At 65.1% G+C, this 56,583-nt stretch carries 53 protein-coding genes and 1 other RNA gene (1 of these 54 only partly in view); 26 read left to right on the top strand and 28 right to left on the bottom strand.

Translation table 11 applies throughout. From position 1 onward, the window contains the following. Both L284_RS38500 and rpsU read right to left on the bottom strand, forming a co-directional pair. Positions 1-471: the 5' portion of an FKBP-type peptidyl-prolyl cis-trans isomerase gene (locus L284_RS38500; RefSeq protein WP_021234712.1), read on the bottom strand. It extends 78 nt beyond the left edge of the window; 471 of the gene's 549 nt are visible here — the first part of the coding sequence; it begins with the start codon at positions 469-471; the stop codon falls past the left edge of the window. A 254-nt stretch (positions 472-725) separates the two neighbouring features. Then, a complete protein-coding gene (gene rpsU / locus L284_RS38495; RefSeq protein ID WP_021234711.1) occupies positions 726-932 on the bottom strand; it encodes a 30S ribosomal protein S21 in 207 nt (68 codons plus the stop codon). 612 nt (positions 933-1,544) lie between these two features. Here rpsU and crcB point away from each other — a divergent pair. Genes crcB through L284_RS38470 form a run of 5 tightly spaced genes read left to right on the top strand, consistent with a single transcriptional unit; the run spans position 1,545 to position 4,771 of the window. Further along, positions 1,545-1,955, top strand: coding sequence for a fluoride efflux transporter CrcB (gene crcB, locus L284_RS38490; RefSeq protein ID WP_021234709.1), 411 nt, complete (start codon positions 1,545-1,547; stop codon positions 1,953-1,955). Beyond that, on the top strand, positions 1,952-3,214 hold the full coding sequence (locus tag L284_RS38485; RefSeq protein WP_021234708.1) for an RluA family pseudouridine synthase: 1,263 nt from the start codon (positions 1,952-1,954) through the stop codon (positions 3,212-3,214). Before crcB ends, L284_RS38485 begins: the two co-directional genes overlap by 4 nt. Continuing rightward, complete coding sequence (locus L284_RS38480) at positions 3,211-3,861, top strand: HAD-IA family hydrolase (protein WP_021234707.1); 651 nt, start codon at positions 3,211-3,213, stop codon at positions 3,859-3,861. The genes L284_RS38485 and L284_RS38480 overlap by 4 nt, the downstream gene beginning before the upstream one ends. Then, positions 3,858-4,079, top strand: coding sequence for a hypothetical protein (locus L284_RS38475; protein WP_021234706.1), 222 nt, complete (start codon positions 3,858-3,860; stop codon positions 4,077-4,079). Before L284_RS38480 ends, L284_RS38475 begins: the two co-directional genes overlap by 4 nt. Beyond that, positions 4,076-4,771 (top strand): ATP12 family chaperone protein, encoded by a 696-nt coding sequence (locus tag L284_RS38470; RefSeq protein ID WP_031342531.1) that lies wholly within the window; start codon positions 4,076-4,078, stop codon positions 4,769-4,771. Before L284_RS38475 ends, L284_RS38470 begins: the two co-directional genes overlap by 4 nt. Positions 4,772-4,998: 227 nt before the next feature. Here L284_RS38470 and L284_RS38465 read toward each other — a convergent pair whose 3' ends face one another. From L284_RS38465 to L284_RS38450, 4 genes are read right to left on the bottom strand one after another with little or no spacing between them, the layout of a single operon-like run. Next, positions 4,999-5,637 carry an ABC-type transport auxiliary lipoprotein family protein gene (locus tag L284_RS38465; RefSeq protein WP_021234704.1) on the bottom strand — a complete coding sequence of 213 codons (639 nt, stop codon included), beginning with the start codon at positions 5,635-5,637 and terminating at the stop codon, positions 4,999-5,001. A gap of 11 nt (positions 5,638-5,648) precedes the next feature. Next, positions 5,649-6,587 carry an MlaD family protein gene (locus L284_RS38460; RefSeq protein ID WP_021234703.1) on the bottom strand — a complete coding sequence of 313 codons (939 nt, stop codon included), beginning with the start codon at positions 6,585-6,587 and terminating at the stop codon, positions 5,649-5,651. A gap of 10 nt (positions 6,588-6,597) precedes the next feature. Beyond that, the gene (locus tag L284_RS38455; RefSeq protein ID WP_021234702.1) at positions 6,598-7,518 is read right to left on the bottom strand and encodes an ABC transporter ATP-binding protein; all 921 of its coding nucleotides are present in this window, start codon (positions 7,516-7,518) and stop codon (positions 6,598-6,600) included. Then, positions 7,515-8,630, bottom strand: coding sequence for an ABC transporter permease (locus L284_RS38450; protein WP_021234701.1), 1,116 nt, complete (start codon positions 8,628-8,630; stop codon positions 7,515-7,517). Before L284_RS38450 ends, L284_RS38455 begins: the two co-directional genes overlap by 4 nt. 214 nt (positions 8,631-8,844) lie before the next feature. On the opposite strand from L284_RS38450, the gene L284_RS38445 reads away from it, so the two are divergent. The 3 genes from L284_RS38445 to L284_RS38435 all read left to right on the top strand — a co-directional run bounded on the left by L284_RS38445 (position 8,845) and on the right by L284_RS38435 (position 14,066). Then, the gene (locus L284_RS38445; protein WP_031342528.1) at positions 8,845-11,517 is read left to right on the top strand and encodes a valine--tRNA ligase; all 2,673 of its coding nucleotides are present in this window, start codon (positions 8,845-8,847) and stop codon (positions 11,515-11,517) included. A gap of 364 nt (positions 11,518-11,881) precedes the next feature. Continuing rightward, entirely contained in the window at positions 11,882-12,628 is a 747-nt protein-coding gene (locus L284_RS38440) for a 7-carboxy-7-deazaguanine synthase QueE (protein ID WP_021234699.1), read from the top strand. Positions 12,629-12,635: 7 nt separating this feature from the next. Then, on the top strand, positions 12,636-14,066 hold the full coding sequence (locus L284_RS38435; protein ID WP_021234698.1) for an MATE family efflux transporter: 1,431 nt from the start codon (positions 12,636-12,638) through the stop codon (positions 14,064-14,066). 34 nt (positions 14,067-14,100) lie between these two features. Here the strand turns inward: L284_RS38435 and L284_RS38430 are convergent, their stop codons facing one another. From L284_RS38430 to L284_RS38405, 6 genes are all read right to left on the bottom strand, one after another. Then, positions 14,101-15,711 carry an ATP-binding protein gene (locus tag L284_RS38430; RefSeq protein ID WP_235054418.1) on the bottom strand — a complete coding sequence of 537 codons (1,611 nt, stop codon included), beginning with the start codon at positions 15,709-15,711 and terminating at the stop codon, positions 14,101-14,103. 137 nt (positions 15,712-15,848) lie between these two features. Beyond that, a complete protein-coding gene (locus tag L284_RS38425; RefSeq protein WP_021234696.1) occupies positions 15,849-16,613 on the bottom strand; it encodes a TIGR02186 family protein in 765 nt (254 codons plus the stop codon). Continuing rightward, positions 16,610-17,524, bottom strand: coding sequence for a sulfite exporter TauE/SafE family protein (locus L284_RS38420; RefSeq protein WP_021234695.1), 915 nt, complete (start codon positions 17,522-17,524; stop codon positions 16,610-16,612). Before L284_RS38420 ends, L284_RS38425 begins: the two co-directional genes overlap by 4 nt. Positions 17,525-17,571: 47 nt before the next feature. Then, positions 17,572-18,804, bottom strand: coding sequence for a hypothetical protein (locus tag L284_RS38415; RefSeq protein WP_021234694.1), 1,233 nt, complete (start codon positions 18,802-18,804; stop codon positions 17,572-17,574). After that, entirely contained in the window at positions 18,801-20,213 is a 1,413-nt protein-coding gene (locus L284_RS38410; protein ID WP_021234693.1) for a glycosyl transferase family protein, read from the bottom strand. The genes L284_RS38415 and L284_RS38410 overlap by 4 nt, the downstream gene beginning before the upstream one ends. Positions 20,214-20,371: 158 nt before the next feature. Further along, positions 20,372-20,800, bottom strand: a complete 429-nt coding sequence (locus L284_RS38405) for a VOC family protein (RefSeq protein WP_031342524.1) — start codon at positions 20,798-20,800, stop codon at positions 20,372-20,374. 231 nt (positions 20,801-21,031) lie between these two features. Here L284_RS38405 and L284_RS38400 point away from each other — a divergent pair, with 231 nt between their 5' ends. After that, positions 21,032-21,832, top strand: a complete 801-nt coding sequence (locus L284_RS38400) for a metallophosphoesterase (RefSeq protein WP_021234691.1) — start codon at positions 21,032-21,034, stop codon at positions 21,830-21,832. A gap of 141 nt (positions 21,833-21,973) precedes the next feature. On the opposite strand, the gene rnpB is transcribed toward L284_RS38400, so the two are convergent. The 4 genes from rnpB to L284_RS38385 form a co-directional block, all read right to left on the bottom strand. Continuing rightward, positions 21,974-22,414, bottom strand: an RNA gene (gene rnpB, locus L284_RS46915) — RNase P RNA component class A. Between the two features lie 9 nt (positions 22,415-22,423). Further along, on the bottom strand, positions 22,424-23,128 hold the full coding sequence (locus L284_RS38395; RefSeq protein ID WP_021234690.1) for an N-acetylmuramoyl-L-alanine amidase: 705 nt from the start codon (positions 23,126-23,128) through the stop codon (positions 22,424-22,426). A gap of 25 nt (positions 23,129-23,153) precedes the next feature. Continuing rightward, positions 23,154-23,795: a histidine phosphotransferase family protein gene (locus L284_RS38390; protein WP_021234689.1), complete on the bottom strand. Its 642-nt coding sequence runs from the start codon at positions 23,793-23,795 to the stop codon at positions 23,154-23,156. Positions 23,796-23,830: 35 nt separating this feature from the next. After that, positions 23,831-24,256: a M67 family metallopeptidase gene (locus L284_RS38385; RefSeq protein ID WP_021234688.1), complete on the bottom strand. Its 426-nt coding sequence runs from the start codon at positions 24,254-24,256 to the stop codon at positions 23,831-23,833. A gap of 18 nt (positions 24,257-24,274) precedes the next feature. Between L284_RS38385 and L284_RS38380 the strand changes: the two genes are divergently transcribed. Both L284_RS38380 and rpoH read left to right on the top strand, forming a co-directional pair. Further along, positions 24,275-25,219, top strand: a complete 945-nt coding sequence (locus tag L284_RS38380) for an RluA family pseudouridine synthase (RefSeq protein ID WP_021234687.1) — start codon at positions 24,275-24,277, stop codon at positions 25,217-25,219. Between the two features lie 94 nt (positions 25,220-25,313). Beyond that, on the top strand, positions 25,314-26,216 hold the full coding sequence (rpoH, locus tag L284_RS38375; RefSeq protein ID WP_021234686.1) for an RNA polymerase sigma factor RpoH: 903 nt from the start codon (positions 25,314-25,316) through the stop codon (positions 26,214-26,216). Positions 26,217-26,460: 244 nt separating this feature from the next. Here rpoH and L284_RS38370 read toward each other — a convergent pair whose 3' ends face one another. Genes L284_RS38370 through L284_RS38355 form a run of 4 tightly spaced genes read right to left on the bottom strand, consistent with a single transcriptional unit; the run spans position 26,461 to position 32,069 of the window. Further along, the gene (locus tag L284_RS38370) at positions 26,461-27,558 is read right to left on the bottom strand and encodes an oxidoreductase (RefSeq protein ID WP_021234685.1); all 1,098 of its coding nucleotides are present in this window, start codon (positions 27,556-27,558) and stop codon (positions 26,461-26,463) included. Between the two features lie 16 nt (positions 27,559-27,574). Next, on the bottom strand, positions 27,575-29,200 hold the full coding sequence (locus L284_RS38365; protein ID WP_021234684.1) for an NAD-dependent malic enzyme: 1,626 nt from the start codon (positions 29,198-29,200) through the stop codon (positions 27,575-27,577). Between the two features lie 16 nt (positions 29,201-29,216). Further along, positions 29,217-30,674 (bottom strand): alginate export family protein, encoded by a 1,458-nt coding sequence (locus tag L284_RS38360; protein ID WP_031342518.1) that lies wholly within the window; start codon positions 30,672-30,674, stop codon positions 29,217-29,219. 60 nt (positions 30,675-30,734) lie between these two features. After that, positions 30,735-32,069, bottom strand: a complete 1,335-nt coding sequence (locus L284_RS38355; RefSeq protein ID WP_021234682.1) for a dicarboxylate/amino acid:cation symporter — start codon at positions 32,067-32,069, stop codon at positions 30,735-30,737. Between the two features lie 234 nt (positions 32,070-32,303). Here L284_RS38355 and L284_RS38350 point away from each other — a divergent pair, with 234 nt between their 5' ends. Together L284_RS38350 and L284_RS38345 are read left to right on the top strand one after the other, a co-directional pair. Then, positions 32,304-34,013 carry a sensor histidine kinase gene (locus L284_RS38350; RefSeq protein WP_021234681.1) on the top strand — a complete coding sequence of 570 codons (1,710 nt, stop codon included), beginning with the start codon at positions 32,304-32,306 and terminating at the stop codon, positions 34,011-34,013. Next, positions 34,013-35,311, top strand: a complete 1,299-nt coding sequence (locus L284_RS38345; protein WP_021234680.1) for a sigma-54-dependent transcriptional regulator — start codon at positions 34,013-34,015, stop codon at positions 35,309-35,311. The genes L284_RS38350 and L284_RS38345 overlap by 1 nt, the downstream gene beginning before the upstream one ends. 214 nt (positions 35,312-35,525) lie before the next feature. Here L284_RS38345 and L284_RS38340 read toward each other — a convergent pair whose 3' ends face one another. From L284_RS38340 to L284_RS38330, 3 genes are all read right to left on the bottom strand, one after another. Beyond that, entirely contained in the window at positions 35,526-35,909 is a 384-nt protein-coding gene (locus tag L284_RS38340) for an OsmC family protein (protein WP_021234679.1), read from the bottom strand. 13 nt (positions 35,910-35,922) lie between these two features. Then, positions 35,923-36,819, bottom strand: coding sequence for a pirin family protein (locus L284_RS38335; protein ID WP_021234678.1), 897 nt, complete (start codon positions 36,817-36,819; stop codon positions 35,923-35,925). A gap of 124 nt (positions 36,820-36,943) precedes the next feature. Then, positions 36,944-37,642, bottom strand: coding sequence for a pirin family protein (locus L284_RS38330; RefSeq protein WP_021234677.1), 699 nt, complete (start codon positions 37,640-37,642; stop codon positions 36,944-36,946). Positions 37,643-37,758: 116 nt separating this feature from the next. Here L284_RS38330 and L284_RS38325 point away from each other — a divergent pair, with 116 nt between their 5' ends. From L284_RS38325 to L284_RS38315, 3 genes are all read left to right on the top strand, one after another. Continuing rightward, on the top strand, positions 37,759-38,688 hold the full coding sequence (locus L284_RS38325; RefSeq protein WP_021234676.1) for a LysR family transcriptional regulator: 930 nt from the start codon (positions 37,759-37,761) through the stop codon (positions 38,686-38,688). 219 nt (positions 38,689-38,907) lie between these two features. Beyond that, complete coding sequence (locus L284_RS38320; RefSeq protein ID WP_021234675.1) at positions 38,908-39,315, top strand: DoxX family protein; 408 nt, start codon at positions 38,908-38,910, stop codon at positions 39,313-39,315. Positions 39,316-39,517: 202 nt separating this feature from the next. After that, entirely contained in the window at positions 39,518-40,561 is a 1,044-nt protein-coding gene (locus L284_RS38315) for a tyrosine-protein phosphatase (RefSeq protein ID WP_021234674.1), read from the top strand. Between the two features lie 76 nt (positions 40,562-40,637). On the opposite strand, the gene L284_RS38310 is transcribed toward L284_RS38315, so the two are convergent. The 4 genes from L284_RS38310 to L284_RS38295 form a co-directional block, all read right to left on the bottom strand. Beyond that, on the bottom strand, positions 40,638-41,912 hold the full coding sequence (locus L284_RS38310; protein ID WP_152524687.1) for a purple acid phosphatase family protein: 1,275 nt from the start codon (positions 41,910-41,912) through the stop codon (positions 40,638-40,640). Positions 41,913-41,928: 16 nt separating this feature from the next. Next, positions 41,929-45,135, bottom strand: a complete 3,207-nt coding sequence (locus tag L284_RS38305; protein WP_021234672.1) for a TonB-dependent receptor — start codon at positions 45,133-45,135, stop codon at positions 41,929-41,931. 153 nt (positions 45,136-45,288) lie between these two features. After that, complete coding sequence (locus L284_RS38300) at positions 45,289-46,260, bottom strand: FecR family protein (protein WP_021234671.1); 972 nt, start codon at positions 46,258-46,260, stop codon at positions 45,289-45,291. Next, positions 46,257-46,799 (bottom strand): RNA polymerase sigma factor, encoded by a 543-nt coding sequence (locus L284_RS38295; RefSeq protein WP_081674035.1) that lies wholly within the window; start codon positions 46,797-46,799, stop codon positions 46,257-46,259. The genes L284_RS38300 and L284_RS38295 overlap by 4 nt, the downstream gene beginning before the upstream one ends. Positions 46,800-47,020: 221 nt before the next feature. On the opposite strand from L284_RS38295, the gene L284_RS0124390 reads away from it, so the two are divergent. From L284_RS0124390 to L284_RS38255, 9 genes are all read left to right on the top strand, one after another. Continuing rightward, complete coding sequence (locus tag L284_RS0124390; RefSeq protein WP_021234669.1) at positions 47,021-47,371, top strand: hypothetical protein; 351 nt, start codon at positions 47,021-47,023, stop codon at positions 47,369-47,371. Next, positions 47,368-48,930 (top strand): PepSY-associated TM helix domain-containing protein, encoded by a 1,563-nt coding sequence (locus tag L284_RS38290; RefSeq protein ID WP_021234668.1) that lies wholly within the window; start codon positions 47,368-47,370, stop codon positions 48,928-48,930. Before L284_RS0124390 ends, L284_RS38290 begins: the two co-directional genes overlap by 4 nt. Then, positions 48,927-49,211, top strand: coding sequence for a DUF3325 domain-containing protein (locus L284_RS38285; RefSeq protein WP_021234667.1), 285 nt, complete (start codon positions 48,927-48,929; stop codon positions 49,209-49,211). Before L284_RS38290 ends, L284_RS38285 begins: the two co-directional genes overlap by 4 nt. Positions 49,212-49,290: 79 nt before the next feature. After that, positions 49,291-50,250, top strand: coding sequence for a glutathione S-transferase family protein (locus L284_RS38280; protein WP_021234666.1), 960 nt, complete (start codon positions 49,291-49,293; stop codon positions 50,248-50,250). A 113-nt stretch (positions 50,251-50,363) separates the two neighbouring features. Next, positions 50,364-50,675, top strand: a complete 312-nt coding sequence (locus tag L284_RS38275; RefSeq protein ID WP_021234665.1) for a hypothetical protein — start codon at positions 50,364-50,366, stop codon at positions 50,673-50,675. Between the two features lie 94 nt (positions 50,676-50,769). Continuing rightward, positions 50,770-51,792: a non-homologous end joining protein Ku gene (ku, locus tag L284_RS38270; protein WP_021234664.1), complete on the top strand. Its 1,023-nt coding sequence runs from the start codon at positions 50,770-50,772 to the stop codon at positions 51,790-51,792. 3 nt (positions 51,793-51,795) lie between these two features. Then, a complete protein-coding gene (locus L284_RS38265) occupies positions 51,796-52,296 on the top strand; it encodes an MgtC/SapB family protein (protein WP_021234663.1) in 501 nt (166 codons plus the stop codon). After that, on the top strand, positions 52,293-54,818 hold the full coding sequence (gene ligD / locus L284_RS38260; RefSeq protein ID WP_021234662.1) for a DNA ligase D: 2,526 nt from the start codon (positions 52,293-52,295) through the stop codon (positions 54,816-54,818). Before L284_RS38265 ends, ligD begins: the two co-directional genes overlap by 4 nt. A 29-nt stretch (positions 54,819-54,847) precedes the next feature. Next, the gene (locus tag L284_RS38255; RefSeq protein WP_021234661.1) at positions 54,848-55,141 is read left to right on the top strand and encodes a hypothetical protein; all 294 of its coding nucleotides are present in this window, start codon (positions 54,848-54,850) and stop codon (positions 55,139-55,141) included. 587 nt (positions 55,142-55,728) lie between these two features. Here the strand turns inward: L284_RS38255 and L284_RS47490 are convergent. After that, positions 55,729-56,459, bottom strand: a protein-coding gene (locus L284_RS47490; protein WP_235054344.1) for an IS5 family transposase whose coding sequence is annotated in 2 segments (ribosomal slippage) — positions 55,729-56,174 and positions 56,174-56,459 — 732 coding nt in all. Because the reading frame shifts where the segments join, the coding sequence is not laid out codon by codon here. Between L284_RS47490 and L284_RS48810 the strand changes: the two genes are divergently transcribed. Then, on the top strand, positions 56,346-56,583 hold a 238-nt coding region (locus L284_RS48810), incomplete at its 3' end, for a hypothetical protein (protein ID WP_235054345.1). The two genes, L284_RS47490 and L284_RS48810, sit on opposite strands and share 114 nt — an antisense overlap.

Genomic DNA, 56,583 nt, shown 5'->3' with positions numbered 1-56,583 from the left:
CTGCTGAAGCTGCTGCATCAGGCGCTGCTGCTGTTCGATCTCGGCCCGGCTCTTGAAGTCGAGCAGTTCGATCTGGAAGTTCAGGTCGGTGTTGGCCGGGATCTGGCCCACGGCCTTGTCGCCGTAAGCGAGCTTGGCGGGGATCTCGACATCGTACTTGCCGCCGCGCTGCATCTTGACCAGCGCCTTGGAGAACCCGGGGATGACTTCGTTGAGGGCCATAGGCACCTGCTGCGCCTGGTCGAACACCTTACCGTCAGGCAGGGTGCCCTTGTAGTTGATGAGCACCACGTCGGCTGCAGTTGGCGATTCGCCGGTGCCGGCGGTCAGAGTCCTGACGTGAACCTGGGGCGGGAGAGCAGCATAGGCCACGCCGCCGGCGGCCAGCACGACTGCGGCGACGCCCAGCCAGATCTTGCCCAGCGAGCCCTTGGCAATCGGCTGCAGCGGAACGCGCGTGATCTCAGTCATAGTCTAGGGCCTCGTTCGGATTCGCCCAGCGTCGGCAACTGCAGGGCAGATGCACAGAGGGCGCGGATGGAATTTCCGCGCCCTCATGGCTCAAGCCGGAGCGGCATTCAAGCCGCAAGCCGAGCAATTTAAGATGTGCCAATCACAATCGCATCAGGAACACGACCGGATTGATTGCGACGTGACTTCGCCTCCCGAAAGAAGCAGCCCTGCCGCAACCCCGCGCTTCAAGAAGCACGGGGCCGACCCCAAGCTTACTTGGAGCCGTCACGCTCCATGCGCTTGCGCTCCAGCTTGCGGGCACGACGCACGGCAGCGGCCTTTTCGCGGGCGCGCTTTTCCGAGGGCTTCTCAAAGTGACGACGCAGCTTCATTTCGCGGTACACGCCTTCACGCTGCAGCTTCTTCTTGAGAGCCCGAAGAGCCTGATCGACGTTGTTGTCGCGAACGAGAATCTGCATAAACCGACACACCTCACAAATCGAAGGCACGAATTCCGCATTCCGACGCGGAAGGCACCTTGAAAGAAAAACGTAATGACACCGAGTCCCTTGCCGGGATCGGCTCGAAGTTGGGCGCCGCTAGCACTGCCAGCGCCGGAAGGCAAGCAATCTTGGACGTCGATTGGCCGAAAAGCGCCATCGACCGGGGTAGGGAAAGCCCGGCGGAGAACCCTTATACACCGTTCCGGCGCGTCAGGCCAGTTGATCGGCGATCGGACGCCCCGTCGAAACGCTGGTCGCCGCCTGCCTTGCAAGGGTCTGGGCAGGCGTGCCGTTCTTTACCGCGCGTAGATCGGCGAATCGATCCGGTGCTTTAGAGGCACACAACTGATCCGAATGCCCGGGAGGTCCAACTTGAGCGCTTCGCCGGTCGAATCGAGACGCCGCAAGTCATCCATGTCCCGACGCGGCTTGACGGGCGCGCTAAGCGCAAGCCTCCGACGTCATATCCGCATTAATATGTCTTGCACGAAGCAGGGGCTGCGGATCAAACCCTCCGTACGGGTGCTCATGACGATCCGCCCCGATGGAACGATTGGAAATCCGCGCGTTCGCGGGTAAGGCGGCGCCATGTCCCAACCTTCCTTTCTAGCTGCCTCGCTCTTCGTGGCGTTCGGCGGCGGCCTCGGCTCCTGGCTGCGGTATCTTACCGGAGCGGCCTGGATGGCCGCGATCGGCCCGACCCGTGCCGGCGCCTTTCCCTACGGCACGCTGACCGTGAACGTCGTCGGCAGCCTGCTCATGGGCCTGCTTGCCGGCTGGCTGCTGCGCCAGGGCGCGGCGGGCGAGAGTCCGCGCCTGCTTCTCGGCGTCGGCGTGCTGGGGGGCTACACGACCTTTTCCTCGTTCAGTCTCGATACCATTGCCCTCGCCATGCGCGGGCAGGTCGGTCTTGCGGCTTTCTATGTCGCGATCTCGTTGATCGCGGGCTTCGCCGCGCTGTTCGCCGGCTTTTCCATCACGAAGGGAGTCGCCGCATGAGCCGCGACAATTCAGATTCCGTCCGCCAGTTCACCGTCGGCCGCGACGATGACGACATCCGCCTCGATCGCTGGTTCAAGCGCCACCTGCCCGACGTCGGCTTCGCGATGGTCTCGCGCTGGGCGCGTACCGGCCAGATTCGCGTCGACGGCAAGCGCGCCGATGTCGACACCCGGCTTGCGGCGGGGCAGGTCCTGCGCGTGCCGCCGGGCGGCGAAGCCAAGCCCGGCCTCGGCGGTTCGCGCCCGCGCCGGGAACTGACCGAAGCCGAGATCGAACTCGCCGATTCGATGGTCCTGACGCAGGACCGGTCCGCGATCGTGCTCAACAAGCCTCCCGGGCTCGCCACCCAGGGCGGCTCGGGCATGAAGGAGCACGTCGACGGCCTGCTCGACGCCTATGCCGAAAAGGGACCGCGCCCGCGCCTCGTCCACCGGCTCGACAAGGACACTTCCGGCGTCCTGCTGATCGCCCGCACGCCCGGCAGCGCGGCGTTCTTCTCCAAGCGCTTTTCCGGTCGTACCGCCAAGAAGATCTACTGGGCGCTGGTCGTCGGCGTGCCGAGCATCAACGACGGCATGATCGAACTGCCGCTCGCCAAGCAGCCGGGCACCGGCGGCGAGAAGATGCACGTCGACGAGGAAGGCGGCCAGTCGGCCCGCACCCGTTACCGCGTGCTCGACCGCGCCGGCAACCGCGCCGCCTGGGTCGAACTTCACCCGCTGACCGGCCGCACCCACCAGCTGCGCGTCCACATGGCGGCGATCGGCCATCCGATCGTCGGTGACGGCAAGTACGGCGGCCAGGAAGCCTTCCTGTCGGGCACGATCAGCCGCAAGATGCACCTTCACGCCCGCCGCCTGATCATCGAGCACCCGGACGGCACCCCGCTTGACGTGACCGCCCCCTTGCCCGAACACTTCGCCAATTCGCTGGCCTCGCTCGGCTTCGACGAAGCGGACGGCGCCGAACTCCCGGAATCGGCACCCGAGTTCACCAAGGACGACGAGAAGCGCGCCGCCAAGGCCCACGCCAAGCAGTACCGCAAGGAACGCCGCGGCGAACGCCGCTCGCGCCGCGACGGTGCCTCCGAGCGTCCCGGTTCGCGCGGGAAGCCTTCGGGGAAGAGCTTCGGCAGCAAGGCCGGGCCCGGCGCCAAATCCGCTCGCCCCGGAGCGCAGCGCAAGCCCGGTGGCTCACGGCCCCCTTCAGGCCGCCCTGCGGGTGGCCGACCCTCGGGCCCGCGAGGCAAGCGGTGAAACTCGCCGTTTTCGATTGCGACGGCACTCTGGTCGACGGCCAGGCGCCGATCTGCGAGGCGATGGAAGCCAGCTTTGCGGCTTTCGGCCTGGTCGCGCCGTCGCGCGGGTTGATCCGGCGCGCCGTCGGGCTCTCGCTGCCCCAGGCGATCCGCCAGCTGCTGCCCGAGAGCGACGAGGCCCAGCAGGGCGCCATGGCAGAAGCCTACAAGGTCGCGTTTCGCCACGCCCGCGAGGAAGGCCGCGTCTCGCAGCCGCTGTTCCCCGGCATCGAGGATTGCCTGCGCACGCTTCATGCCGGCGGCTGGACGCTGGGCGTCGCCACCGGCATGTCCGATCGCGGCCTCACCTACTGCCTCGAGGCGAACGGCATCTCGGACCTCTTCGTCACGCTCCAGACCGCCGATCGCCATCCCTCCAAGCCGCATCCGGCCATGCTGGAAGAAGCGCTGATCGAGGCCGGCGCCATGCCCGAGCAGGCCGTCATGATCGGCGACACCGCCTATGACATGAAGATGGCCAAGGCCGCCGGAACCCGCGCCGTCGGCGTCGACTGGGGCTATCACCACCCACGCGAACTGATCGAAGCCGGCGCGGAAAAGGTGGCGGAGGCTCCGAACGAACTCATGGAGTACCTGCTGACGTGAGCGAACAGGAATATGCCCGAGACCCGGCAAAGGCGCGCTTCGCCATCATCCAGCTCGTGCGCATCTTCGGAGTCGCCTGCGTGATCGCGGGCATGGCGATCGGCGCCCGCAAGATCGATCTGCCGCTCTGGCTGGGCTACCTGCTGATCATCAACGGCCTGGTCGACGTCTTCGTGGTGCCCAAGGTCCTCGCCCGCAAGTGGCGGAGCCCGAGATGAAGCGCTTCTACAAGGAAGCCGCTGTCGCCGAGACCGAAGGCGGCTGGCGGGTGCTGCTGGATGGCCGACCGATCAAGACCGCCGGCGGCCGCCCGCAAGTCGTTCCGACCCCCGCACTGGCCGAAGCTCTGGCGGCGGAATGGGCGGCCCAGGGCGAGTTGATCGACGCCCAGACCTTCCATTTGCGCGATCTAGCCGATTTCGCGATCGATGCCGTGGCGGCGGACCGCGTCCAGACCATCCGCGACGTCATGCCTTACGGGGATACGGATACGCTCTGCTACCGCGCCGATCCCGAGGATGCCCTCTACCAGCGCCAGATCGCGGTGTGGGAGCCGCTCTTGACCGAAGCCGAAGCGCGCTACGACGTACACTTCGCGCGGATTTCCGGAATCCTGCACAAGCCGCAGCCGCCCGAGACGATGGCCCGGCTGGAAGCGGCCCTCTCTGCCGAGAACGACTTTGCGCTGGCCGCGCTCAAGATGCTCTCCAGCCTCGCGGCCTCGCTCACGATCGCCATGGCTGCGATCCGGCCGGGTGCCGATGCGGAAGCGCTTTGGAATGCAGCCAATCTCGAAGAAGACTGGCAGGTCGAACTCTGGGGCGAGGACTGGGAAGCCGCCGAACGCAGGGCCGCCCGGTTCGAGGGGTTCAAGCTGGCGATCAGGCTGGCGGAACTTTCAAGGGCTTGAAGTAGAGAAGGGCAACGCAGGGGCCATCGCCCCTGCACCCCGCTATCGCCCCTGCACCCCGCTACTGACGGCATCGCGCGCTACCGAGCCGCTGGCGCGCCCCTTGCTTCGAAAAACATATCGGCTGCGCCCCGAGGAGCGCACGGCGTACAGGGAGCGCACAAGGTGGACATTCCGAGAGTCTGGGGATCATCCCCCAGGACTTCTCTTCTCCCTGCTCAAGCCGGTTAAGCCCCGCCCTGAACCCAGGTTGCAACCTGATGCGCGACATCGTTGGCCGCCTTGTTGAGCGCCGGCGCGACCGCCGCGGCTTCGGCCTTCACGCCCGGCACCACCGCTTCGAACCGCCGTGTGACCAGCGGACCGCCGCGCTCGGTGCGAATGGCATCGAACCGCACGACGACCGAGGAACTGGGCACATCGTAGCCCATCTGGAGCAGTCTCCCGCCGATCAGGGTCTTGCCGGTAACTTCGAAGTCGCCGCCCTCCACCACGAGCTTGCCGGTCTGCGCCCGCAGGGTTTCGGCCAGCAGCGAGCGGAACTGGCGGCTCGGCTTTTCAATCCACCAGCCGTCCTTGAGGTAGGAGATGGTGGCGCCGTCGACGCGGACGGGCACGCGCAGCACGTCCAGGCTGCGGTCGGCTTCAGGATCGAGCACGACGATCGCGTCCGAGATCTGCCCGGTCGCCTGCGAGCCGGCCGGCGCCGTCTGGTCCGGCGTCAGGCGCAGAAGCAGGTCCGGCGTCTTCGGTGCCAGGCTGATGCAGCCGGAGAGCGCAAGGGCTGCCGCGACCGAAAGCGCGCCGCCGAGGATCTGGGTCTTGTGCCGGAGCTTCATCGCGGTTCCCATCTTGTCTTTCGTCATGGCCGGCCCGTTCACGGCTTGTAGGTGGGCAGCTTCTGCCCCTTGATCAGCGCGCCGGCGCCCTGTTCCTCGATCTTCTCGGTCACGCTGCGCAGAGCCTTGCTGGTGGCGCGAAGGTCGCGGATCGCGGCTTCGGCGGCCGGCAGCGTCTGCTCCGACACCTGGTCGAACGCGGGTTGAGCGCGCTGCAGGGTCTGGTCGAGCGTCTCCATCGACTTCTGCGCGGCCCCCAGCGTCTGCCGCAATTGCGCGGCCAGCGAGTTGCCCTGCTCGCCCAGCAGGTTGTCGGCCTTTCCGGCCACCCCTTCGAAGGCCACCAGGGTGCGGGTCGCCTGGTTCAGCGTGCCTTGCAGCTCGGCCAGGGTCTGCTTCATCTGCGGCGTCGCCGCGGAAAGATCCTTGGTCATCTTGTCGGTGTTCTTGAGGATACCGGTTATCGACCGGCGATTCTCTTCGGACATCAGAAGGTTCAGGTTCTCGGTCAGCGTGGCCAGCCGTTCCAGCAGCAGCGGGGCGTTGGAGAGGATCTCACCCAGGCCGCCGCGCTTGGTCGGGATCACCGGAACGCCTTCCGGGCCAGGCTCGGTGAGGAGCGGGGCATCCTTCACCGCACCTTCCAGCTGGATATCGGCGACGCCGGTGAAGCTGCCCTGGATCGTGGCGGTGGTGCCGACGGTCACGGGGACCTTCTTGTCCACCTTCACGCGCACGCGGATGAAGCTGGGATCCTGCGGCCAGAGTTCGATCTCCTTGATCTGCCCCACCGGCACGCCGTTGTAATCGACGCCGGACCCCTTCGCCAGGCCGTCGACCGACTGCTTGAAGAAGATGTCGTATTCGTTGCGCGCGGTGTCGTTGATCCGCGCGATCCAGATGATGAACGCAGCGAGCGTCGCCAGCAGCACCAGCGTGACGGCTCCGACCCATACGTGATTGGCCCGTGTTTCCATGCTGTGTGCCCTATGCCCCGCTACCATTGGTGTTCTTGAGGACGGGCTCCTCGGGTGCGGAGCCGCCCTGCGTCACCGGCGCCCGATCCTTCGGAGCCCCGTCCTTCATCGAAATGTCGTCTTTCGCGCAGAGCGCGGCACGGCCGCGCGGGCCGTTGAAATATTCCTGGATCCAGGGATGATCGAGCGCCAGCAGCTCCGGAATCGTGCCCACGGCGATCACCTGCTTGTCGGCCAATACCGCCACGCGGTCGCAGATGGCGTGGAGCGTGTCGAGATCGTGGGTGATCAGGAACACCGTGAGCCCCAGGCTGTCGGCCAGTTCGCGCGTCAGCCGGTCGAACGCCGCCGCGCCGATCGGGTCGAGCCCGGCAGTCGGCTCGTCTAGGAACAGCAGTTCCGGGTCGAGCGCCAGCGCCCGTGCCAGTCCTGCGCGCTTCCTCATGCCGCCGGAAAGCTCGTTCGGGTACTTGTAGGCGGCTTCCTCGGCCAGCCCGGTCAGGCGCACCTTGAAGCGGGCGATCTCGCTGCGCAAGGTGTCATCGATCTCGGGATAGAACTGCCTGAGCGGCACTTCCACGTTCTCGCCCACTGTCAGGGTGGAGAACAGCGCGCCGCCCTGAAACAGTACGCCCCAGCGCGAGCGCAGGTCCCTGCCCTCGTCGTCGGTGGAGGCGTCCATGTGGTGGCCGAGCACGGTGATCTCACCGGCCTCCGGCTGCTGGAGACCGATGATCGAGCGCATCAGCACCGACTTGCCGGTGCCCGAGCCGCCGACCACGCCCAGGATCTCGCCCTTGCGGACTTTCAGCGAAAGATCCTCGTGGATCACATGATCGCCGAAGGCATTGCGCAGGCCTTCCACCACGATCGGGAACGCGTCCGACGATCGCGCGGTCCGTTCGGCTTCAAGAGTGTCGACGTCGCTCATTGCCAGCCGATCTTGGTGAAGAAGATCGCGAAGAAGGCGTCGAGCACGATCACGGTGAAGATCGCGGTGACCACGGCCTGGGTGGTGCGGGCGCCCACTTCCTCGGCGTTGGAGGTCACCTGCATGCCCTGATAGCATCCCGCCAGCGCCACGATCAGCGCGAAGACCGGGGCTTTCAGCAGACCTACCCAGACGTCGGTGATCGGCACCACTTCCTGGGTGCGCTGGAGGAAGGTCCAGAACGGAATGTCGAGCGCGAAGTTGGCGATAAAAGCGCCGCCGATGATCGCCAGGACCGTGGAATAGAAGCCCAGCAACGGCATCATGAGCATCGCCGCCAGCACGCGCGGCACCACCAGCGCCTGCATCGGCGAGACGCCGATGGTGCGCATGGCATCGACTTCCTCGGTCAGCTTCATCGTACCGATCTGCGCCGCGAAGGCCGAGCCGGAGCGGCCCGCGACCATGATCGCGGTCATCAGAATGCCAAGTTCGCGCATGGCCAGGCGGCCGGTGAGGTTGATCGTGTAGATCTCCGCACCGAACTGCGCGAGCTGTACCGCGCCCTGCTGGGCGATGACGATTCCGATGAGGAAGCTCATCAGCCCGATGATCCACAGCGAGTTGATGCCCACATGCTGCATGTGATGCACCAGCGCGGTTCCGCGCAGGCGCGAGGGATGGCGCAGCGCCGAACCGAGAGCGGCGATCAGTTCGCCCAGAAAGCCCACCGACCGGACGAGGCCGTGGCCCCAGGCGACCACCAGATCGCCAAGTTCGCCCACCGTCCGGGTCAGCAGCGGCGTTTCCGGCTCGATGTCCACCGGTTCCTCGGGAACCTGGCCGATGGCGGCAAAAAGACGCTCGGCCTGCTCGCTCTGCCCGACCACTTCCAGATTGTGCTCGCTGGCGTAGCGGCAGACCAGCCAGGCCCCGGTCGTGTCGATATCGGTGACGCCGGACATGTCGATGCGGGCGAACGGGCCATGCAAGGCGGCGAGTTTCACGTCCAGATTGCCCAGGGAATGCACGCGCAAGGGCCCCTTGAGCGCCACGGTCTGGACACCGTTCTGGTCGTTTTCCGACAGAGTGAATTCAGCCCATTCCCGCATGTGCGCTCGTATTGGGGGAAAATGCCTGCACCGGCAAGGGGTTCCCCGCCTGCGACAGATTGTTGATTTCGCAAGGGTGGTTTGTCAGGTGCAGCTTCGACATCCGTCGAAGGTTTGCGGCACCGGTCGGATGCCGGTTTTGCCCGACCGTAAGGCCAGCTCGAAACGCACGCGTACTTGCGCGCGGGTGCCTCTGCTGGCAAAGCGCCGCGCCATGACCGACACTCCAGCAGCCGGGCCAGCAGCCGCCCTCGACAAGACTTTCGACCCCGCCCAGATCGAGGCGAAGTGGTACCAGCACTGGGAAGGCGAAGGCCTGTTCCGCCCCGAGCGTCCGGACGCGCAGCCGTTCACCATCGTGAACCCGCCGCCGAACGTCACCGGCTCGCTCCACATCGGCCACGCTCTGGACAACACGCTTCAGGATATCGTGATCCGTCACGAGCGCCTGAAGGGCAAGGACGCGCTATGGGTGGTCGGCACCGACCATGCGGGCATCGCCACGCAAATGGTGGTCGAGCGCCAGATGGAAGCCAAGCAGGACAAGCGCGCCAACTATACGCGCGAAGCCTTCATCGAGAAGGTCTGGGAATGGAAGGCCGAATCCGGCGGCACCATCACCGGCCAGCTGCGCCGCCTGGGCTGCTCGATGGACTGGAGTCGCGAGCAGTTCACGATGGACCCGCACTTCACCAAGGCCGTGGTCAAGGTCTTCGTGGACCTGCACAAGCAGGGCCTGATCTATCGCGACAAGCGCCTGGTGAACTGGGATCCCAAGTTCCGCACCGCCATTTCCGACCTCGAGGTCGAAACGCGCGAGACCAACGGCCACTTCTGGCATATCAAGTATCCGCTGTCGGACGGTTCGGGCCACATCCACGTCGCCACCACCCGTCCCGAGACGATGCTCGCCGACATGGCCGTGGCGGTGAACCCGGAGGACGAGCGCTACAAGGAACTGCTGGCGCGCGGCGCCACCGTCACCCTGCCGCTCACCGGCCGCGAGATTCCCATCGTCGCGGACGAGCACGCCGACCCGGAGCTGGGTTCGGGCGCGGTGAAGATCACCCCGGGTCATGACTTCAACGACTTCGAGGTCGGCAAGCGCGCGGGCTTCAAGGCCGGCGACATGCTCAACATGCTCGATGCCGATGCGCACGTCTGCCAGACGCAGGACGGCCTCGTGCCTTCGCAGTTCATCGGCATGGACCGGTTCGAGGCGCGCAAGGCGATCGTCGAATGGCTTGAAAACGACGGGTTGCTCGAAAAGGTCGAGGACCGCGTGATCCAGACTCCCTACGGCGACCGCAGCGGCGTCGTCATCGAACCCTGGCTGACCGACCAGTGGTACGTCGATGCGCAGACCCTTGCCGGCCCGCCGATGGAAGCCGTCCGCTCGGGCGCGATCGAGATCGTCCCGAAGAGCTGGGAAAAGACCTTCTTCAACTGGATGGAGAACATCCAGCCCTGGTGCGTCTCGCGCCAGCTCTGGTGGGGCCACCGCATTCCGGCTTGGTTCAGCGAGGACGGCGAGATTTTCGTCGCCGAAACCGAGGAAGAGGCGCAGGCACAGGCCGGCAACAAGAAGCTGACCCGCGACGAGGACGTCCTCGACACCTGGTTCTCCTCCGCGCTCTGGCCTTTCGCCACGCTCGGCTGGCCCGCCAATGAAGCTGATGGCTCAGACGCACCGCTGCTGAAGAAGCACTATCCGAACGACCTGCTCGTTTCCGGCTTCGACATCCTGTTTTTCTGGGATGCGCGCATGGCGATGCAGGGCATCCACTTCATGAAGGAAGTGCCGTGGAAGCGGCTCTACCTGCATGGCCTCGTCCGCGCTGCGGACGGCCAGAAGATGTCGAAATCCAAGGGCAACGTGGTCGATCCGCTGGGCCTGATCGACAAGTACGGCGCCGACGCACTGCGCTTCTTCATGGCCGCCATGGAGAGCCAGGGTCGCGACGTGAAGATGGATGAGAAGCGCGTCGAAGGGTACCGCAACTTCGCCACGAAGCTTTGGAACGCCGCGCGCTTCTGCCAGTCCAACGGCATCGTTGCCAGCACCTCCGTCGCCGCCCCCAAGGCGACGACGGCCGTCAACAGGTGGATCATCGGCGAAGTCGTCGAGACCGTGGCCCTGCTCGACAAGGCCATGGCCGATCTGCGCTTCGACGCTGCCGCCAATGCGATCTACCACTTCGTCTGGAACCAGTTCTGCGACTGGTACATCGAACTGATCAAGGGCAGCTTCGACGACGAGACCAAGGCCGTCGCCGGCTGGGTGCTCGACCAGATCCTCGTCATGCTCCACCCTTTCATGCCCTTCGTCACCGAAGAGCTGTGGAGCAAGATGGGCACGCGCGAGAACGACCTGATCGTCGCCGCATGGCCTGCGCCTGACGCTGCAGTGGACGCCGAGGCCAAGGCCGAAGTGGAATGGCTGATCGCGCTGATCGGCAACCTGCGCGGCGCCAAGTCCGAACTCGGCATCGCGCCGGGTGCGCGGCTCACCGCCTATGTCGCCGATCCCTCGGACGCGACCCGCGCCGTGATCGGCCGCAACTCCGCCGCGATCGACCGTCTGGCGCGTCTCGATGCGATCCACTTCGAGGCCGCGCCTGCCGGTGCCGCCATGCAGGTGGGCGCGGGCGATGCGACTTTGGCGATTCCGCTGGAAGGCGTGATCGACATTGCCGCCGAGAAAGCCCGTCTGGAGAAGGCCATGGCCGCTTCGGTCAAGGAGCGGGACTCGCTCGACAAGCGCCTGGGCAACCCGGCCTTCGTCGAGAAAGCCAAGCCCGAGGCCATCGAAAAGGCGCGTGCGGATCATGCGCATCACTCGGCCGAGGCTGAGCGTCTGGCTGCGGCGCTGGCGCGGTTGGGATAGGAAAAGGGAGGAAGCAGGGGGTCATCACCCCCTGCCCCCCCAATACTGGCGAGGTCGCGCGCGCAGCCGCGTTTGGCGCTCCCTGCCGCCGCAGGCTATATGTCTCCCGGCTCGCAAGGGGCGCAGAACGGCTAGGCAAGGCAGAACCTCGACATTCCGAGGGCCTGGGGATCATCCCCCAGGACTTCTCTCTTTTTCGTTTTCCTACACAACGCGCATCTGACACTTTCGCGCCTGTGATCGCTTGCTTCTCCCGCACGACAATGGCCGAGGACGGCACCTTTCGACACGAGGTGACTTTTTCTCCCCTGGACCGTGTAAACTGTGTCAAGCAACCCCCTCCAGACTGCATTCGAGAATACCCGTGACGCTTGCCCTTGCCACCACCACCCCCGGCGAACCCGAAGTGTTCGCTTCGCTTCAGGGCGAAGGCGCCAGCATGGGGCGGCCGAGCACCTTCGTGCGGCTGTCGCGCTGCAACCTTGCCTGCGAGTGGTGTGACACCGCCTATACCTGGCGCTTTTCCGGCGATAACCGCTTCCATCGGGACGACCTGGCGTTCGAGCGCAAGGCCAACCAGGTCATGGCCGAGGAAGCAGACGTGGCGCGCATGGTGGCCGACCTTCCTCCCGACCGCCTCGTCATAACGGGCGGAGAGCCGCTGCTTCAGGGGCCGCAACTGGCGCGGATGCTGGCGGCGCTCGACGAAGCACGGCCCGGGATGCATGTGGAGATCGAGACCAACGGCTCGGTGGCGCCGCATGCCGTGCTCGACGCGCGGGTGCAGCAGTACAATGTCAGCCCCAAGCTCTCGCACAGCGGCAATCCGGCGGAACTGGCGTTGGTGCCGGAGCGGCTCGACGCCTGGGCGGCCGATCCGCGTGCCTGGTTCAAGTTCGTGGTGGCGGAACCGGCCGATGTGGAGGAAGTTCGCGCGCTGAAGGAGCGCCATGCGATCCCCGCAGAGCGGATATTCCTGATGCCGGAGGGCCGCTCCAGCGATGTCATCCGGCAGAGGTCGGGATGGCTTTCGGACATCTGCACGCGGGAAGGCTATCGCTTCAGCGACCGCCTGCACATTCATATCTGGGGCGATACGCGGGGAACTTGAGGGGGACATGAACGAGGCATCGCCGATTCCGACCGGGGGCATGGAACCCGAGGAGGCCCCTTCTCCGCCACAGATGGCGCGGATGCAGGGCGACCTGACCCAGGGCCCGATCCTGAAGACCTTGATGGTCTTCTCGATCCCGATGCTGATCTCCAACGTCCTGCAGACGCTCAACGGCTCGGTCAACGCCATCTGGGTCGGCCGCCTGCTGGGTGAGAGCGCATTGGCGGCGACGGCGAACGCGAACATCGTCATGTTTCTGCTGATCGCGCTGGTCTTCGGCTTCGGCATGGCCACGACGGTGCGCGTCGGCCAGCATTTCGGCGCCCGGCAGATCGAAGCGGCGCGGATGACGTTCGGTTCGGGTCTGGGCTTCTGCCTCCTGCTCTCGGTGCTCTGCGCGATCGGCGGCTGGCTCGGCGCCGAAGCGCTGTTGAACGCGTTGGGCACGCCCGGCAAGAGCCGCATCGAGGCGCTGGCCTATCTGCGGGTGATCTTCGTGACGCTGCCGCTGGGCTCGCTCTCGCTGATGGTATCGATGGGCATGCGCGGCGCCGGCGATTCGAAGACGCCGCTCCATGCGATGATCCTGACGGTGGCGCTCGACGTGATCCTCAACCCCCTGCTGATCATCGGTCCGGGTCCGATACCCACGCTGGGCATCGCCGGCTCTGCGGCCGCCACCGCCTTCGCGAATCTCGCGGGCTTGGCGTTCCAGCTCTGGACGATCTACCGCAAGGACCTGCCGATGCGCCTGCGCGGGGCGGAACTGGGCTACCTGATCCCCCACGGGAGCGAGCTGAAGTACGTGATCCTCAAGGGTCTGCCCATGGGCGCGCAGATGCTGCTGGCCACTTCGGCCGGCCTCATCATGGTCGGCCTGGTCAACCGCGAGGGTCTCGATTCGGCCGCGGCCTATGGCGCGTCGCTGCAATTGTGGAACTATCTGCAGATGCCGGCGATGGCGATCGGCTCGGCCGTGAGCGCGATGGTCGCGCAGTCGCTGGGCGCGCACGACCACGGGCGCGTCGGCAAAGTGACGGAGATCGGCCTCGTCGCCAATCTCGCGCTCTCCACGGTGATGGCGGCGGTGATCGTGGTGTTCGATCATCCGCTCCTGGCGCTGTTCCTGGGCGGAAACAGCCCGGCCATGCCGATCGCGCAGCATATCCAGCTGGTCTGCACCGCCTCGTTTGTAATCGTGTCGATCACCATGATCCTCACCGGGACCATGCGTGCCTATGGCGCGGTGGTGGTGCCGCTGATCATCATGTTCCTCGGGCTCTATCCGGGACGGCTGGGCTTCTACCACCTTGCCTATCCGCTGATCGGCAGTGAGGCGCTGTGGTGGGCCTATCCGGTCGGTTCGGCGCTGACAGTGGTTCTGACGCTCGCCTACTATCGCTGGGGCAAGTGGCGGGCGGCATACAGGCCCTGACCGCGCAGCGCCGCCCGATCTGAGCGCGCGGTGTCTAGCGGCCCTGGGCGCGCCAGCGCTGGACGGTGCGCAGGACCATGTCCTCCTCGCCCCCCGACGTGCTCCACAGCTGCGTGAACGAAGGATCGGCGGAGGCCGGGCGCCTGGATTCTTCCAGATCGTCGAAAGCGGCGCGGACCGGAATGGCCACGCCCTCGCCGCAGATCACGCACTCGCGGTTGCGGAGCGCAGGAATCGCATCGAGGAACCCGCGCGCGCCTTCCGGCATGGCGGCGCGGACGAAAGCCTGGTCACGGTCGTTGTTGAGGCGCATGGCGATGATCGTACCGCACTGCGAAAGCACGCCTTCGGCAAGATCGGAGGGGCGCTGGGTGATCAGGCCCAGCGCGATGCCGTACTTGCGCCCCTCCTTGGCGATGCGGGAGAGGATGCGGCCCACGGAGGAACCGTCCGCATTCTTCTCGCTGGGAACGTAGCGATGCGCTTCCTCGCAGACGAGCAGGATCGGCCGCGTCCTTTCCTCTCGCGCCCACACCGCGAAGTCGAAAACCATGCGGCTCAGCACGGCCACCACCGTGCGGGTGATCTCGGACGGCACTCCGGACACGTCGATGATCGAGATCGGCCGCCCGCGCGAGGGCAGGCGGAACAGCGTGGAGATGAACTCCGCCATCGTGTCGCCCACCAGCATGCCGGAGAACAGGAACTGGTAGCGCGGATCGCCCTTGAGTTCGTCCAGCTTGTTCTTGAGCCGCATGTAAGGCGCGCTGGAGTGCCCCTTGTCGAGCTTGCCCATGTGGTTGCCGAGGATCACGGACAAGTCGGACAGCAAATAGGGAATAGGGGAATCCACGGTGATCTTGCCGATCTGCTCGGCCAGGCGGTTGCGCGATCGCGCCTCCAGCAGGCACTTGCCGAGGATCTCGCAGTCGAGCTGCCGCTCCTCGCCGTGAGCCGTGACGAGGATTTCGCAGTGCTCCTCGAAGTTCATAAGCCAATAGGGCATCCGCAGGTTCGAGACGTCGAGGATCACGCCGGTGTCGCGGAAGGCCGCGGCATATTCGCCGTGCGGATCGATCATGATGATATGACCTTCCGGGGCCTGCTCGCAGATCCGGTGAAGCAGCAGCGCGGCGCTGGTCGACTTGCCGGTGCCGGTCGAACCCAGCAGCGCGAAGTGCTTGCCCAGCAGGGCATCGATGTAGAGCCCCGCGCGGATGTCCCTGGTAGGATAGACGGTACCGATCTGAATCGCCTGCCGCCCGTCGCCGGCGTAGACCTGCCTCAAGTCGCCCGTGCCGGCGGGATAGACCAGCGCCCCAGGCGTGGGATAGCGAGTCACGCCGCGCCGAAATCCGTGGATGCGGCCGGTCGAAGGCTCTTCCACCCCTTCGCCGAGGAAGTCCGCATCGGCAACGATGCCGCCCGGCACGGTCGTATCGCTTTTCTGATTGCGGATGCTGGCGAGCAGCCAGCCCGAGCCGACGCGGATCTTGACCTGGCTACCGACCTGCCCGGCCATGGCGATAGAAGGATCTCCATCCTGCGCCGCCGCGCTCAGGCGATCGAGATCGAGGGAAATGCGCGTTCCTGCACCGGAAATCTCGAGGACCACGCCGATCGGCATGTGCCCGCTCTCCCCCATGGCAAACTCCCGCTGCGGAGCGGCCAGAGGATTGAAGCCTTGCATTCGCACTTCGTTCATTGAGGCCCCCGAACCGGCAATCGGGGCAACGGTAGAATGGGGCGGTTAATTTCCGGCTAAGCGGCTTTCCGGGCAAATCAACGAAGGGCGAAAAGGCGGCCCGCCAGCCAGCCCATTCCGATGGACACCAGAACGGCCAGCATGCCGTAAGCGAAGCCGTAGTCCTGCGCAAAGTTAGCGGTGGCACGCTCGAACCCGAGTTTGCGCACTTCGACCTGGCTGCTGGCCGATGCCACCACGCGTCCGTTCGAAACGGCGTAAGTCTCTGCGGTGTAAGTGCCTGTCGGCACTTGCGAGGGCAACCAGATGCGGGCCTGGTAGAGCACTTGTTCGCTGACTTTCACGCCGCCCTCTTCCTCGCGGTAAAGCCCGCTGCGGCGGTTCAGGTCGACGAGGCCATCGGAAAAGCGCGTCTGCTCTCCGGGATCGATGGCGCCGATAGGGGAAAGTTGCAGCCACTTGAGACCAAGTTCGTAGATCGCGGCGGTCTTGTCGTCGACGATGTCCTTAATCGGCCGGGTCGACGCCAGCGCATAATAGGAAGGAGCCGAACGCAGTTCCGTGCTGTCCACATTGATCCATATGCCGGCGACTTTCTGCTTTTCGCGCAGCACGATCGACTGGGTCGGCCCTTTCAGCACGACGACGATGTCGTAGTCTTGCGCGGCGCGGGAGCCTTCCGGCGTCAGGATCGCTCCGAAAAGCAGCAGTTCGGTGCCGGTGAAACCCTGCCTGAGATCGACCTCGTGCTGCGACACTTCGGGCACCAGGATCGGATCGCGCGCACCGCCCAGCAGCAGTGCCGCCACGAGTGCGAACGCCGATCCCAGGCGGCGCTTCACAGCGGAGCGACCGTGTAGATCTCGTCCGGGCGGTAGCCGAGGCCGATCGCCATCCGTCCCGCCACCAGCAGGACGATGATCGCGAGCACAAGGCGCAGCTTCACCGGGCTGGCCTTCTGGGCGAACTGCGCGCCAAGCTGCGCGCCCGTGACCGAGCCCAGCAGCAGCAAGGATGCCAGGACGATGTCCACGGCATGGGTGGTCATCGAATGCATCATCGTCGTTGCCATGGTGACGAACAGGATCTGGAACAGCGAAGTGCCGACCACGACGTTGGCGCTCATGCCCAGGATGTAGAGCATCGCGGGGACCAGGATGAACCCGCCGCCCACGCCCATCAGCATCGTGAGAATGCCCGTGCCGATGCCGAGCAGCAGCGGCGCCAGAGGAGAGATGTAAAGCCCGGAGCGATAGAACCGCCACCGCAGCGGCAGGCTGGCGACCATCGGATGGTGCCGTCGCTTGCGCGCGGCGATCGGGACTCCGGAGCGTTCGGCGCGGATCGTCTGAATGCTTTCCTTGGCCATCAATCCGCCGATGGAGCCGAGCATCAGCACATAGAGGATGTTGATGACCGTATCAATCTGGCCGAGTCGTTGCAGCAGGCTGAACAGCCCGGCGCCGATCCCGGTGCCGACGATGCCGCCGGCCACCATGACTCCGCCCATATGATAGTCCACGCCGCCGCGCCGCGTATGGGCGAAGACGCCCGATACACTGGCGCCGGTGACCTGGCTCGCCGCCGAGGCTGCCGCCACGGTCGGCGGGATGCCGTAGAAGATCATCAGCGGCGTGGTCAGAAAGCCGCCGCCCACGCCAAACATGCCTGAAAGCAGGCCCGTGATCGCTCCCAGGCCGACGATGATGAGACCGTTGACCGAGAGATTGGCTATGGGGAGGTAAACATCCATTCCACCCCTCTCGCTAACGCAGCAACAGGCTCTAGGAAAGCCGGGAATCAGAAACCTGCGGATAGAGTGACTGCCGGTCCCGAGCCCGGCTCGGCGTCCCCGGCCAAGCGGAACCGCCAGTCCGCCGCCAGACGACCGAAAGCCCCGCGTCCCAGAGGGAAGGCGAGCATTGCCGAAGGACCGGCATCGAACCTGCCCGCGCCCTTCTGCACCCCGCCCCAGACTCCGCCACCGAGGCGCGCTTCGAAGCCCCCCGACGCGAAAAGCGAGCGATCGGCGCGGAACTGCCCATCGGCGAAAGGCGTGGCAAATCCTCCCGCCACATAGCCGGCCTGCCCGTAAGCCTCTCCGCGCAGCCCGCCCGGCAGAGAGAACGGCGGCAGTTCGCTGACCACCATCGCCGCAGGCTGGAAACGGCGGATGCCGCCCTGCTCCGTCAATCTTCCCTCGACGGCGGCGATCACCGGGATGGATGGAAGAGGTCTTGCGGACAAGCCCAACGCTCCAGAGGTTTGTCGAAACGCCGAATTGAGCGTCGTCGTCGTCCGCATATAGGCGGTGAACTGCCGGGGATCGCGGGGAGCGAATTTGTAGCGAAACACGGCACCGGTCTGGCTGGCGCCATATGTAGCCGGAAATACTCCATTGGTGATCGGACCCGCGCCGTCAGGACGATACATCGCCCAGGAGTCCGCCGACCATCGCCTGGGAAGCGGCGGCTTGGCGGCAGAATTGGGGCCGACCGTCGAAGGCGGATAAGGCTGCGCGCCTAATTGCGAGAGCGGCGGGAGGCCGGTCGGCATCCGCGCATTGCCGCGGGGCACGGGCTCTTCGTCCAAGCCGGCAAACTGCGCCGAAGCATAGCGAAAGCCGGGTTGCTGCCGCGGGCCATAGCCCGCTTCCAGGCCATATCCTGTCAGCGGCATCCGTGCGCCTTCCGGCACGCGCGCGTTCGCGGCGCCGTCCCGGACGGGTACGCGCACGAACACGGGATAGGGCTGCCCTGTCGGCACCCCATACCCGGCCTGCCCCGCGCCCCAATATCCCCCGGGCGGGTAGAGACCTGCCCCCGGAGGAGTGATCGGGCCGGCCGAGGGCTCGTCGCCGTCTGAACTGCCAAGTCCAATCGAGCCGCTGGAATGGAAAGGGGCAGCATGGATTGCCTTGGCTTCAGTGGGCCAGGAACCGTCCCAGGTCGACACCCGCCCGCCCATCCAGCCGGCGAGCACCGCCAGCAGGGCGACGAGAGGCTGACCGCGAAATTGCTGTGCCACGCTCATGCTGCAAGCACTCCACCGGCGGCGGCAGGATGTGCGTCATGCCGCGTCTTGTCCCAGATGACCTGCCCGCCTCGCAGCGTCTTGACGTAGGAAGACAGCGCATCCCGGCCCGCCATGATCGCGATGTAGTTGGCCACGGGAATGCGCAGGATCGCCCAGAACCCTTGCGCCAGGCCGTATTCGCGGCCGGTGAACAGAGCCCGCATCAAACTGCGCCAGATCAGACTGAACAGGCCTATCGCGATCATCCACCCCAGGATCGGCGGCGGCGGCATGCTTGCCGACCAACCGAAGATTCGCGGCACGCCCAGAACACCCTCCACCAGGATCAGCGCATAGCTGCAGGCAAGTACGATCGCGGTGAGCGGTCCGCGCCGATCGCGCAGGGCCATCCAGGTGTCTGCGCCCCCTCCCTCCCAGCCGAGCCGTTCCCAGCCCTGAAAGGCGATTCCATGTATCCAGCGGGTCTTCTGCCTTATCGATTCCCGAAAGCGGGCCGGAAAGTAGGCTCTGGTCGCGACCAGATCGCCTTGCGCGTCTCGCACCCGCAGAAATCGCGAACGCCCTCCCGCGCGAGAGACGAGCACGCCGAGTTCGTAATCCTCGGTGAGACACTCGGCCGCGAATGGTCCGGGATTGCCGGCTGCAAGGCGACTTTGCGCGATCCGCTCCAGCATGTCGCGGGCGAAACCGCACCCCACTCCAGCAGCCGGGATCGCGGCGCCGAGCCCGTCCCGCACCACCAGCGACTTGGTATGCGCTTCGGTGAATTCGTCCAGGTAATGTCCGCCCACCCAGCGCGACGCCGGCTGCGGCTCCGGCCGCACGGGAAGCTGGACGAAATCGGCCGAAACGAGTCCCGCATCGACCACCGCGAGTTCGGCAGCATGAACCATGTCTTCCGAATCGTGGAGGATGACGCAGCGAAAAGCGCGCCCGGATCGCTTCTCATCGTCGCAAAGAGCGCGATAGAGCCGGTTCAGGCAGTCCGCCTTGGTGGTCGGGCCAGCGCGCTCATGAATGATCACGCGTATGCGGGGATCGGTGTCAGCGCCCTCGATCGCGGCAGTGACGGTCGCGGGATCGTTGCCATAGCAACCCACGTAAAGCGTGAAATCGTCCTGCTGCCATGCGGAAAGCGCGTGGCGGATCGTATGACCGATCACCTGATCTTCCTGCCAGGCGGCGATGAAGATCGCAGCTTTTCCCCGCAGGGGCGCCTGAGCCTCGTCACGCGATATCGTGCCGGTCCTGGCGCGGCCCGTCAGGCGGAACCATAGCCAGCAGCAGTCCACCGCCAGTTCGTCGACAGTGCCGACGAGCACCCAGAAACCGGCAAAGAGCAGCAATTCCTGCTCGATCATGAGCAGGCCTGACAGCGCCTGCCGAACTGGTTCCGCCAATCCCATGTTAGCCCCCGCTAAGATCGCAAAAGATCCAGGCCCGGATTACCGGCGCGCGATTCTGCGCCAGGAATCCGAACTTCATTGCGCAGCGGGAGCTATTGCGGCTTGTCGCGCCGCACCAATGAACAGGCGTTTATTTCACAATGTTAACTAACCCGTTCTTACCAGCTGCCGATGTTGGGCAGCGAAGCCCAGGGTTCGGCAGGATCGAGGCGGCCATCCTGAAGCAGCTCTACCGAGATACCGTCCGGCGTGCGGACGAAGGCCATGTGCCCATCGCGCGGCGGGCGGTTGATCGTCACGCCGGCATCGGCGAGCGTCTGGCAGGTGGCGTAGATGTCGTCGACCTGGAACGCGAGATGGCCGAAATTGCGGCCTCCGGCATATTCCTCGAAGGATCCATCCTCGGCCGGCCAGTTATAGGTCAATTCGACTTCCGCCTCCTCACCCGGCACCGCCAGATAAATGAGCGTGAAGCGGCCCTGCTCGCTCGAAAAGCGGCGCGTTTCCTTGAGGCCGATCAGTTCGAAGAAGCGGATAGTCGCGTCCGGATCGGTCACGCGGATCATCGTGTGGAGGTACTTCGTCACGGGATTTCCTTCAATTCGGCGCATGTATCTAGGGCGTAAAGGTGAGCGGCGTCACCCTTTCCCCCTTCCGTCAGCCTCGTGACCTTGCCGGCCGGAGGCGTCAAGCGGACGGGCAGATGGGACTGCGGGTCGCCGCTATCAAGAGCGAACAACGGCTCGCCTTACGAGCGGCAAGAGCCAAGGCGCGCCGCTTGTCGGCGGCGGCGGAGCTTTCTATAACCGAACCGACGCATGCTAGCGAAGATCAGAAACCTGCTCGGCCGCGCTCCCAGCGCCCGCCTTCCCGAACTGCCCGCCGGACAGCGCGTCTATGCGATCGGCGATATCCACGGGCGGCTCGACCTGTTCGAGCGTCTGATCGACGCCATCGAGCGCGACGATAGCCAAAGGAATGGTGCTCGCAGCCTCGTCATCCTCCTCGGCGACCTGATCGATCGCGGGCCGGACAGTGCCGGAGTGCTGGCCGCGGCCCGCGCGCTTGCCCGCCGCCGCGACGTCGAATTCATCCAGGGCAATCATGAGGAAATGCTCCTGGTCTCGCGCGACAAGCTGGATGCTTTCCGCAGCTTCCTGAAATTCGGTGGCCGTGAAACGATCCTGTCCTATGGCCTGGATCCGGACTTCGTGCGGGAAGCCGAACTCGAAGACCTGCACCGCGCGGCGATGGACGCCATTCCGCAGCTGGACTTCGATTTCGTCGACAGCTTCCAGAAGATGATTCGCCTGGGAGATTATGTCTTCGTCCATGCCGGGGTACGTCCGGGCACGCCGCTGGACAACCAGCTCGGGCATGACTGCCGCTGGATACGCGAGCCTTTCCTCAGCCATAATGGCGAGTTCGGCGGATTTGTCGTTCACGGACATACGATCACCGAGGAGCCCGCCCTTCGCAGCAACCGCGTCGGCATCGATACGGGCGCCTATATGCACGGCCGGCTCACCGCGATCGGTCTGCAAGGTAGCGAGCGCTGGTTCATCCAGGCTTGCGAAGGCGCGGACGGCATTTCCGTGCAGGTCGCGGCGGAAGCCTGACTTGCGCGCCATCCTTTCGTCATTTCCGGCGTAGCGAAGCGTTCCGGAGTTCGTCGCAGATCCGCTCTGGGTTGCCGTGTCGGCTTCGCCGCCTCGCAATGACAGGGGCGGACAAGCGGGACTCCAGCCTTGTCATAAAAACGCACCGGGGAGCCTGTAAGCCGGGTTTTGTACCTGGCGTGGTCTCCCCAAGGAGGGACCTTACGCCGCGGCGGCAGCCATTCCTCTAGGCGGTGCATTGCTGCGCCGCTCAAGCGACCAACCCGGGCTGCCTGGGTCCGAAACGAACCCGCCGTTCAAGACGGCGCGCAGCCCCTATTCGGTCTTGCTCCGAGTGGGGTTTGCCATGCCGCTTTCCGTTACCGGAAGCGCGGTGCGCTCTTACCGCACCCTTTCACCCTTACCTGCCGCAAGGGATGAACCCTGTTGGCGAGGCGGTCTGCTCTCTGTGGCACTTTCCCTAAGCTTCGCCGGGCCTGAAAACCCGACTCGCCCGGCGGGTGTTACCCGCCACCCTTGTTTCGTGGAGCCCGGACTTTCCTCGCGCGCCGAAATGACGCCCGCGGCTGCCCGGCTCCCCGGTGCGGGCGCTCACGTAGCACGGCCGGTGTCCCGCTCCAACAGCAGTTCTAACAGAATTGCGCCGATTTCGCCGTCGATTTGCCCGTCGATCAGTTCGGGCCGCCAGCGCCGCTGGAATGCCGTGACCGCCGCCCGGCCATCGGAAATATCGTAGCCGAAGCGTTCCAGAGCGAGATAGAACGCGCCGGGATTGTCGTAGAAAAGGTTCATCTTCGCGGCGGGAATCTTCAGCGCAAGACCGAGTTCGCCCAGACGCGCCCAGTCGAAATACTCGCCGGGGTCCTGCTTGCGGGCCGGCGCGATGTCGGAATGGCCAACCACATTGCCGCGCGGGATGTCGTTACGCTTGACGATGTCGGCGAGAAGCGGAAGCAATGCTTCCATCTGCGCTTCCGGAAACGGCCGATAGCCCCATTCGTGCCCGGGATTGACCAGCTCGATGCCGATCGAGGCGGAGTTCACGTCCGTCACCCCGCGCCAGTAGGACCGCCCGGCATGCCATGCCCGCTTGTTCTCCGGCACGAGAGAAGTGACCACGCCCTCCTCGTCGATCATGTAATGCGCCGAGACCTCTGCCTTGGGGTCGCACATCCGCTCGAGCGCCTCGGCCGCCGATTTCATGCCCGTGTAGTGCAGCACGACCATCGAAATCGGCAGCTTGCGCTCGTTGAAATTGGGCGAGGCGACCGTGCGATTGACCAGCCAGCGGTTCATCGTCCTTTCCCCGCCCCCTATTCCATCAGGCTCCGGGCAGCACAGCGCCGAGAACCAGCGCATCCTCTGCCAGGGCATATTGCAGCTTGCCGCCCTGCCCGTGCGCCAGTTGCTGGATCATCGCCGCAGGTGCCGTGCGGCTTGAAAGGTCGCCTTCCGGCAGAGCTCCTTCCAAGGCGCGGCCAATGTCGCGATCGAAGGCGATGCGCGGGCCCGCCGCGCGCACGACGATCTCGCTCATGCCGTCGCGGAATTCCGCCGCGAGATCGAGCGTGCCGCCGCGCGGCAGGGCCTCGATGCCGATCAGGCCGAAGTTGAGCAGCGTCTTCACCGCCGGCTTGGGCAACATGTCGCTGGCGAGCGCCCAGTTGAGCACGATGCGAGCATTGTTGGCCACCAGCGCATCGATCAGGGCGCGGGCCTCGCTGACCGGAACCATTTCACCGAAGCCCCCCGCCGCACCGAAGGCGAGGCGAAAGAACTTCAGCTTGTCGGCCGAGATGCGCGCGCTCTGGTCCAGTAGCTCGAAACAGCGCTGGCGCATTTCGGGATCCTTTTCATCCGCGAGCAGCTCCAGCCCGTTGGTCAGCGCACCGACCGGGCTGAGCATGTCATGGCACAGGCGCGAACATAGCAGGCTGGCAAGTTCGAGCGAGCTGGTCGTCATGGACTGGGGACTTCCCTTTTAACGGTCGATGGAGTTCAGGCATTCGGATTCTGGCCAAGAGAGGCCGTTGGCCCGACGATATGGTATGTCACGGGCGCAAATCCATTCCCGGTATCGCGCCAGAATGCAACCTGCCCGGTCGCTATGATCGCCCAAACGCGCAAATCGCCGGTGGAATGTTCGCAATCCGTCGCCGATGGCACCGGGTGGCCCACGGGATGGGAGTGATAGTATCCCAGCACCTCGGGACCGCCGCGTCGCGCCGCGCGGTGCGCCGCCAGGAGGGTGGCCGGATCGATCTCGAAGTGGCGCGCAGGGTCAGCGGCGACATTGGCGGCGGGGATCGCCCCTTCTATGCGATCCTCCCGGCCCGTCAGAATGCCGCAACACTCCTGAGGGTCGGCCTTGTCGGATTCTTCACGCAATCTTGCGATCACGTCACTTGTCACTTCAACATTCATCCCCAAATCCTACAGGCAATGGGGGCTTCCGAAAATATCATTCAGGGGTTCATCGGCAGCGAAGGCGGCCGATTGGACAGGGCGCTGGCCGACGCCAGCGGACTTTCGCGCGAACGCATCAAGGCGCTGATGAGCGAAGGCCGCATCTTGCTGGCGGGCAAGCCGGTCTCGCAGGCCTCGCTCAAGGTGGCGGGCGGCACGGCTTTCGCGATCGACGTGCCCGAAGCCGCCCCGGCCGAAGCGGTCGCGCAGGACATTCCGCTCAACGTCGTGTTCGAGGACGAATACCTGATCATCGTGGACAAGCCGGCGGGTCTGGTCGTCCATCCGGCTGCGGGCAATCTCGACGGCACTTTGGTCAATGCCCTGCTCCATCATTGCCGAGGCCAGCTTTCCGGCATCGGCGGGGTAGCGCGGCCCGGGATCGTCCATCGGATCGACAAGGACACCTCGGGCCTGCTGGTGGTGGCCAAGACGGACAAGGCGCACGAAGGGCTGGCGGTGCAGTTCGCGGACCATTCGATCGCACGCGCCTACCGGGCCGTCGTGTCCGGTCGCCCGATCCCGGCCGCCGGAACGGTGCGCGGGGCGATCGCCCGATCGAGCGTCAATCGCAAGAAGATGGCGCTGGTGGAGGATGGGCGCGGCAAACATGCAGTAACCCATTACCGCACGCTCGAAGCCCTGAAGAACGCGAGTCTGGTGGAGTGCCGCCTGGAAACCGGGCGCACCCATCAGGTGCGCGTTCACATGTCGTCAATCGGCCATTCGCTACTGGGAGACCCTGTATATGGTCGTACACCTTCAGCGATTCGCCCGATTCTTCAGCGGCTCGGTTTCACCCGACAAGCTCTTCATGCTGCGGAACTTGGCTTCGTCCATCCCGTTACAGGAGAGAACGTCCATTTCATCAGCCCGTTGCCCGACGACATGCGGACACTGATCGATGAACTGCGACACTGAAATCGGATTAATGTGCTATCTTTAAAAGGTGGCCCCAAGCTAAGACGCCTCGCAAGGGTCTTCGACCGCGGGCCGACCGGAAAGGACGGATATTGTGAGCAAGGAACGTAATCTCCCGGCGGTGCCGGCACTGGGCGGCGAGCAGAGCCTCAACCGCTACCTGTCCGAGATCCGCAAGTTCCCCCTTCTCGCGCCCGAGCAGGAATACATGCTCGCCAAGCGCTACAAGGAGCATGAGGATCCGGCGGCTGCCGGCCAGCTGGTGACCAGCCACCTTCGCCTTGTTGCGAAGATCGCGATGGGTTACCGCGGCTACGGCCTGCCGGTCTCGGAACTGATCTCCGAAGGCAACATCGGCCTCATGCAGGGTGTGAAGAAGTTCGAACCCGATCGGGGCTTCCGCCTCGCCACTTACGCTATGTGGTGGATCAAGGCATCGATTCAAGAGTACATCCTGCGTTCGTGGTCGCTCGTGAAGATGGGCACCACCGCCGCGCAGAAGAAGCTGTTCTTCAACCTTCGCCGGATGAAGAAGAACCTCGACGCCTACGAGGATTCCGACCTTCATCCGGACGACCTCGCAAAGATCGCGACCACGCTCGGCGTTTCCGAGCAGGAAGTGGTCAACATGAACCGGCGCATGATGATGGGCGGCGATGCCTCGCTGAACGTCTCCCTGCGCGAGGAAGGCGAAGGCCAGTGGCAGGACGTTCTCGCGGACGACCGTCCGCTCCAGGACGAAACCGTCGCGGATGCCGAGGAAGCCACCGTGCGTCACGCCATGCTGGTCGAGGCCATGGACGGCCTCAACGAGCGTGAGCGCGACATCCTGATGGAACGCCGCCTGACCGAAGACCCGAAGACGCTCGAGGAACTGAGCCAGGTCTACCGCGTCAGCCGCGAGCGTGTCCGCCAGATCGAGGTGCGCGCGTTCGAGAAGCTGCAAAAGGCGATGAACCGCATCGCCAGCGACCGTAAGCTCCTGCCTGCGGGCTAAGCTTCGGCTTAAGAATGAGGAACGGGCTGTCCGAAAGGGCGGCCCGTTTTCTTGTGGGTAATAGGGCGGACGTTCCGGGCTCGATCCTCGGGCCACCTTCACGAAACCAGAGGTCATCCTGAACCAAGTTCAGGTGACGTATGATGATGTTGCCGTCTGGTTCGGTGCATCAACCCAGTGCGGTTTGCGACTCAGGATTGCTTCGCTGCGCTCGCAATGACGAAGGGCCGCGTAGACCGTCGGGCTAGGGCGTAAACCCATAGGCCCGGCTCGCCACCCACGCAGCACGTTCGGCATCGGTCAGCGGCAGTTCCACGCTGCACCCTTCCGCAGCAGACCGCTCGGCTGCTTCGATCACCGCCATGACCGCCAGCGACTGGATCGGCGGCACCGGATTGGCGTCCCTCCCCCTCACCGCCTCCGCCACGAGCCGATAGAACTCCCGCTGGTCGCCGTGCTCGGCCGGAAGGCGGCTGGCGTGTCCTTCGGCGTCGTAGAGCACGAGCGGGTCAGGGTCTTCACCCCAGCCGGGTGCGCCCGGCGTCATGCCGGCGAGCAGCTGGCTTTCCTGCACGTCCATGCCGTGCTTCAACGCGGTGCCGCCCGTGCCGTGAACGATGAAGCGCGGAACGCCGCCTGCTACCAGCATCGAGGCGTGGAGGATTGCGCGGCGATCTTCGAATTCCAGCACGACATGCGCCCAATCCGCGCTGCGCGCGCCCCTGCGCTGGAGCGCCAGCGAAGCCGTGACCCAGTCGGGCAGGCCCATCAGCAGCAGTGCATGATCGACAAGGTGCGGCCCGAGATCGAACCACACGCCGGCGCCCGGCCCGTCACCCTCGCGCCAACGATCGCGGACTTGCGGGCGGAAGCGGTCGAAATGGATCTCCAGATGCGTGGGGTCGCCTACCAGGCCTGCGTCGATCGCCTTGTGCACGCTGCGAAAATCGCTGTCCCAGCGGCGATTGTGGAAGACGGTGAGTTGACGGCCGGTCTTCTCGGCCAGCGCGATCAGCGCTCGCGCCTCGGCAAGGTCCAGGGTGAAAGGCTTGTCGACGACGACATGCTTGCCCGCCCGCAGCGCCGCTTCCGCCAGCGGGAAGTGCGTATCGTTGGGCGTCGCGATAACGACAAGATCGACTGCCGGATCGCCGAGCACGGCCGACGAATCCTCGTGGATCGTCGCTTCCGGGAAGCGTTCGAGAACCTTGTCTCGGCTGCGGCTGGCGAAGCGGTCTAGCTCCAGTCCCTCGACCGCCCGGATCAGCGGCGCGTGAAACGTCGCCCCGGCATAGCCATAGCCAAGAAGGCCAACCGTAAGTGTGTGGCTTGCCGGGGTCACGTCGGTTTCCTTCCGCTCAGGCGTATCGGGCCTGCCACATGCTTGCGGCGATGCTCTCGCGCGTCAATGCTGCCGGCTCGGCAGTTGCGAGCCCCTCAGCCTGCGCCTGCACCGCGACGGCGACGGCGATTTCCAGTGCCACCTGGCGAAGTTCGGTCACGGCGGGCAACAGGCCGTCGTGGCTGTCGTCGCTGAGTTCCCCCAGGCGACGCGCGGCGGCCATGAACATGCCGTCGCTGATGGCGGTGGCTCCGCTGGCGAGTGCGCCGAGGCCGACGCCGGGGAAGATGTAGACATTGTTGACCTGCGTGACGCCCGGCGTCCCGAAGGGGCTGCCGGTGCCGACGATCGCCCTGCCGCCGGTCCATTCGAGAACGTCCGCCGGATGGGCCTCGGCGCGGGAGATCGGGTTGGAGAGCGGGAAGACCACCGGCCGCTCGACCTTCTCGGCCATCGTGCGGATGGTGCGTTCGTCGAACGCCGTCTTCTGGCCCGAAGTGCCGATCAGCACGGTGGGATGGACGTTGGCGACCACTTCCTGAAGCGAGATCATGTTCTGGCCGCTGACGTTCCAGCCTTCGATCTCCGCCGGATCGCGCGCCAGCTTCAACTGCTGCTGCGGCAGGCGCGGAATGTCGGAGAGGATCAGGCCGTCGCGATCCACCGCCCAGATCTTCGCGCGTGCCGCTTTCTCGTCGAGCCCGTCGGCCATCATCGCCTGGACCAGCATCTCGGCCACGCCGCTGCCGGCTGCACCCGCGCCGAACAGCACCACGCGCTGCTCGGTAAGCGGCACCCCGGTCCTGCCGATCGCGGCGAGCAAGGTGCCGACGGCGGTTGCGGCAGTGCCCTGGATATCGTCGTTGAAGCTCAACAGGCGGCCGCGATAACGCACGAGCAGATCGTAGGCATTCTTGCCCGCGAAATCCTCCCACTGGAGCAGGACACCGGGAAAGCGATCGTCCACCGCGCTGACGAAAGCCTCCACGAAATCGTCGTATTCCTGCCCGCGCACGCGCGGGGCGCGCCAACCCACATAGAGCGGATCTTCGCGCCGCGCATGATTGTCGGTGCCAAGATCCAGCAGGATCGGCAGGACTTCGGACGGGTGAATACCCGCGCAGGCGGTGTAGAGCGCCAGCTTGCCGATCGGAATGCCCATGCCGCCCGCGCCCTGGTCGCCCAGGCCGAGAATCCGCTCGCCGTCGCTGACGACGATCACTTTCACCCGGTCATATGCGGGATCGGCCAGAATGTCGGAGATGCGCTCCTTGTTGGGATAGCTCAGGAACAACCCGCGCGGGCGGCGCCAGATCTCGCTGAAACGCTCGCAGCCCTCGCCCACCGTCGGCGTATAGACCAGCGGCAACATGCGCGGCAGATCGCTTTGCACCAGCGCATGGAACAGCACCTCATTCGAGTCTTGAAGCTCGCGCAGGAAGGCATAGCGCTGGAAGTCGCTTTCCTTTTCCTCCAGCGCCTTGCGGCGGCGTTCGATCTGGCTGTCGAGCGTGCCGACATGCGGTGGCAGCAGGCCGTGCAGGCCGAATTCGTCACGCTCCTCGGCAGTGAAGGCGGTTCCCTTGTTGGTCAGGGGATCGGACAGCAGAGCGCGGGCGGCGGCGTGACGGGTGGGGGACATCGGCGACCTTCTTTCTTCAGAAACGAAAACTCAGCCAGCCCGCGAGAAAATCGGAGCTGCGGTACCCCGCATCGGTCAGCGCGGGGCCGGCTTCGAGATGCTCGTAGCGCCCGGTGAACGAAACGCGCGGCGAAATCTGCCAGACCGCCTGCAAGCGGGCGAGTTCGGCGATCTTGCGCGCCCGGCCGTTCTGGGTGCCGGCAAAGGGTTGGCCGTTGGCCCGATAGACCGCATCGGTGACACTGTCACGCCAGGCGAAGCGGTATTCGGCATTCACTTTCACGTTCTTGAGCGGCGAGAAGCTGAAAGTGGGCGCGAAGGAACGCAAGTTGCTGGGCGTCAGGTAAAGCTGGTAGCTGTAGTAGACGTTGTTGCCGAAAGGCGAGTAGGCGTCGCGCAGCTTGCCGTCACCATAGTCGCCGCCGCCGCTGGCATAGTCGGCACTCAGACCGATGCGCGGCGCGGACTTCGACGCCCCCAGACGCCAGGACTGGGCGAGCAGCACCTGCCAGGCATCGATCTTCTGATCCATGAACGTTCCCCACTGGTGGTTCACCGTCCAGTTGAGCTGGATCGGCCCGGCATCGCCGTAGACGTGGACCCCGCCGTACCAGCGCGTCGCCGGGCCGATCCGCCCTCCCCAGGTGCCGACGCCGTTACGCCGCCGCCAGAGGAAGGGATCGACGAAGAGCTTCGAATCGCCAAGGAACGTCTTCGGCACGGCGTATCCCAGCGTCACGCCGGAGAACCGGCGTTCGGGGTCGCTCCTGTCATCGCCGATGCCGTCCTCGCCATAGGCAGTGGGGCGCAAGTCGAACACGTCGGCGCGCACCGCCTTGCCGCGCACCCAGGCGCGCACACCGTTCAGCGTGTAATGGATCGTGTTGTTGTCGCGCTGCGAGGTCAGCAGGTTGGGTCCGTCGACGAACTCCTGCCGGCCATAGCGGATGCCCGCGTCCAGCCCCGCGACCTGCCCGTGCGCCTCCGCAAAGTATTGCTGGGCGACGAGGCCGTTGCGCATGTTGGTGGCCGGAGTGCCAAGGTTCCTGCCCGCCAGCCCGGCATGGGCCAGTTCGCCGAAGAAGCGCAAGTGCGACCCGACATGCAGGTCCGTCCCCGCCACCAGGCGGCTGATGTCCTGCCGCTGCGCCTCGGCCTCGCGCAAGTTGGGATTGGTGGTCTGGTTGACGCGAAGGCGAAGCTCGCCGGAAAGCGTCAGGTAGATGTCACCGTCGCCATCGATCGGCAGGAACTTGAGCCGGTCCAGCGGATCGTCCCGCTTCCCGTCGTCGGCCATGACCCGCCAGTCCTCGGCCCAGCGGGAGATGCTGTAGCCGTTGATCACGACACCGTCGCCGTTGGAGGAAACCGGGTAGATCGGGGTTTTCGTCTCTTCGGCCTGAGCCGTAGAGCCAGCCGTCATGGAGGCGCAGCAAAGGGTGGCGGCAAGCAGCCGCGCAGGCACTGTCTTCATGGTCGTGGTTCCTGTGCGGGGCCTCAGGCCCCGTGCCTGTTCAGGTCAGATCAGGTCAGGTCAGACGAGCGCGGGGCGCGCCGTGGCGGGCTCGCGATTGGCGAGCACGGCGCGGAACCGCTCGGTGTCGAGCTTGCCTTCCCAGCGCGAGACGACGACCGTCGCCACGGCATTGCCGATGAAGTTGGTGAGGCTGCGGCACTCCGACATGAAACGGTCGACCCCCAGGATCAGCGCCATGCCCGCGACCGGCACCGAAGGCACGATCGAGAGCGTCGCGGCGAGCGTGATGAAGCCCGCGCCGGTCACCCCCGCCGCGCCCTTGGACGAGAGCATGGCCACGCCCAGCAGCAGCACCTGCTGGCCCAGCGTCAGTTCCACATTGCAGGCCTGGGCGATGAACAGCGCCGCCAGCGTCATGTAGATATTGGTGCCGTCGAGGTTGAAGCTGTAACCGGTGGGCACGACGAGGCCGACGATGCTCTTGGGGCACCCTGCGCGCTCCATCTTCTCCATCAGCGAAGGCAGCGCGCTTTCCGAGGAGGACGTGCCGAGCACCAGCAGCAGTTCGGCCTTGAGATAGGAGATCAGCGAGAAGATCGAGAAGCCCGCAAAGCGCGCGACCAGGCCCAGCACCACGACCACGAACAGCGCCGATGTGACGTAGAACGTCGCCACCAGCCCGACGAGGTTGGCGAGGCTGCCCACACCGTACTTGCCGATCGTGAAGGCCATGGCGCCGAAGGCACCGATCGGCGCGGCCTTCATGACGATCGACACGAGCTTGAAGAACACCAGCGAGACGTCCTCCAGCAGCGAAAGCGGACGCGCGCCGCGGTCGCCAAGCATAGCCAGAGCGATGCCGAAAAGAATGGCGACGACGAGGACCTGAAGGATGTTGCCCTGCGTCAGGGAGGACAGGAACGTGTTCGGGATCATCTCCATGAGGAACCCGGTGATCGAAGTGTCGTGCGCCTTCTCGGAGTAAGTTGCGACCTTGGAGGCATCGAGCGTGGCAGGATCGATGTTCAGGCCGTGACCGGGGCGAACCACGTTCGCCACGATCAGCCCGACGATCAGCGCCAGGGTGGAGAAGAAGAAGAAGTAGCCGAACGCCTTGCCCGCAACGCGGCCGACCGAGCGCAAGTCACGCATCGAAGCGATGCCGGTGACGATGGTCAGGAAGATGACCGGCGCGATTACCATCTTGACCAGCTTGATGAAGGCATCGCCAAGCGGCTTCAGCGCCTCGCCGGTCGCGGGGAAGAAGTGGCCCAATGTCACCCCCGCCGCGATGGCGATCAGCACCTGCACATAGAGATGACCGTACCAGCGTCCAGGTGCCGACGGCTCCGGCGCAGACGATTCATGCGTGTCGATGATGGGGGTATGCATGGGCAGGCCTTTCTTCCTCTCTCTGCACGCGCATGACTTACGCCCTGTCGTGTGCTCGACAAAAGGTGTTCGATTCCATCCTGCGGCCAAAGCAGTTTTTGCATGATCAGCAAGCGGCTGATTTCCTGCGATTCAAGCGAAACCCTGCATCGACATTGCGCAGGAATTTGCACATTGTACTGCAGCGATGTGCCGAAATTTGCACATTGCGCGGCATATGCCTAAACCGGCGCCGTGACTCGCCGCCACAGCCTCGCCTGGCTATTCGCCGCTTTTGCCGCCGCCCTGATCGCCGCAGGTGTTGCCGGAGAGATCGTGCGGCAACGCGCTTCCGCCGCCTTCGCCGCCTCGGTCGAAGCCGACGCCCGGCTCAGGCAGGCCTTGCTCGACAGCGAGATCGCCCGTTTCCGCCTGCTGCCGCAGGCCTTGGCCGACGACCGCGACGTCATCGCTGCCGCGAATGGCGAGCCGGGAGCCGACCGGCGCCTGAACGCCAAGCTGGACGCTTTCGCACGTCGCATTGGCGCTGCCGCCATCTACCTCGTCGGCGACGATGGCTTCGCTGTTTCGGCCAGCAACTGGCGCGACGGCACCAGCTTCGTCGGGCGGGGCTACCGTTTTCGCCGCTACTATCGCGATGCCTTGCAGCACGGCGACGGCGCGCAGTTCGCACTCGGGACCGTCAGCCACCGTCCGGGCCTCTACCTTGCGCGCAAGGCGGCAGGAGACTGCGTGATCGTGATCAAGCTCGATTTCGACCGGATCGAGGCGCAGTGGCGCAAGGCGGGCGGCGAGACTTTCGTGACCAATCACGATGGCGTGATACTCGTGGCCAGTCGCCCGGAGTGGCGCTTCGCCATGACCCGCCCCATCACCGCTGCGCGGCAAAAGACGATCGCGGCGGACATCGGCATTCCCAGACTGGCGCCTGCGCCTTACACGAGGGAATGGGACGGTTTCTTGCACAAGCCCGGTGGGACCGCGCGCCACCTGCTCGCCACCAGCCCGCCCAATCCCGATCGATGGCGGGTCAATCTCGCGCTGCCGATCCGCGTCGCCGTTACGACGCCGATGCGCAGCGCGCAGGCGGTTGCGGCGATCCTGACGCTCGCGGCCGTCGGCGGGCTCTGGTGGGTGGCCCAACGCAACCGCCGCCGCCGCGAACGCACTGCGCTGCTCGAAACCGCCGTCACCGAACGGACCGCCGAACTGCGCCGGGAGATGGAGGAACGCTCCACCCTCGAACAGCGCGCGGCGCTTCTGCGCGAGGAACTGCGCCTGGCAAACCGCCTGGCGACGCTGGGGCAAGTCACCGCCAGCGTCGCGCACGAGACCGCTCAGCCCGTCGCCGCGATCCGTAACTACGCCCGTTCGGCAGGGCAGTTGCTGGACCTGGGCGCCGATGTGGAGGTGCATGAAAACCTCTCCGCCATCGATCGTATGGCCGAACGCATCGGCGTGATCACTGCGCAGCTTCGCGGCTTCGCGCGTAAGGCAAGCGGCCGTGAAGGCGCGGTGTCGGTGGCCGAAGTCCTCGACGGTGCGCGACTGCTGCTCAAGGAGCGCCTTGCCGCGCTGACGTTAGACACGCCCGCGATCCCCGACGACCTCAAGGTGCGCGGTGACAAAGTCCGGCTCGAACAGATCCTGGTGAACCTGCTCCAGAACGCCGCGGAAGCACTGGCCGCCCAGCCCGATGCCCGCATCACCCTGAGGCTGGCCATCGAAGAGGAAATCCTGCGCCTCACCGTCTCGGACAACGGCCCCGGCATCGCCCCCGACATCGCCGACCGCCTCTTCACTCCCTTCGTGACCAGCCGCGCCGAGGGCCTCGGCCTCGGCCTCGTGATCGCGCAGGATATCGCCCAGGAATTTGGCGGTTCCCTGCGCCTGGTGCCGAGCGAAACCGGCGCCGCCTTCGAACTGCAACTGAGACTTGCCTGATGGAATCCTTCCGCCGCATCGCCCTTGTAGAAGATGACGAGGACCTGGCCCGCTCGACCGCGCAACTGCTCCGGCTCGCCGGTTTCGAGGTGGAGCATTTTCCTGCCGCCACACCCGCCCTTGCCGCCGTGTCCGTCGACTGGCCGGGCGTCGTCGTCACCGACGTGCGCATGCCGCATGTCTCGGGCACCGAACTCTTCCGCCAGCTTCACGAGCGCGACCCGGAACTGCCGGTAATCCTCGTCACCGGCCATGGCGACATCGAGATGGCGGTGCAGATGCTCAAGGCCGGTGCCTGGGACTTCCTGACCAAGCCCTTTGCACCCGACGCCCTGATCGCCGCCGTGAACCGTGCCGCGACCGCCCGCGCACTGACGCTCGAAAACCGCCGTTTGCGCACTCTGGCGCAGGCCGGCGATGCCCCCGTGTTCCTCGGCGAAAGCCCCGCGATCCGCCGCCTGCGCGAGATGATCCCGGTGCTCGCCAATGCCGATATCGACCTCTTCATCGAGGGCGAGACCGGCACCGGCAAGGACCTCCTCGCCCGCCTGATCCACCGCTCCGGCAAGCGCGCACGCCAGCGCTTCCTGCCCCTCGCCTGCGCCGGAATGCCCGAGACCCTGGCGGAGCCGCTGTTCACGGGCGCTGGCCACGCCGAACCCGGACTTGCCGCCGCGCATCGCGGCACGCTCTACCTCGACGACATAGATCGCGCCCCCGCGCACTTGCAGGAACGCCTGCTGCCCTTCGTCGAACAGCGCGCGCTACGCCGCCGGGACGAGGCCATGCCGATCGACGTGCGGGTGATCTCCACCAGCCAGACCGCCGCCGAAGGCCCGCCGCCCGCGCTCCTGCCGCCGCTGTTCTATCGCCTCGCCGCGATGCGCCTTTCCGTGCCGCCGCTGCGCGAGCGCCGCGAGGATATCGCCCCGCTCTTCGCGCGCTTTGCCGGAGATGCCGCCAGCCGGAGCGGCCGCGACCTGCCACCGGTTACGGCTGCCGTCCGCACGATGCTGGAGCGCCACGACTGGCCGGGCAACGTGCGCGAACTCGCCAACTTCGCCGAACAGTTCGCGCTGGGCCTCGGCGAATCCTCGCCCACCCCCTCACCCTCGGCGGCAAAAGGCCTGACCGAGCGCGTGGACGCCTTCGAACGGGAGGAAATCGTCGCCGCCGTGCTCGCCGCGAACGGGGAGATCGGAGCCGCCATCCGCGCGCTCGATCTGCCGCGCAAGACGTTTTATTATAAGGTGAACAAGCACGGGATCGATCTGGCGGCCTTGCGCCAGAAGGGGTGAAGAAGCGGGGGTGGAGAAAAGCAAAAGCAGGGGGGCATGGCCCCCCTGCACCCCCAGAAATGTCCAGGTCACGCAGGCCGACAGCCTCGTGTGCCCATGGCTGCGTCGGGAGACTTGTTGGCTGCGCCGCAAGGAGCGCGATACGGATAGGTCGGGCGCGACGATGACATTCCGAGGGTCTGGGGGATCATCCCCCAGGACTTCCTCTTCCCCGTCAAACCAGCTCCGTCTCGATCCCCAGCCCCGACTTCAAAGTCAAAGTCACGGGCGTCCGCTCCGCGATATCCGCAAGCCGGGCCTTCTGCTCCTCATCCAGCCCGACGATCGAGAGCTTCCGCTCGATCCGCATCTCTTCCTTCGAGCCCTTGAGACGCAAATCCACGTCCACCGAAACCAGCGGCCAAGCCTTGCGAGCCGCGTACATCTTCAAAGTGATCGCCGTGCAGGCCCCGAGGCTGGCGAGGAGCAGGTCGTAGGGAGCCGGCCCCGCCCCCTGCCCGCCAAGCGCTTCCGGTTCGTCGGCGGTGATCGCGTGGCCGCCGACCATGATCTCGGTGCGCCAGGCGGTCTCACCGATATGCGCGGTTCCATGTGCCATGGTCTGGTGCTCCTCAGGCCGGAAGCGGGATGAAGTCGTGCTCTTCGGGCACGCGGGCGAAGCGCTGTTCCTTCCAGTCTTCCTTGGCCTGTTCGATGCGGTCGAGCGAGGAAGAGACGAAGTTCCAGAAGATGTGGCGCTTTTCCGGGAGCGGTTCGCCGCCCAGCAGCATCAGGCGGGTGCCGCCCTTGGCCCTCAGGATCACTTCGGCGCCCGGCTTGAACACGACCAGTTCGGTCTCCTTGAAGCTGCCCGTCTGGCCTTCCACTTCGACTTCGCCGCCGACGACATAGATCGCGCGTTCTACGTGCTCGGCCTTCACCTGGTAACGCGCGCCGTCGAGCATGACGATATCGGCATAGACCATGTCGGAGTAGGTCTTGAGCGGCGAGGTCAGGCCGTCGGAGGTGCCGGCGATCAGCGTCAGGCGGGTTCCGGCGTCGTCGGTCACGGGGATCTCGTCGGCCTTGTGATGGGCGAAGGCCGGGGCGATTTCTTCGGCTTCCTTGGGCAGCGCGATCCAGGTCTGGAGGCCGAACAGCTTGCCGCCGCTGGCGCGGACTTCGGGAGAGGTGCGCTCGGAATGGACGATGCCGCTGCCCGCCGTCATCCAGTTGACCTCGCCGGGGCGGATCGCCTGGGCCGAGCCGAGCGAGTCGCGGTGGAAGATCTCGCCTTCGACAAGGTAGGTCAGGGTGGAGAGGCCAATGTGCGGATGCGGGCGCACGTCCAGGCCTTCGCCGCTGCGGAACACCGCTTCGCCCATCTGGTCGAAGAAGATGAAGGGGCCGACCATCCGGCGCTGCGCGGTGGGCAGCGCGCGGCGGACCTGGAAACCGTCACCGAGATCGCGGACGGGGGGAAGGACGACGAGGTCTACGCCTTCGATATCGGATGAATGGACGGTCATGGGGCAATCCTTCCTTGCGCTTCTTCTGTGCGTTTGAGCGCCGGGGAGAGTCTTGGCGCCGAACCGGAAAATTTCAATCGGGGAGATGGGGAGCGGATGGATATCCACCCGCTCCCGGTATTGCTCAGGCTGCGTCGACGAGGACGATTTCGCTGTCCTCGATGGCGGTTACGCGCAGCACCTCGACATCGCTGATCGCCACACCGTCGCGGGCATTGGCGCGGACGTCCTCGATCTGCACTGCGCCAATAGCGGGAACGAGGTAGGCCTTGCGATCCTTGCCCAGCGGGTATTCGGCGGTCTCGCCGGCCTTCAGCGTAGCGCCCACGACGCGGGCATTGGTGCGGATCGGCAGGGCGTCGTTGTCGTTCTCGTAACCCGAGGCGAGCGTCACGAACTGGCCGGAACGGTCGCCCTTGGGGAAGGGCTTGGCGCCCCAGCTCGGTTCTTCGCCGTCGCGGGTCGGGATGATCCAGATCTGGAAGATCTTCGTCGTCACGTCCTCGAGGTTGTATTCCGAGTGGGTGATGCCGGTGCCGGCGCTCATCACCTGGACGTCGCCTGCTTCGGTGCGCCCCTTGTTGCCCAGGTTGTCCTGATGGGTGATCGCGCCTTCACGGACGTACGTGATGATCTCCATGTCGCGGTGGGGGTGCGGCGGGAAGCCGGTCTGCGGGGCGATCGCATCGTCGTTCCAGACGCGCAGGTTGCCCCAGTGGACGCGGGCCGGATCGTGGTAGCCGGCGAACGAGAAGTGGTGCTTGGCGTCAAGCCAGCCGTGGTTGGCACCGCCGAGGCTGTCAAAGGGGCGAAGTTCGATCATGTCCTGTCTCCGGGGGCGGCGGGATAAGGTGCCGTCCTGTTGAAACCCATATAGACTTGCCTCCATTTCAAGTTCAGAGGGATAAAATCGACCTGACTGTTCTAGGAGATTGAAAAGTGAGTAACCCCGGCACGCCGACGCTGGACCAGCTTCGCATCTTCCTGGCCATCGTCGACACCGGCAGTTTCGCCGCTGCCGGGCGCAAGCTGAACCGCGCGGTCTCGGTCATCAGCTATGGCATCGCCAATCTCGAAGCCCAGCTTGGCGTCCTGCTGTTCGAGCGCGAGGGCACGCGCAAGCCTCAGCTGACCACGGCCGGCCGCGCCGTGCTGTCCGAAGCGCGCGGCGTCGCGGAAGGAATTGACGGCCTGCGCGCCAAAGTGAAGGGCCTGCTCGACGGTCTTGAGGCGGAAGTCGATCTTGCAGTGGACGTCATGTTCCCGGCCGAGAACCTTGGCGTGATCCTGCGCGCCTTCGCCGCCGAGTTCCCCACCGTACAGCTTCGCCTCCATGTCGAGGCGCTCGGCGCGATCACGTCGATGGTGCTCGACGGAACGGCGGCGGTCGGCCTGTCCGGCCCGCTCTTTGCAGGGGTGGAGGGACTCGAAAGCACCTCCGCCGGTTCGGTGGCGATGGTTCCGGTGGCAGCACCCGACCATCCGCTCGGCCGCATGGATTCGATCCCGCCCGGCGCGGGCCGCGAATATACGCAGCTCGTGCTCAGCGACCGTTCGCGCTTCACCGAGGGCAAGGATTTCTCGGTCATGAGCCCGAAGACCTGGCGCCTCGCCGACTTGGGCGCAAAGCACGCGCTGCTGCGGCAAGGCATCGGCTGGGGCAACATGCCGCTGCCGATGATCGAGCCGGATCTGGTTTCGGGCACTCTCGTGCGCCTGTCGATGCCGGATCATCCCGGCGGCATCTATCGCTTCGGCGGCATCTGGCGGCGCGACACCCCGCCCGGCCCGGCGGCGGCCTGGCTGCTCGACCGCTTCGTGGCCCAGAGCGCGCTCGACCGCCAGATGGGCGAACTGCCGGATATCTGATCGATCGCCCAGGCTGGCGGTAACGACCTCGAACACTGAAAAAGCGAAGGCGACAACCGCGACAACCGCGACAACCGCGACAACCGCGACAACTTTTCAGATTTCCTGAACGTCGGTCGTTATTTTATCGGTATTTGTGAAAAAGGTTTTCTGCGGCATCTCCTTGGACATCGAGGGTTCGTGACCATCCGAGCCCCTTCTCACAGCAAGGAAAACGCCATGAACACCGCTACCGCCCAGATCGCACCCGTTACCGCCGACAATCGCCTGATCCGTGTCCTGCCGCTGGTCGGGCGCGTGCTGATCGCCGCCATCTTCATCCTCAGCGGGCTGTCCAAGATCTCCGACCCGGCCGGAACGATGGCCTATATCGCCTCCGTTGGGCTCCCCCTTCCCGCCCTAGGCCTGGCCGGTGCGGTCGCGGTAGAAGTGATCGGCGGCGCGCTGCTGATCTCCGGCTACCGCCTTCGCAGCGTCGCTGCCGCACTGGCCCTGTTCAGCCTGACCACCGCCGTCTTCTTCCACGCCCAACTGGGCGACCAGAACCAGTTCATCCATTTCTTCAAGAACGTGGCGATGGCCGGTGGGCTGCTCCAGATCGTCGCCTTCGGCAAGGGCCGCGACTGATCCGATCGCCGGAAACCAAGCCAGGAGGGGCTGCCGAAAGGCAGTCCCCTTTTTTGAAAGTCCTCATACATCCGTTATACCAAGATCCACCATTCAGCATAGTCGTCGCATCTGGTCTACTATTTTCATCTTCTTCCTGTCACAAAGGATACATACATCCGTTTTAACGGTCTCGATCTTCACGACATAAAGGAATTCGCTCATGCGCAAGATCGCCCCCATCGTCCTTCTCGCGGCGCTCACCGCCTCGCCCGCTCTGGCCCGCGAACTGGCGACGCTGACCCGCCTGGACGATCGGACGGTGGAACTTGCCCGCACGGAAACCGGCCCGGTAACGGTCTGGATCAGCACCGACCCGGTGCTCGACAAAGGCGACCAGCGCATCGCCACCGCCAGCACCGTTGCCACGCTCACGCTGCCGATCCCGGCAAGCGAACGCCGCTATGTCATCCTCCAGGGCAAGGGCGGCAAGACCACCGTCGTCGCCGAGCGGGTGCTCCCGCTGCAGCAGGGCAGCAACTTCCGCGACATCGGCGGCTATGTCACCAAGGACGGTCGCACCGTGAAATGGGACAAGGCCTTCCGCTCCGGCGCAATGCCGCTGCTGACCGATGCCGACTACGCGCTGCTCGATCAGGTCCATCTCGGCGCGATCGTCGACTTGCGCTCGCTCGAGGAACGCGAAGTCGCGCCGGACATGCTCGACGACCGCACCGGCGCGCTGTTCCTGGCCAACGACTATTCGATCAAGCCCCTGTTCAAGGACATGGCCAAGAGCGGCGGCGAGAACATGTACAAGGGCATGGAGCTGATGCTCGTCCCGCAGTTCCGCGCGCTGTTCAACCGCCTGCTCGCCAACGAAGGCGCGGTGGTCTATCACTGCTCGGCCGGACAGGATCGCACCGGCATCGCCACGGCCCTGATCTACGACGTGCTGGGGGTCGATCGCGAAACGATCCTGAAGGACTACCACCGCTCCACCGACTTGCGGCGCCCGCAGTGGGAGATGCCCAAGGTCGATCCCGCCGACTACCCGAACAACCCCATTCTCAAGTATTATGCCGCAGGCGCCGACGGCCAGCCGGCGAAAGCCGAGCCGCTCTACACCAAAAGCGGCGCGTCGCACCTTGCGCAGTTCTTCACCTATCTCGACCAGCAGTACGGCGGATCGGAAGGCTACCTGAAGCAGAAGGTCGGCCTGACCGACGCCGATATCGCCAAGCTGCGCCAGACCATGCTCGATTAAGGCAAAGCCGCCCTTCGGGTCGCAATTCGAAGGTGGCCCGATGAAGGCCGGAGCGATGCCCCTCGCTCCGGCCTTTTCACTGTCGGGGCTTGCGCAGGGTTACCGCGTCGAGAGGCTCACCCGTGGCGGTATAGGCGCGATAGCTGAGTTCGCCCTGGCTGACGTCGATCACCTGATAGGCCTGCGTGCGCGAGGCCGACTTGCGCGCCCAGGGCAAGCTGCCGACATCGTACATCTTCGGCCCGGCGACCGAGACGGCATAAGTCGTACCCGCATCGTCGGCGGCGGGGCCGTCCTTGCCGATCGCTCCGCGCGCATAGCCATGATCGTGGCCCTGAAGCACGAGATCGACATGGTACTTGTCGATCAGCGGCTTCAGCGCGGCGCGGACCTTGGGATTGTCCCGCCCCGGTTCGCTGGAGAACAGCGGAAAGTGCAGGAACAGCACCGTCCAGCGGTTCGGGTTCTTCGCCAGCAGACCGTCCAGCCACGTCACGATAGCCTTGCGCGCGGTTTCGTCACGATCGACTTGCATCGAATCGATCGAGATCAGGCGCAGGCCCTGGTAGTCGGTGTACCAGCTGGTTTCCCGGCTGGCGGGAACCTCGGCCGGGCCGTTTTCGGGCAAAGTGAACTGGCGGCGCCACTGGCCGTTGATCGACGATCCCGCGCGCGCCGCCTCGTCCCGCACGTATTCGTGGTTGCCCGGCGTCGGCATCTGCGGCGTCTGGGCATAGAGAAAGCCGCCCGAGGCGAACCACTCGCCCCACTCCGCGTCGCTGTCATGCCGGTTGATCAGGTCTCCGGCATGGATCGTGAACGCCGCATCGCCCGCCTGGCGGAAGGCTATGCGCAAGGTGCGCGAGGCTTCCGACAGGATCTGGTTCTGCATGTCGCCCATGTAGATGAAGCGGAACGGCTTCGCCTCGCGCGCGGCGGTGCGGAACTGGAACCATTCCGACCACTGCGCGCCGTCCCCCACGCGGTAGGCATAGACGGTGTCCGGCTCGAGGCCGGTCAGCACCGCCGAGTGATAGGCGGCGCGGAAAGCCGGGTCTTCGCGCACCGCAAGGGTGGCATCGTCGGTCTTGGCCGCGACCGACAGCGGCGCCTTCACGAAGTCGGGACTATTCGTCGCCTTCGCATACTGGACTTGCCCGGCGTGACCCGGCGCCGAGCGCCAGGTCACGGCCATCTCGGTCGCCGGATCGGCGGTGAGGTTCAGGATCACGCGCTCGGGCCGGACGTTGGCCGGCGCCAACGGCCCCTGCTGCGCAGCTGGCGCATCGGCGGCGCGTGCCGGGAGTGGCGGCAACACAGCCAGCGTGCCCAGCAGGATAAGTGTCTTCATCTTCATCGCAGGATCCTCAGAAGATCAGGTTCAGGCCGAGCGTCACGCTGCGCCCGTTCTTGATGTATGCGCGGCTTGCCCCCGTCCCGGAGGACACGGTTTCCCAATAAGTGTGCGAATCGAAGAGGTTCTGAACCTGAAGCTGCACCGAGGACTTCTTGAGGAAGGTCTTGCGGAACGTCAGGTCCACGAAGCTATAGGCCTGCTCATAGGGATTGTTGCCGAAGTCCTGGATGCCGCCGAGGAATCTGGATTGATAGTTCCACGCACCGTAGATTTCCCAGCCCTTGCGCTCCCAGAACAGCTGGAGGTTGGCGATCGTCTCCGGCGTTTCCATCAGCGGCAGCTTGTAGCCGTCCGGGTGCCAGGTAAGCCCGGTCACGGCCCTGGAGCGCTGCAGGGTCAGGTTGCCGCCGACGCCCAGCGAGCCGAGGATGCCCGGCAGCCAGTGCAGCAGCTGCTGGCCGCTGATTTCCATACCGTAGACTTCCGCCGTCTTGCCGTTGTTGGGCATGGAGATCGCCACGCCCGCCGGATCGACGTTCTCTCCCAGCGTCCCGTCGCGGATGTTGCTGGAGGAGGAGCGGAACAGGAAGTTGGTGATGTGCTTGTAGTAGAGCGCCACCGAATAGGCGCCGGTGCGGCCCGCATAGTGCTCCAGCGACATGTCGAGGTTGAGCGAGCGCATCGGCTTGAGGTTCGGATTGCCCTGCGCGATCGAGGTCAGCACCCATTGCGAGATCGGGTTTTCATCGCCGTCGCCATCGGGGTCCGTGTCGTAGCCGTACTCACGCGCCGAACTCATGCGGGCGATGTCGGGACGGGCGAAGCTGGTCCAGACGGCGCCGCGCAGCTTGGTGCGGTCGTCCAGTTCGTAGTTGACGTGGACCGAGGGCAGCACGTTGACGAAGCTGGACTTGTCCGAGACAAAGCGTTCGCCCTGGATCAGGTCCATGTTCCAGGCGTCGATCGTGTTGCGCGTCGCCTCCATGCGAAGGCCTGCGATCACTTGCGCCCGGCCGAAACGCGCCGTGCCCATGGCATAGGCAGAGATCACGCGCTCCTCGAAGCGGAAGCTGTCCTCGTTCGAGAGTTCGGCCTCGTCGGGATCGACCGCGAAGCCGTCGAATATCTCGCTTTCGCCGTCCCCGGCGCGCTGGAGTTCGGCCAGCATCTTGCGATTGTCGATCGTCGTTCCCAGCCGATAGAGGCCGCTATAGGCGCCTCCGAACAGGCTGTTCACGTCCTTGCCGTAGAACTGGGAAAAGTCCGCCAGCGTGCCGTCCGCCTCCAGGTTCAGGAACGAGCCCTGGTAGGTGCGGCGGCGCGAGTTGTAGAACTTGGCGCCGGCCTTGAAAGACTCGACCCAGGAATCCACCGGCTTCCATTCGACGTTGAACTGCGCCTGCCAGAGCTTCTCGCTGCTGCCGCCCACTTCGCCTTCGAAGCTGCTGAAGTCGTACTGCGAGGGATCCTGAACGGCAGCCAGACCGGCCGAATTGAGCAGCCACTTGGGGAAGCGGGAATCCTCGCTGCTGCTGAACAGCACGCCCTGGTTGCCCAGCCAGCCGTACTTGTCGCTGCGGAATTCCAGCGTGTAGCCGTCGTCGAGATTGTCCTCGGATTGCGAGTAGGACACGTCGTAGTCCACCGTCACCTCGCCCAAGCGCGAAACGCCGCCGAGGTTGGCCGAAGCAAGGCTGCCCGTCTCGCGCGAGCCTTCCCAGAAACGGCGAAGGCGAAAGCCCTGCGGATCCCAGGTACCGGAACCACCGTTGAGGCTGTAGAACGAACGCGTCGAACGGTCGGCATCGGTGATCAATCCGTCGCCGTCGCGATCCACGATCTGGCCCGCGGTGTAACCGTAGATGCGGCCGAGCTTCGCATCATAGCCGGTCACGTTGTCATCGGGCTGGAGCAGCGTGGTGTCGTCGGTATCCACCTGCGAAAGGCGGGCCGAGTTCTTGGACGTATCGTTGCGGAAGTTCAGGCGGTTGAGGAATTCGTCCTTGCGGTACTTGTTGTACTGCCCGCGAAAGTGGAAATCGTGGTCGTCAGAGCGGTAGTCGATGCTGGTATTGGCGCCCCAGCGCTTCACGTCGGTCTCGCCGAAGCCAAGGTTCATGCCGCGCATGACGAAGCGGTTGGGATCCCAGCCCAGCGTCTCGCTGTCGTCGTACCAGGTGTCCGGCTGGTTGTCGCCATCGACGCCGTTCTGCTCGAACTGCGACTTGCGACGGCTCCAGTTGCCGGAAACGTACACGCCGAAATGCTCGTTGAACTGACGCGAAAGCGCGCCTGAGACCTGGCCGGACTTGCGATTGTCGTACTTGTCCAGCATCCCGCCCTCGACCGAGAGACGGGCGTAAGTGGGCGTCTGGTCGAAGGCAGTAGGCGTGGAGATGTCCACCGAGCCGCCCAGCGCGTCGCCGTCGCGGTCGGGCGTCAGGGTCTTGTAGACGGTGATCTGCTTGATGCCGTCGGGCGGCAGCACCGAAAGACGAACGCCGCGATAGAAGTTGTTGTCTCGCGAGCCGGCACCGCCCAGGCGCACGCCGTTGATCGAGTAGTTGTTCAGCTCGGTCGAAAGCCCGCGCACGGTGATGCGGTCGCCCTCCCCCGTGGTAGGACTGCGCACGGCATTGACGCCAGGCAGGCGCGCCAGCGCTTCGGAGACGTTGTTGGCGGGCAGCTTGCCCATGTCGTCGGCACTGACCGTGTCCGAAACGGTATCGTTCCCGCGCTTTATGTCGAGCGAGCGCTGGACTGCCTCGATATAGCCGGTGACGACGATCTCGCTGTCGCTGCCCCCGGCAGGCTCTTCGGCGGCGAGTGCTGCCACCGGCGCCGCCCGGCGGAGCGGCGCGGTCACGGCAACCGGGCGCGGCTGGGCGCCCCGCGCTTTCAGGATAACCGTGCTCCCACGCACTTGCGTCTCGACATTGGCGCCGCGCACGAGCTGCGACAGCGCCCGCTGCGCGCTCATCCTGCCGGAAATCGCCATGCTGCGGCGCCCCCGCACCGCATCCGGCGCCGCCGCGACCTGCATGCCGGTGACGCGCGAGAATTCCTGAAGCGCCCGGCCCAGGTCCTGCGATGGAATGGTGAACGTAAATTGCGCTGTCTGGGCTTGCGCGGCCGGCACCGCCAGGCCGCCCCCGAAGGTTGCAAGCGCGATCGCCAGCGCGGAAACCCGCGCCAGGGCTTTATTCGAACGAAACATCAGATCCCCCGTTGGATTAGGCATTCGGGGGGAAGACGCGCGCACCCGGCCGATCCCGACAAATATTTTTTCTTACATTTTCATGTCTTTATCAAGTAATCTTGATGACACGTCCGGCGTCTGCACGCGCAGCGCCCGAAGCGCTCCAGGACCTCAGCGCGACAGGACGTAGCGCGCGGGTTCCTTGCGCCACTGCAAGTCGTGAATCGCGGCGACCGCTTCGAGCACCATCTCGGCATCGGAGGTCTGGAAACGCCCGGTCACCAGCAGATCGCCCAGGCCCGGGTCCGCCAGCACCACGGGAAGACGCGATCCGCGATTGATGCGCCGCACCAACTGCTGCACTGAAGTATCGTCGGCATCGAACCAGCCGTCGATCCAGCCGGGATGATCCCCGCGCACTTCGCCCAGGCTGCGCACCCGCCCGCCGCCGACTTCTATACCGCTGCCCGCCGGGAGGCGCCATTGCCGCCCCGCCCCGGCATCCACGCTCACAAGGCCCCGGTAGACCCGGACCACGCGCGTCTCGTGATCGACGAGGTCGATATCGAAGGCCGTGCCAAGCACCGTCACGCTGGAATTGCCGGTATTCACGGAAAAGGTCCGCAGCTTCTCGTGGGCAACGTCGAAAAAGGCTTCACCCTGCTGCAGCGACACTTCCCGCGACCACGGCGTCATGCGCACGCTCATCCTGGTTCCGCCGCTCAGGCGCACTTTCGATCCGTCGGCCAAGGCCACGGCGCGCGTGGCTCCCTGCGCGGCGACATAGCGCGATTCGCTGACCAGAGCCCGCGCGCCCAGGGATACCAGACCCACCAGGCAGAGCGCGGCACCCGCGAAAGCAGCAAATTGCTTCCAGGCTTGAGGGGCCCGGTTCGCCGCCGGTTCCGCAGCGGTGCCGCAGTCTTCCGGCCCCTCTTCGCCGGCTTGCAACGCATGGTACAGGCTGCCGGACTGCCACAGGGCCTGAAACCGGGCATAGCTTTCGACATGGCGGGGATCGTCCATGATCCAGCGGTCGAACTCGGCCGCCACTTCGGCATCGTGCAGCGGCCGGTTCATCCGGTCGACCCACTGCGCGGCCTGGCGATCGATCTCGTCGAATTCCTGATGAGCGGCGTTCATCCGCCGATCCCTGCCACGTCCACACCCGCGCGGTCCAGAGCAGCGCGCAGATCCAGCAGGCCGCGCGTGATGTGCTTTTCCACGGCCTTGGCGCTCATCGCCAGATCTTCGCCGATCGCGCGGCAGCTTTCCTGGTTCAGGCGCCTGCGGATGAGCACTTCCCGGCGCAGCGGCGGCATGCGTCCCAGGCAAAGCGAAAGCACGTCCAATGCCCGCCGCGAATCGAGAACCCTGTCGAGCGAAGGGCCATCGCTTTCCCATTCCTCGTCAACTTCCCCGGATTCGCGAACCCGCCGGCGAGCCTCCCGGCGCCGGCCATCGACGATCAGGTTGTCCGCGATCCTGAAGGCCAGTGCAAACACACTGCCGATCTGCTGCGTGTGGCTGAGCGCGATCAGGCGAGCAAGCGTTTCCTGCGCCACATCGTCGGCCAGGTCGGGCGGCGCGCCTTTGGCCCGCAAGTAGCGCAGAAGCGCGGCGCGCGCTGCATTCCAGTCCTGCGCGGCCGGCACAGGACGATCGATGACATTGGAAAGCACTGTTTTGTTCGCCCTGCGCCCTGCCGCTCTATCCGGCGCGCGCTGCCCTAGGGACGTATCATGACGGTTTGAGGAACGGCATCTTCAAAGCTCGGACAATCGAGGCGGGCATGATCGAGGCCGGCTCCGCAGCGCTGAAGCATTGACTTCGGCGCCGCCGGAAACTACCGAGCTTAGTTGCGATTGATTTGCAATATCTCGTTCTCGGGGAATGATCAGGCATGGCCAGGAGCGGCGTCGAAACCAGTGCGAAAAGCCGCCCCAGTGACAAGACTGGCGGGAGCGGCCGCTGGAACGTGGCCTCGCGCATCCTCGCGGCCGTTCCCGCCAACTATCTGGTCACTTCGCTGCTGACCGCCTGTGTCGCCCGGCTCCTGGCGCAGTGCTTGGCGGTCAACCCCGCCGAAGCCAGCGTCGCCGCGACGCTGCTGTCCTTCGCCGTCTTCGCCACGATCGTGCTGTTCGCCTTCGGCCTTCGGTCGATCTTCCAATTGTGGCTCTGGTTGTTCGTCGCAGGCGCCCTCGGCGGCGGGCTGTTCTGGCTTTCCCCCGGCATGGGAGCCCGGCTATGAAGGAGGGCCTGCGCCAGTCGATGGCGCTGCTGCACACCTGGGCCGGGCTCCTGCTGGGCTGGCTGCTGTTCGCCATGTTCGCGACCGGGACCGCCGCCTATTTCCAGGACGAGATCACCCGCTGGATGCAGCCGGAAGTGACTGGAAAGGCCGATCCGGTGGCTTCGGCCGAAGGCGCCGTCCGCTACCTCCAGCGCACCGCGCCCGATGCAGCAAGCTGGTTCATCACGCCGCCCAACAGCCGCAGCGCCACCACGCAGGTCTATTGGCAGCCCGGCGAAAACGCGAAGCCTGCGAAGCGCCGCGAAACCAGTGCCGTGCTCGACCAGAGCGGCCACGAGATCTCCACGCGCGAGACGCGGGGCGGGTTCTTCCTCTATCGCTTCCATTTCGACCTCCACTACATGCCGGTATACTGGGCCCGCTACCTGGTCGGCGTGGCTGCCATGTTCATGCTGGTGGCGATCCTTTCGGGCATCATCACCCACAAGAAGATCTTCGCCGACTTCTTCATGCTGCGCTTCAACAAGGGGCAGCGGTCCTGGCTGGACGCGCATAACGTGACGGCCGTGATCGCCCTGCCCTTCCACCTGATGATCACGTTCACCGGGCTCGTCACGCTGGCGACCATGTATATGCCCTGGGGCATCGCGGCGAACTATGCCGATCGGTCGGCTTTCTCGAACGCCGTGTTCGGCAATAGCGAGGACGTGGCGCGAAGCGGAAAAGCGGCGCCGCTGTGTGCCGTGGGGCCAATCATGCGCTCTGCCTCTGCCCAGTGGGGCGGCAAGGCCGTGGGCTATCTGCGCGTGACCAACCCCGGCGACGCCACCGCCCGCATCGGCGCCACCCGCGCTCCCGAAGCCGCCATCGGCTCGCGCGGCGAGGAAGTGACGTTCGACGGCGTTACCGGCAAGCCGCTGGACCAAAGCATGCCGAAGGGTGCTGCCTTGGCAACCGAAAGCGTGATGATCGGGCTCCACGCGGGCCGCTTCGCCGAATACGGCCTGCGCTGGCTCTACTTCCTGTCCGGCGTAGGCGGCACGATCATGGTCGGCAGCGGCCTCGTGCTTTGGACGGTGAAGCGGCGCAGCAAGCTCCCCGATCCGAGCCGGCCCCACTTCGGCTTCCGGCTCGTCGAGAAGCTCAACATCGCCACCATCGCGGGCTTCCCGGCCGCGATCGCCACCTATTTCCTCGCCAATCGCCTGCTGCCGGCATGGCTTGCCGATCGGGCCGACCAGGAGGTGAACAGCCTGTTCCTGGCCTGGCTCGGCGTTCTGATCTGGGCAATCATCCGGCCGGCGGCGCGTGCCTGGCCCGAGATGATGGGGCTTGCCGCTGGGCTTTTCGCCGCCGTACCGCTGGTCAATGCGATCACGACGTCGCGCGGCCTGCCGGCCAGCCTGCTCGCGGGCGACTGGCTGTTCGTCTCGTTCGACGCCGCGATGCTGGTGCTGGCTGCCGGCTTCGCCCTGGGTGCCCGGCGGGCTGCCCGCAAGCGCGTGGAAGGCCCTCGTCCCGCGCCGCGCAAGACGCAGGAGGTCATGGCGGCATGATCCATTTTCTTTCCCTGGTCCTGGCCGTGACCGCCTTCGCGGCGCTGGCCCTGTCGATGAAGCGCCACCAGCGCGATCTTGCCGGCCGCACCTTGTCCGAGCGTGAAGCTGGACGGCTGCGGATCGGCGGCTGGGCGCTGATCGCACTGATCCTGGCGATCGACATCTTCGCCTTCGGCTTCGGCTACGCCCTTGTGGCCTGGGCCGGCCACTTGACCATGGGCGCCTGGCTCAACGTGGCTTGGCTCTGCTGGAAAAGCCCGCCTCCCAGGAGCCGCTGACCGCAAGGAAAACGGCCCCAGCCTGCGGAACAATTCGCCGCGGGGATCTCTCCACTCTTTCACGCGTGGGAGTTTGATCATGGGAATGCTCGTAGACGGTCAGTGGCACGACGTCTGGTACGATACCGAGTCCACCGGGGGGCGCTTCGTCCGCAAGGATTCCGCCTTTCGGGACTGGATCACGCCCGAGGGTGAATTCCCTGCCCAGCCCGGCCGTTACCACCTCTACGTCAGCCTCGCCTGCCCCTGGGCGCACCGCGCGCTGATCGTCCGCGCGCTCAAGGGACTGGAACACCTGATCTCCATCTCGGTGGTGAACTGGCTCATGCTCGAAATGGGCTGGACCTTCGATCCTGCGCCCGGCGTGATCGCCGATCCGATCCACGGCGCCGAATACCTCCACCAGGTCTACACCGCCGCCGACCCCGCCTACAGCGGACGAGTCACCGTACCGCTGCTCTGGGACCGCGAGACCGGCCGGATCGTGAACAACGAATCCTCCGAGATCATCCGCATGTTCAACAAGGCGTTCGACGGCCTGGGCGCGGCCCCCGGAGACTTCTATCCCGAGGCTCTGCGCGATAAGATCGACGCCGTGAACGCCCGCGTCTACGACACGGTCAACAACGGCGTCTACAAGGCCGGCTTCGCCACCAGCCAGGAAGCCTATGAGGAAGCGCTGACGCCCTTGTTCGAGTCGCTCGACTGGCTGGAGGAGCGCTTGTCGCAACGCCGCTATCTGGTGGGCGACCAGCTAACCGAAGCGGATATCCGGCTGTTCACCACGCTCATCCGATTCGACGCCGTCTACGTCGGCCACTTCAAGTGCAACTTGCGGCGAATAAGCGACTATCCGGCGCTCCAGGGCTTCCTGCGGGACATCTACCAATTGCCGGGTGTCGCCTCCACGGTGAACTTCCAGCACATCAAGGGGCACTATTACCAGAGCCACCGCACGATCAATCCCACCGGGATTGTGCCCTGCGGTCCGGTACTTGATCTGGACAGTCCCCACGGGCGCGACAGGATGAAAACCTGAAACGCGGCGAGCCGTGCGCCGGGCATAAACTGCGATGTTTCCTGCTACGGGAAAACGGGTAAGCTGGCCTGGACCGGCGATGCTTCCGCCGCCGGTTTTCAAGGAGGCGCCCCATGCGCAAGGATGCATCCCTCTACTCGATCGACGGTTCCTCGCTTCCCAATCCTTCCGATGAAGAGTCCTTGACCGATCGTCTCAATCGAGTGCTGGAGGTGCTCCGCACCGAGTTCCCCCATGCCGTCGATATCGGCCTGGAGTTCGACGGCAAGCTCCACGCGCATATCGACGTGCGCGGCGGCGAGGAAGTCTGCAGCGTCGAATCCAAGCTGCCGAACCTTGGCGAGGGCATGTTCGCACAAGTCGCCCACGGCGCTACGCCGCATCATCCCTTCTTCCACCGTATCAGCGCCGTCGTCACCGGCTGAGGGCCTGCTAGCAGACCGGCTGGCCAATCACTCCGGCGGGCGGGAACCAAGCCCGCCTTCCACGCCTTTCTCATCGGCGAGATAGGAGTGGGTCATGGCCGCACGCGCATACTGGCAAGGACAGATCAGGCTGGCCCTGGTGTCCATTCCGATCGAGGTCTACCCGGCCACCAAGTCCGGCGCGGCAATCTCCTTTCACCAGATCCACGAGCCGAGCGGCAAGCGCATCCGCTACGAGAAAGTCGCCCCGGGCGTCGGCCCGGTCGACCGTGACGAGATCATCAAGGGCTACGAGATCTCCAAGGGCAACTATGTCCTGCTCGACGAGGAAGAGATCGAGGCCGTCAAGATAGAGAGCCGCAAGACGCTGGAACTGGTGCAGTTCGTGGACGCCGGCGACATCGACGTGCTCTACTATGAGAAGCCGTACTTCATCGTCCCGGCCGACGATCTTGCCGAAGAGGCCTATGTCGTCCTGCGAGAAGCCCTGCGCCGCAGCCGCAAGGTCGGGCTCGGGCAACTGGCGGTGCGCGGCCGTGAGCAGCTCGTCTCGATAAAGCCCTGCGGGCGAGGCCTCGTCATGGAAGTGCTTCGCTACGCCGACGAAGTGCACAAGGCCCAGGGCTACTTCCGCGAGATTGCGGAGACCACGCCGGACGCCGATCTGCTCGATCTGGCGACCACGCTGATCGAAAAGAAAAGCGCGCCCTTCCACCCTGCCGAGTTCCACGATCGCTATATCGATGCGCTCCACCGCCTGATCGACAAGAAGGCCAAGTCCAAGAGCAACACGCGCGTGCTGGAGGACGTGGAGGAACCGGCCGGCGGCAACCGGAGCAACGTCATCGACCTCATGGCCGCGCTCAGGAAATCGGTGGGCGACAGCGGCGGGACGAGCAAGGCGGCCGAGCGGAAGACGTCCGAAGAGAAAGCTCCCGCCCGGAAGGCAGCGACGAAGACTCCCGCCGCGAAGAAGGCTGCTGCAACCAAGACGGCAGCAAGCAAGACGACTATAAACAAGACGGGCGCAAAAAAGCCTGCGGCAAAAAAGCCTCCGGCCACGAAATCGAGCGCCGGGAAAGCCGCAGATCCGCCGCGCACGCGCAAGCGCGCCTGAACCATGGAGCTCAACCCGGCGATACCTCTGGACGCTATAGATTCCGAAGTGTTGCTGCGGCTCAGCGTGGCGGCCGTAGTCGGATTGCTGCTCGGGCTCGACCGGGAATGGCATGGCCATCCGGCCGGTCTTCGCACGCACGGCCTGGTCTGCGTGGCCGCCGCAACCATGACCACCTCGATCATCGGTCTCTACCTCCAGTTGCACGGCGACCGCATGGATCCCTTGCGCATCTTCGAGGCCACTGGCGCGTTCGTGGGCTTTATCGGTGCCGGGCTGATCGTGTTCTCGCGCGGACGCCTGCACAACCTGACCACAGCGGCGCACATCTGGCTCACCGCGATCATCGGCATCGCTTGCGGGGCGGGCCAATGGCCGCTGGTGGTCATCGGCCTGGTCGTCAGCTTGGTCATGGTGACAATGCTGCACTTCGCCGAGGCACGCTGGATTCGCGCTCATCACCCTTGTGACGACAAGGCCGAAAAGGAGGATCCCAAGCGATGAGCAAGGCAGATCCTCTTGCCGAGTACAATCGCAAGCGCGATTTCGCCAGGACGGCAGAACCGGCGGGCAAGAAGCAGACGAGCGAGAGCGGCCGGCTGTTCATCGTGCAGAAGCACGCCGCACGGCGGTTGCACTGGGACTTCCGGCTGGAAGTGGACGGCGTGCTCAAGTCCTGGGCCGTCACCAAGGGGCCGAGCGCCGACCCCGGCGACAAGCGCCTCGCCGTCCGCACCGAGGACCATCCCCTTTCCTATGCCCGGTTCGAAGGCTCGATTCCTCAAGGCGAGTACGGCGGCGGCACGGTCATGCTCTGGGACCAAGGCACCTGGGCACCGGTCGCAGGCAAGAGCGCCAGCGATCTGGAGGCCGGGCACCTGCACTTCACGCTCGAGGGCGAGAGGATGAAAGGCGAGTGGCTGCTCGTACGGATGAAAGGCCGTCCCGGTGAAAAGCGCGAGAACTGGCTGCTGCGAAAAGTGGGTGACAGTCACGCTCTTTCCGGCGACGGGCTAGTCGAGGAAGGTCTGACCAGCGTGCTGACCGGCCGCACGATGGCCGAGATCGCTGCCGACAAACAGGGCGCGCAGTCGCTCGAGGGAAAGAGCGGCAAGGCGTTCTCCAAGGCCATGAACGAGGCCTCGAAGCACAACGCCGGTGCGGTCAAAGCGCAACCCGCGCGGCGATCAAGAAGCAGCCGCGCCGCTGCCCCGCCGAAGTTTCGGGACGTGCAACTGGCAACGCTCGTCGACACCGTGCCGGGCGGCAACTTGTGGATGCACGAGATCAAGTTCGACGGCTATCGCGCGCTTGCCGCCGTCTCGGGCGAGCAAGTGCGGATCTACACGCGCAGCGGTCTGGACTGGAGCGACAAGTTCGCTCCCCTGATCGAAAAACTGGCCGCGCTGGACTTGCCGCCCAGCCTCATCGACGGCGAAATCGTTGCGCGGGGGCCGGACGGCAACCCGAACTTCTCCAGCCTGCAAGCGGTGCTGAAGCGCGGCCATGGCGCGCAGAAAGTCACCGATGCGCTGGAGTTCCACGCCTTCGACTTGCTCGAACTCGACGGCAGAGACCTCGCTCCCCTGCCCAATATCGAGCGCAAGGAACGATTGGAGGCTCTGCTGGCCGAGGCCAAGGCACCGATCTTCGTGGCCGATCACGTCATTGCCGCAGGCGAAAAGCTGTTCGAAGCGATGTGTGCCGCCGGCCAGGAAGGCGTGATCGCCAAGCGGATCGACGCGCCCTACGCCGGCCGCCGCACCCGCAACTGGGTCAAGGTGAAATGCACCCGCCGGCAGGAGTTCGTGATCGTCGGCTGGAATAGATCGCGCGCGAAAGGCCGGCCGTTTTCCTCCCTGCTCCTCGCGCAGCACGAGGACGGCAAGCTGATCTATCGCGGCAAGGTCGGCACCGGGTTCGACACTGAGACCTTGCGCGAACTGGCCGATCGGCTGGACCCGCTCGCCCGCAAGACCGCCCCTGCCGAAGTGGATCGTGTGGAGGCACGCGGCGCAACCTGGGTGACGCCGAAGCTCGTCGCCGAAATCGCGTTCGCCGAGTTCACGTCCGAGGGCCGAGTCCGCCATGCCAGCTTCCTCGGCCTGCGCAGCGACAAGTCCGCCAGGGAGGTCACCCCGGAGATGCCCAAGCCCAGCCCCAAGGCCGCCGTCGAAGTGGAAGTGTCCAGCCGCGATCGCGTGATCTTCCCGGAAAGCGGCCAGACGAAAGGCCAGCTTGCCGATTATTACGCCGCCGTCGCCCCGCTTATGCTGCCCTATGCAGCCAACCGGCCGATCAGCCTCGTGCGCTGCCCGCAAGGCCGCGCCCGCAAGTGCTTTTTCCAGAAGCACGACAGCGGGTCGTTCGGCGATCACGTCTTCCATGTGCCCATCCGCGAGAAGGACGGCGGCAGCGAGGACTATCTCTACATCAACGACGCGGACGGTCTGGTCGCCTGTGTGCAGATGGGCACGATCGAATTCCATGGCTGGGAATCGCGCGCGGATGCGGTCGAAAAGCCGGACCGCATGATCTTCGACCTCGACCCGGACGAAGGGCTGGACTTCACCGACTGCCGCCGCGCCGCCCAGGACTTGCGCCGACAGCTTTCGGACATCGGGCTCGTCAGCTTCGCCATGCTCTCGGGCGGCAAGGGTGTCCACGTCGTGGTGCCGCTGACGCCGGGGCACGACTGGGAAACGCACAAGGACTTCGCCCGCCGCTTCGCCGAAGCGCTCAGCACCGCCGAACCCGATCGCTTCGTGGCGACGATGAGCAAGGCCAAGCGCAAGGGAAAGATCTTCATCGACTGGCTGCGCAACCAGCGCGGCAGCACTGCCGTCCTGCCCTATTCCGCGCGGGCGCGCGCCGGCGCGCCGGTCGCCGTGCCCATCTCCTGGGACGAACTCGACAGCACGAAGGATGCGCACCCCTTCTCTATCGACGATGCCGAGGCTTTGATCGAGCGCTCTTCGGCCCTGCACGGCTGGGGCTTCACCGAACAACGACTGCCGGACTTCTGATCGCTGGGCGGCATGTGTAGTGATGGGTCATGAACCTGATCGAACACGCTGTCCTGGCCCTCGCCGTGCAAGCCCTGCTGCGCCTTCTCACCGGAAGCTGGTGGATCGGCGCGGCAGCCGCTTCGGCCTATTTCCTCGGAAGGGAAGCGGCGCAGGCGGAATATCGATGGATCGAAACCTTCGGGGCCGGCCTCCGCGCGAACATGCCCTGGTGGGGCCCGTTCGACCTGAGAGTCTGGCCAAAACTGGATCAATGGGCCGATTGGATCGCCCCCCTGCTTGCAACCCACACCCTCGCTTATGCGATGCACCGCCGACGCTGAGCGCCAGGCGAAGCGCGCCGCCAGCGACTCTCGAACCAAACCGAAGGTATGTTGAAGGTGGTAGCGAAGGAGGGATCACCCGATCACCAATATCAAACTGATATTCTTGTCAATTTCTAGAAATTGAGACCCTCGCCGCCCCCAATTCCACCCTCGACAAAGACGCCAATCGCCGAAGCGTTGCCAATGCGGGACGACCGACTGCTTGTGGTAGCCGATTTCGACAGAATCCCTCACCACGATAGCCCAAATTACTTGCAGTCAGATTTACAATTTTTCGTCGCCGACTGGTCTGTGCGAGCGAGGAAACTTCACGGCTCCGGCACCGATCCAGCGCAATTCGAGATCACAGCATGGCATCGTCAGCTGGCGCCCCTTCTCGGTCGTTCAGCCGCCGATTTCGCGTTCCCAGGTGCGACTTTCTGGTAACCGGCAGGTCGCGACCAAGTTAAGCCGTTCCTATGCAAACTCGGGAACGACGGTGCAGGCCGAAACCGGCCATTCGCTCAATCGAATGCCCGTACTTTTGCCCACTCCACGCGGTGCTGGCAGATGGCTTAACCCACTTCATTTCAGCGACGCCGTCCCTAGGAGGCGTTGACAAATTGGCGGGTCCACAGCCGGATTGAGACGATGTGGATGAAGCCGAGGTAGCTATCGGCGGTTTTGTCATAGCGGGTTGCCAGCCTTCGGGCGTTCTTGAGCTTGTTAAAGCAGCGTTCGACCATGTTGCGCAGGGCATAGATCGCGGCATCGACGGGCAATTGGATCAGCCGGTTCCGCTTGGTCGGGATCATGGCAATACCGCCGCGCTTCTCCATGTCCTTGCGAATGAAGTCTGCATCATAGCCCTTGTCGGCCAGCAGCACCTTGGGCGCTGGTCCATCGGCATCCATGACCGGCATATATCCCTTGAAGTCGGAAGCTTCGCCCCCGGTCAGCGCCACCGCTATGGGCAAGCCCAGCGCATTGACACGGAGGTGGATCTTGGTCGTAAAGCCACCTTTTGAGCGGCCAAGACCCTGACACGGAGTCCCCCTTTAGCGCCGGCTGAACAGTGGTGCGCCCGGATTATTGTGCTGTCGATCATTTGCAGGCTGGGGCCGCCGCCTCCGCTTTCGTTGAAGGCTTCGAGCAGCAACTCCCACAGACCAGACAGCGTCCAGCGCCGGAACTGGCGGTAAACCGATGACCATTTGCCGAAATGCTCGTGCAGATCGCGCCAGGCTACGCCCGTTCGTGCGATCCAGAAAATGCCATCCAGGACAAGCCGGTGATTTCGTGGGCGCCGACCGCTGCGTGCACCACGCTCAATCACGAAGGGCTCAAGGCAGGCCCATTCCTCATCGCTCATCAGACCACGGATCAAGGTAGCTTCCCCAAAAGCCACCTTGAATCAGAACCTACGCGATTTGGGAATCCTCTTTGTCAACACGGCCTAG

It is taken from the genome of Novosphingobium lindaniclasticum LE124 (assembly GCF_000445125.1).
Lineage (GTDB): Bacteria > Pseudomonadota > Alphaproteobacteria > Sphingomonadales > Sphingomonadaceae > Novosphingobium > Novosphingobium lindaniclasticum.
This window is presented reverse-complemented; position numbering and strand designations above follow the sequence as displayed.

Coding starts and splice junctions, on each gene's coding strand:
- L284_RS38445 (WP_031342528.1), top strand. CDS start 8,845: ATGACCGACACTCCAGCAGCCGGGCCAGCAGCCGCCCTCGACAAGACT.
- L284_RS38420 (WP_021234695.1), bottom strand. CDS start 17,524: ATGGATGTTTACCTCCCCATAGCCAATCTCTCGGTCAACGGTCTCATC.
- L284_RS38465 (WP_021234704.1), bottom strand. CDS start 5,637: ATGACGAAAGACAAGATGGGAACCGCGATGAAGCTCCGGCACAAGACC.
- L284_RS38330 (WP_021234677.1), bottom strand. CDS start 37,642: ATGATCGAACTTCGCCCCTTTGACAGCCTCGGCGGTGCCAACCACGGC.
- L284_RS38430 (WP_235054418.1), bottom strand. CDS start 15,711: ATGGGGGAGAGCGGGCACATGCCGATCGGCGTGGTCCTCGAGATTTCC.
- L284_RS38285 (WP_021234667.1), top strand. CDS start 48,927: ATGATCCATTTTCTTTCCCTGGTCCTGGCCGTGACCGCCTTCGCGGCG.
- L284_RS38290 (WP_021234668.1), top strand. CDS start 47,368: ATGAAGGAGGGCCTGCGCCAGTCGATGGCGCTGCTGCACACCTGGGCC.
- L284_RS38450 (WP_021234701.1), bottom strand. CDS start 8,630: ATGCGGGAATGGGCTGAATTCACTCTGTCGGAAAACGACCAGAACGGT.
- L284_RS38385 (WP_021234688.1), bottom strand. CDS start 24,256: ATGAATGTTGAAGTGACAAGTGACGTGATCGCAAGATTGCGTGAAGAA.
- L284_RS38355 (WP_021234682.1), bottom strand. CDS start 32,069: ATGCATACCCCCATCATCGACACGCATGAATCGTCTGCGCCGGAGCCG.
- L284_RS38395 (WP_021234690.1), bottom strand. CDS start 23,128: ATGAACCGCTGGCTGGTCAATCGCACGGTCGCCTCGCCCAATTTCAAC.
- L284_RS38335 (WP_021234678.1), bottom strand. CDS start 36,819: ATGACCGTCCATTCATCCGATATCGAAGGCGTAGACCTCGTCGTCCTT.
- L284_RS38360 (WP_031342518.1), bottom strand. CDS start 30,674: ATGAAGACAGTGCCTGCGCGGCTGCTTGCCGCCACCCTTTGCTGCGCC.
- L284_RS38345 (WP_021234680.1), top strand. CDS start 34,013: ATGGAATCCTTCCGCCGCATCGCCCTTGTAGAAGATGACGAGGACCTG.
- L284_RS38320 (WP_021234675.1), top strand. CDS start 38,908: ATGAACACCGCTACCGCCCAGATCGCACCCGTTACCGCCGACAATCGC.
- L284_RS38455 (WP_021234702.1), bottom strand. CDS start 7,518: ATGAGCGACGTCGACACTCTTGAAGCCGAACGGACCGCGCGATCGTCG.
- L284_RS38460 (WP_021234703.1), bottom strand. CDS start 6,587: ATGGAAACACGGGCCAATCACGTATGGGTCGGAGCCGTCACGCTGGTG.
- L284_RS38485 (WP_021234708.1), top strand. CDS start 1,952: ATGAGCCGCGACAATTCAGATTCCGTCCGCCAGTTCACCGTCGGCCGC.
- L284_RS38390 (WP_021234689.1), bottom strand. CDS start 23,795: ATGACGACCAGCTCGCTCGAACTTGCCAGCCTGCTATGTTCGCGCCTG.
- L284_RS38380 (WP_021234687.1), top strand. CDS start 24,275: ATGGGGGCTTCCGAAAATATCATTCAGGGGTTCATCGGCAGCGAAGGC.
- L284_RS38470 (WP_031342531.1), top strand. CDS start 4,076: ATGAAGCGCTTCTACAAGGAAGCCGCTGTCGCCGAGACCGAAGGCGGC.
- L284_RS38305 (WP_021234672.1), bottom strand. CDS start 45,135: ATGTTTCGTTCGAATAAAGCCCTGGCGCGGGTTTCCGCGCTGGCGATC.
- L284_RS38410 (WP_021234693.1), bottom strand. CDS start 20,213: ATGGGATTGGCGGAACCAGTTCGGCAGGCGCTGTCAGGCCTGCTCATG.
- L284_RS38255 (WP_021234661.1), top strand. CDS start 54,848: ATGAACCTGATCGAACACGCTGTCCTGGCCCTCGCCGTGCAAGCCCTG.
- L284_RS38365 (WP_021234684.1), bottom strand. CDS start 29,200: ATGTCCCCCACCCGTCACGCCGCCGCCCGCGCTCTGCTGTCCGATCCC.
- L284_RS38315 (WP_021234674.1), top strand. CDS start 39,518: ATGCGCAAGATCGCCCCCATCGTCCTTCTCGCGGCGCTCACCGCCTCG.
- L284_RS38300 (WP_021234671.1), bottom strand. CDS start 46,260: ATGAACGCCGCTCATCAGGAATTCGACGAGATCGATCGCCAGGCCGCG.
- rpsU (WP_021234711.1), bottom strand. CDS start 932: ATGCAGATTCTCGTTCGCGACAACAACGTCGATCAGGCTCTTCGGGCT.
- L284_RS0124390 (WP_021234669.1), top strand. CDS start 47,021: ATGGCCAGGAGCGGCGTCGAAACCAGTGCGAAAAGCCGCCCCAGTGAC.
- L284_RS38400 (WP_021234691.1), top strand. CDS start 21,032: ATGCTAGCGAAGATCAGAAACCTGCTCGGCCGCGCTCCCAGCGCCCGC.
- L284_RS38415 (WP_021234694.1), bottom strand. CDS start 18,804: ATGAGCGTGGCACAGCAATTTCGCGGTCAGCCTCTCGTCGCCCTGCTG.
- L284_RS38310 (WP_152524687.1), bottom strand. CDS start 41,912: ATGAAGACACTTATCCTGCTGGGCACGCTGGCTGTGTTGCCGCCACTC.
- L284_RS38265 (WP_021234663.1), top strand. CDS start 51,796: ATGGAGCTCAACCCGGCGATACCTCTGGACGCTATAGATTCCGAAGTG.
- ku (WP_021234664.1), top strand. CDS start 50,770: ATGGCCGCACGCGCATACTGGCAAGGACAGATCAGGCTGGCCCTGGTG.
- L284_RS38275 (WP_021234665.1), top strand. CDS start 50,364: ATGCGCAAGGATGCATCCCTCTACTCGATCGACGGTTCCTCGCTTCCC.
- crcB (WP_021234709.1), top strand. CDS start 1,545: ATGTCCCAACCTTCCTTTCTAGCTGCCTCGCTCTTCGTGGCGTTCGGC.
- L284_RS38340 (WP_021234679.1), bottom strand. CDS start 35,909: ATGGCACATGGAACCGCGCATATCGGTGAGACCGCCTGGCGCACCGAG.
- ligD (WP_021234662.1), top strand. CDS start 52,293: ATGAGCAAGGCAGATCCTCTTGCCGAGTACAATCGCAAGCGCGATTTC.
- L284_RS38435 (WP_021234698.1), top strand. CDS start 12,636: ATGAACGAGGCATCGCCGATTCCGACCGGGGGCATGGAACCCGAGGAG.
- L284_RS38280 (WP_021234666.1), top strand. CDS start 49,291: ATGGGAATGCTCGTAGACGGTCAGTGGCACGACGTCTGGTACGATACC.